45 protein-coding genes and 1 pseudogene are annotated in these 47,628 nt (G+C 40.6%); 12 read left to right on the top strand and 34 right to left on the bottom strand.

All coding sequences use genetic code 11. The features are described from left to right. Positions 1–148: 148 nt before the first annotated feature. The 13 genes from G6W41_RS08730 to G6W41_RS08670 all read right to left on the bottom strand — a co-directional run bounded on the left by G6W41_RS08730 (position 149) and on the right by G6W41_RS08670 (position 10,768). Positions 149–595 carry a pyrimidine dimer DNA glycosylase/endonuclease V gene (locus G6W41_RS08730; RefSeq protein ID WP_194171260.1) on the bottom strand — a complete coding sequence of 149 codons (447 nt, stop codon included), beginning with the start codon at positions 593–595 and terminating at the stop codon, positions 149–151. A gap of 215 nt (positions 596–810) precedes the next feature. Continuing rightward, on the bottom strand, positions 811–1,053 hold the full coding sequence (locus G6W41_RS08725) for a helix-hairpin-helix domain-containing protein (RefSeq protein ID WP_194171259.1): 243 nt from the start codon (positions 1,051–1,053) through the stop codon (positions 811–813). A gap of 218 nt (positions 1,054–1,271) precedes the next feature. Further along, on the bottom strand, positions 1,272–1,952 hold the full coding sequence (gene pyrF / locus G6W41_RS08720) for an orotidine-5'-phosphate decarboxylase (RefSeq protein ID WP_194171258.1): 681 nt from the start codon (positions 1,950–1,952) through the stop codon (positions 1,272–1,274). Continuing rightward, complete coding sequence (gene nusB, locus G6W41_RS08715; protein WP_021085959.1) at positions 1,949–2,344, bottom strand: transcription antitermination factor NusB; 396 nt, start codon at positions 2,342–2,344, stop codon at positions 1,949–1,951. Before nusB ends, pyrF begins: the two co-directional genes overlap by 4 nt. 1 nt (position 2,345) lies before the next feature. Further along, a complete protein-coding gene (gene ribH / locus G6W41_RS08710) occupies positions 2,346–2,816 on the bottom strand; it encodes a 6,7-dimethyl-8-ribityllumazine synthase (protein ID WP_021084559.1) in 471 nt (156 codons plus the stop codon). 17 nt (positions 2,817–2,833) lie between these two features. Then, positions 2,834–3,898, bottom strand: a complete 1,065-nt coding sequence (locus G6W41_RS08705) for a cation diffusion facilitator family transporter (protein ID WP_430733022.1) — start codon at positions 3,896–3,898, stop codon at positions 2,834–2,836. Between the two features lie 272 nt (positions 3,899–4,170). Beyond that, positions 4,171–6,603, bottom strand: coding sequence for a TonB-dependent hemoglobin/transferrin/lactoferrin family receptor (locus tag G6W41_RS08700; protein WP_194171257.1), 2,433 nt, complete (start codon positions 6,601–6,603; stop codon positions 4,171–4,173). Between the two features lie 209 nt (positions 6,604–6,812). After that, positions 6,813–7,136 (bottom strand): DMT family transporter, encoded by a 324-nt coding sequence (locus G6W41_RS08695; RefSeq protein ID WP_148802738.1) that lies wholly within the window; start codon positions 7,134–7,136, stop codon positions 6,813–6,815. After that, complete coding sequence (locus G6W41_RS08690) at positions 7,133–7,462, bottom strand: DMT family transporter (protein WP_194171256.1); 330 nt, start codon at positions 7,460–7,462, stop codon at positions 7,133–7,135. The genes G6W41_RS08695 and G6W41_RS08690 overlap by 4 nt, the downstream gene beginning before the upstream one ends. A 4-nt stretch (positions 7,463–7,466) precedes the next feature. Then, positions 7,467–7,985, bottom strand: coding sequence for a hypothetical protein (locus tag G6W41_RS08685; RefSeq protein ID WP_194171255.1), 519 nt, complete (start codon positions 7,983–7,985; stop codon positions 7,467–7,469). Between the two features lie 15 nt (positions 7,986–8,000). Beyond that, on the bottom strand, positions 8,001–8,801 hold the full coding sequence (gene kdsA, locus G6W41_RS08680; protein ID WP_004317708.1) for a 3-deoxy-8-phosphooctulonate synthase: 801 nt from the start codon (positions 8,799–8,801) through the stop codon (positions 8,001–8,003). 10 nt (positions 8,802–8,811) lie between these two features. Further along, a complete protein-coding gene (locus G6W41_RS08675; RefSeq protein ID WP_194171254.1) occupies positions 8,812–9,861 on the bottom strand; it encodes a hypothetical protein in 1,050 nt (349 codons plus the stop codon). Between the two features lie 16 nt (positions 9,862–9,877). After that, complete coding sequence (locus G6W41_RS08670) at positions 9,878–10,768, bottom strand: DMT family transporter (RefSeq protein ID WP_194171253.1); 891 nt, start codon at positions 10,766–10,768, stop codon at positions 9,878–9,880. A gap of 152 nt (positions 10,769–10,920) precedes the next feature. Between G6W41_RS08670 and der the strand changes: the two genes are divergently transcribed. Beyond that, positions 10,921–12,309 carry a ribosome biogenesis GTPase Der gene (gene der / locus G6W41_RS08665; RefSeq protein ID WP_194171252.1) on the top strand — a complete coding sequence of 463 codons (1,389 nt, stop codon included), beginning with the start codon at positions 10,921–10,923 and terminating at the stop codon, positions 12,307–12,309. Next, positions 12,290–12,811, top strand: a complete 522-nt coding sequence (locus G6W41_RS08660; protein WP_194171251.1) for a shikimate kinase — start codon at positions 12,290–12,292, stop codon at positions 12,809–12,811. The genes der and G6W41_RS08660 overlap by 20 nt, the downstream gene beginning before the upstream one ends. 53 nt (positions 12,812–12,864) lie before the next feature. On the opposite strand, the gene G6W41_RS08655 is transcribed toward G6W41_RS08660, so the two are convergent. Continuing rightward, on the bottom strand, positions 12,865–13,020 hold the full coding sequence (locus tag G6W41_RS08655; RefSeq protein WP_194171250.1) for a hypothetical protein: 156 nt from the start codon (positions 13,018–13,020) through the stop codon (positions 12,865–12,867). Between the two features lie 330 nt (positions 13,021–13,350). Between G6W41_RS08655 and trpS the strand changes: the two genes are divergently transcribed. The 4 genes from trpS to G6W41_RS08635 are packed head-to-tail and all read left to right on the top strand — an operon-like array spanning position 13,351 to position 18,386. Then, on the top strand, positions 13,351–14,316 hold the full coding sequence (trpS, locus tag G6W41_RS08650; RefSeq protein WP_194171249.1) for a tryptophan--tRNA ligase: 966 nt from the start codon (positions 13,351–13,353) through the stop codon (positions 14,314–14,316). Positions 14,317–14,324: 8 nt separating this feature from the next. Then, positions 14,325–14,765: a copper resistance protein CopD gene (locus G6W41_RS08645; protein ID WP_194171248.1), complete on the top strand. Its 441-nt coding sequence runs from the start codon at positions 14,325–14,327 to the stop codon at positions 14,763–14,765. Positions 14,766–14,775: 10 nt separating this feature from the next. Next, the gene (gene serS, locus G6W41_RS08640) at positions 14,776–16,020 is read left to right on the top strand and encodes a serine--tRNA ligase (RefSeq protein ID WP_194171247.1); all 1,245 of its coding nucleotides are present in this window, start codon (positions 14,776–14,778) and stop codon (positions 16,018–16,020) included. Further along, positions 16,020–18,386, top strand: a complete 2,367-nt coding sequence (locus tag G6W41_RS08635) for a tetratricopeptide repeat protein (protein ID WP_194171246.1) — start codon at positions 16,020–16,022, stop codon at positions 18,384–18,386. Before serS ends, G6W41_RS08635 begins: the two co-directional genes overlap by 1 nt. Before the next feature lie 54 nt (positions 18,387–18,440). Here the strand turns inward: G6W41_RS08635 and G6W41_RS08630 are convergent, their stop codons facing one another. The 16 genes and pseudogenes from G6W41_RS08630 to selA all read right to left on the bottom strand — a co-directional run bounded on the left by G6W41_RS08630 (position 18,441) and on the right by selA (position 36,088). After that, positions 18,441–19,694 (bottom strand): DUF2920 family protein, encoded by a 1,254-nt coding sequence (locus G6W41_RS08630; protein ID WP_194171245.1) that lies wholly within the window; start codon positions 19,692–19,694, stop codon positions 18,441–18,443. A 31-nt stretch (positions 19,695–19,725) separates the two neighbouring features. Beyond that, a complete protein-coding gene (locus G6W41_RS08625; protein WP_103595235.1) occupies positions 19,726–20,307 on the bottom strand; it encodes a hypothetical protein in 582 nt (193 codons plus the stop codon). Positions 20,308–20,315: 8 nt separating this feature from the next. Then, the gene (locus G6W41_RS08620) at positions 20,316–20,810 is read right to left on the bottom strand and encodes a TlpA family protein disulfide reductase (protein ID WP_009294896.1); all 495 of its coding nucleotides are present in this window, start codon (positions 20,808–20,810) and stop codon (positions 20,316–20,318) included. Then, a complete protein-coding gene (locus G6W41_RS08615) occupies positions 20,800–21,489 on the bottom strand; it encodes an ABC transporter ATP-binding protein (protein WP_009294897.1) in 690 nt (229 codons plus the stop codon). Before G6W41_RS08615 ends, G6W41_RS08620 begins: the two co-directional genes overlap by 11 nt. A 1-nt stretch (position 21,490) precedes the next feature. Beyond that, positions 21,491–22,633, bottom strand: a complete 1,143-nt coding sequence (locus G6W41_RS08610) for an ABC transporter permease (RefSeq protein WP_194171244.1) — start codon at positions 22,631–22,633, stop codon at positions 21,491–21,493. Beyond that, a complete protein-coding gene (locus tag G6W41_RS08605) occupies positions 22,620–23,912 on the bottom strand; it encodes an ABC transporter permease (RefSeq protein WP_194171243.1) in 1,293 nt (430 codons plus the stop codon). Before G6W41_RS08605 ends, G6W41_RS08610 begins: the two co-directional genes overlap by 14 nt. Continuing rightward, entirely contained in the window at positions 23,909–25,288 is a 1,380-nt protein-coding gene (locus tag G6W41_RS08600) for a Fe-S-containing protein (RefSeq protein ID WP_103649729.1), read from the bottom strand. The genes G6W41_RS08605 and G6W41_RS08600 overlap by 4 nt, the downstream gene beginning before the upstream one ends. A 51-nt stretch (positions 25,289–25,339) precedes the next feature. Then, positions 25,340–25,861 (bottom strand): iron transporter, encoded by a 522-nt coding sequence (locus tag G6W41_RS08595; RefSeq protein WP_004317727.1) that lies wholly within the window; start codon positions 25,859–25,861, stop codon positions 25,340–25,342. 20 nt (positions 25,862–25,881) lie between these two features. Next, on the bottom strand, positions 25,882–27,825 hold the full coding sequence (locus tag G6W41_RS08590; RefSeq protein WP_194171242.1) for an FTR1 family iron permease: 1,944 nt from the start codon (positions 27,823–27,825) through the stop codon (positions 25,882–25,884). A gap of 315 nt (positions 27,826–28,140) precedes the next feature. After that, positions 28,141–28,701, bottom strand: a complete 561-nt coding sequence (fdh3B, locus tag G6W41_RS08585; RefSeq protein ID WP_021092752.1) for a formate dehydrogenase FDH3 subunit beta — start codon at positions 28,699–28,701, stop codon at positions 28,141–28,143. A gap of 10 nt (positions 28,702–28,711) precedes the next feature. Further along, complete coding sequence (locus G6W41_RS08580) at positions 28,712–31,366, bottom strand: formate dehydrogenase subunit alpha (protein WP_242039946.1); 2,655 nt, start codon at positions 31,364–31,366, stop codon at positions 28,712–28,714. A 60-nt stretch (positions 31,367–31,426) separates the two neighbouring features. After that, a pseudogene (locus tag G6W41_RS10380) lies at positions 31,427–31,621 on the bottom strand (hypothetical protein); the annotation flags it as partial. 77 nt (positions 31,622–31,698) lie between these two features. After that, positions 31,699–31,905 (bottom strand): twin-arginine translocation signal domain-containing protein, encoded by a 207-nt coding sequence (locus tag G6W41_RS08570; protein WP_009294906.1) that lies wholly within the window; start codon positions 31,903–31,905, stop codon positions 31,699–31,701. A gap of 279 nt (positions 31,906–32,184) precedes the next feature. After that, the gene (locus tag G6W41_RS08565) at positions 32,185–32,892 is read right to left on the bottom strand and encodes a thioredoxin domain-containing protein (protein WP_103649732.1); all 708 of its coding nucleotides are present in this window, start codon (positions 32,890–32,892) and stop codon (positions 32,185–32,187) included. A 53-nt stretch (positions 32,893–32,945) separates the two neighbouring features. Further along, positions 32,946–34,766 (bottom strand): selenocysteine-specific translation elongation factor, encoded by a 1,821-nt coding sequence (gene selB, locus G6W41_RS08560; protein WP_103649733.1) that lies wholly within the window; start codon positions 34,764–34,766, stop codon positions 32,946–32,948. Next, positions 34,763–36,088: an L-seryl-tRNA(Sec) selenium transferase gene (gene selA, locus G6W41_RS08555; RefSeq protein ID WP_194171241.1), complete on the bottom strand. Its 1,326-nt coding sequence runs from the start codon at positions 36,086–36,088 to the stop codon at positions 34,763–34,765. Before selA ends, selB begins: the two co-directional genes overlap by 4 nt. A gap of 153 nt (positions 36,089–36,241) precedes the next feature. Between selA and G6W41_RS08550 the strand changes: the two genes are divergently transcribed. The 3 genes from G6W41_RS08550 (at position 36,242) to G6W41_RS08540 (ending at position 39,349) form a co-directional block, all read left to right on the top strand. Beyond that, positions 36,242–37,915 carry a 4Fe-4S dicluster domain-containing protein gene (locus G6W41_RS08550; protein WP_194171240.1) on the top strand — a complete coding sequence of 558 codons (1,674 nt, stop codon included), beginning with the start codon at positions 36,242–36,244 and terminating at the stop codon, positions 37,913–37,915. Next, positions 37,908–38,621, top strand: a complete 714-nt coding sequence (locus tag G6W41_RS08545; RefSeq protein WP_194171239.1) for a TorD/DmsD family molecular chaperone — start codon at positions 37,908–37,910, stop codon at positions 38,619–38,621. The genes G6W41_RS08550 and G6W41_RS08545 overlap by 8 nt, the downstream gene beginning before the upstream one ends. A gap of 131 nt (positions 38,622–38,752) precedes the next feature. Next, positions 38,753–39,349, top strand: coding sequence for a DUF6803 family protein (locus tag G6W41_RS08540; protein ID WP_194171238.1), 597 nt, complete (start codon positions 38,753–38,755; stop codon positions 39,347–39,349). 52 nt (positions 39,350–39,401) lie between these two features. On the opposite strand, the gene rmuC is transcribed toward G6W41_RS08540, so the two are convergent. From rmuC to G6W41_RS08525, 3 genes are all read right to left on the bottom strand, one after another. After that, positions 39,402–40,934, bottom strand: a complete 1,533-nt coding sequence (gene rmuC, locus G6W41_RS08535) for a DNA recombination protein RmuC (RefSeq protein ID WP_194171237.1) — start codon at positions 40,932–40,934, stop codon at positions 39,402–39,404. Between the two features lie 80 nt (positions 40,935–41,014). Beyond that, positions 41,015–42,079, bottom strand: coding sequence for a multidrug effflux MFS transporter (locus G6W41_RS08530; protein ID WP_242039945.1), 1,065 nt, complete (start codon positions 42,077–42,079; stop codon positions 41,015–41,017). An 815-nt stretch (positions 42,080–42,894) separates the two neighbouring features. Continuing rightward, positions 42,895–44,106 carry a saccharopine dehydrogenase family protein gene (locus G6W41_RS08525; RefSeq protein WP_194171236.1) on the bottom strand — a complete coding sequence of 404 codons (1,212 nt, stop codon included), beginning with the start codon at positions 44,104–44,106 and terminating at the stop codon, positions 42,895–42,897. 93 nt (positions 44,107–44,199) lie between these two features. Here G6W41_RS08525 and G6W41_RS08520 point away from each other — a divergent pair, with 93 nt between their 5' ends. Then, positions 44,200–44,922, top strand: coding sequence for a tetratricopeptide repeat protein (locus G6W41_RS08520; RefSeq protein ID WP_194171235.1), 723 nt, complete (start codon positions 44,200–44,202; stop codon positions 44,920–44,922). Here G6W41_RS08520 and G6W41_RS08515 read toward each other — a convergent pair. After that, on the bottom strand, positions 44,915–45,556 hold the full coding sequence (locus G6W41_RS08515; protein ID WP_194171234.1) for a non-canonical purine NTP pyrophosphatase: 642 nt from the start codon (positions 45,554–45,556) through the stop codon (positions 44,915–44,917). The genes G6W41_RS08520 and G6W41_RS08515 overlap by 8 nt on opposite strands. A gap of 112 nt (positions 45,557–45,668) precedes the next feature. Here G6W41_RS08515 and G6W41_RS08510 point away from each other — a divergent pair, with 112 nt between their 5' ends. Further along, a complete protein-coding gene (locus G6W41_RS08510) occupies positions 45,669–46,970 on the top strand; it encodes an MFS transporter (protein ID WP_194171233.1) in 1,302 nt (433 codons plus the stop codon). Then, positions 46,967–47,628: NAD(P)/FAD-dependent oxidoreductase (locus G6W41_RS08505; protein ID WP_194171232.1), on the top strand; the 662-nt coding region annotated here is incomplete at its 3' end. The genes G6W41_RS08510 and G6W41_RS08505, both read left to right, overlap by 4 nt.

Here is a 47,628-nt window from a genome sequence, read left to right as displayed (position 1 = left end):
TACCACGACGGCTTTACTTACGTAAGATCTGGCGGCCTAGTCTCGGATGTAAATTTCAAAGATAAAACCCTCATGATCGTAAAAACTAAGATCAAATTTGAAGATATAAATGAGGTGGAGATAGTTAAAAAAATTTGTAGTATAAAAACTAAATGAGCGTTTTTACCTTCTCCCAAAGCTCGATGTCGCCGTCTATCTTCGTAAAAATGGTAGAAATTTCTATATTTTTTACATTTAAATTTTCTTTGTATTTTTTTAAATCTCTTAGTTTTAGTTTTTCTTGCAAGAAGCTAAATTCATACTCGATTTGACCTCTAGTAACGGCGATCTTGGATAAATTTTCTGCATCAAATTTGCCAACTTTTGCAACATCAAATTTATATCCACGAGCGCAAGCCTCTTTATAAACTTCCAAAAGATAGGCATTTATAGCATTGATAGAGTTTTGATGAGTGTAAAATCTAATTAATTGTGGGTGGTTTTTATAGCCTTTTGTCAGCCCTTCTAAAACATTTTTAGCCAGCAAAGCCTCTCTCCACAGAGCCACAAGACCCTTTGCGTCAAGATATTTAAAATTTATCGTCCAGAGTCTCATTTTTACCTTATTTACATAATTAAAAATATTAGTTACCCTTTGCTATCTATGGTTTTTGTTTTACTAAGTCAAAAAGCCAACTAAAAAGTTCTGATAATAATAGTTTGTGATTTTATGCATAAAGACTTTAACATAACGTTAAAACCGTGGCTCAATGCTTATAAAAGTTGATAAAAGTTTGTGCTGTTTATAAATAGTGGTCAAATTTTAAAAATTTAATCCTTCCAAAGCCACCATTTTAGCTTGGTCTTGTCTGGGTGCGGCGTATTTGCATAGTAGCAAACCATGCGGTAAACATAGAGGATACACCTATCACTACCGCGTCCGAGCGCCTTTGTGCGTTCAAACATCTCCTCAGTATCCACGCCCTTTAAAGAAGCAATGTCTGTGTAGCCAAGTGCCAGTAGATCCGCCTGCGTCGCCTTGCCGACATAGGGGATTTTCTTAAAATCGCTCAAAATTTACCTCAAATTTCTTTTAAATTCCGTCAAATTCGCTGCTTTAAATGAAATTTTAAATTTAACTCCTGCGTGTTGCAAAGCTCACTAAATTTCATCTTGCAACTACGCTAAGTCGTTATCCAAGCTTCTGGCGAGGTGGTTTAATTTAAAAATTTCTTACGCGAAAAACCATGCTTAAAAATGATTTTAGATCAAATTTTATGCAAGTTAGGGCGCTAAATTTGCTCCAAAATTCTCTCGCAAATTTCTCTTGGGTTTGCGTTTTCATAAATCGGCCTGCCAACGACGACAAAGTCGCTGCCCTCTTGCTTTGCGCTAACTAAATTTGCAACCCTCTTTTGATCGCCCGCACTCTCGCCAAAAGGCCTAACTCCAGGGCAAAGCGTGATGAAATTTTGATTTGTCACGTCTTTTATGAGCTTGCTTTCAAAGACCGAACAGACCATGCCATCAAGCCCCGCTTCAAAGCTCATCTGGCTAAATTTCCTAACCGAGCGAGAAATAGTATCGTTATAAACCGCTTCAAATTCGCTCTCGCTAAAGCTAGTTAGCGCTGATACTGCAAGCACCAAAGGGCGATTTTGCAGCGCATTAAGACGCTCCATGACGGTCTTCATCGCTCTCTCGCCAGCGCTTGCGTGCAAATTTATCATATCCACGCCTATCTTTGAGACGACCTCAGCGGCGTCTGCCATGGTGTTTGGGATATCATAGAGCTTTAGATCAAGGAAAATTTTAAACTCCCCTGCTCCTTTTAGCTCCTCTATAAATTTAGCTCCATCTCTAAGATAGCTTCTAAGCCCCACTTTTAGCCAAAGATCAAGCCCTTTTAGCTCACGCACGAGGGCTAAATTTTCATCCTTGCTAGCCATGTCAAGAGCGACACAGAGCCTCATAGATCGCCCTTTATCTTATCTAACACGCCGTTTATAAATTTTGGCGCCTGGTCGCTTCCAAGCTCTTTTGCAAGCTCGATCGCCTCATTTATGATGACGGCTTTATCTGTTTGGCTAAATTTCATCTCATAAAGCCCAAGTCTAAGGATGGCTAGCTCTGTTGCGCCAACCTTGCTAAAGTCGCCATCTTTTAGGTGTGGCTTTAAAATTTCATCTAGTTTTTCTTTATTTGCAAGCACCTCTTTAAATGTTTGCAAAGCTTCATTTTTACGCTCGTTTCTTATCTTTTTCTCTTCTAAAAATTCCTCTTCAAACTCCGCAGTTACGGGATTTATCTCGTTTGAGTAAAGCAGTGAAACGATCGCTTGTCTGACCTGATGACGTGTGGCCATTTTACTCTCCTAACTTTTTATATAAATTTAGCATCTCTATGACGCCCGTCATCGCTTCAAAGCCCTTGTTTCCGGCCTTGCTGCCAGCTCGCTCGATCGCTTGCTCGATGTTATCTACCGTTAGCACGCCAAAAGTGACTGGTTTTGCGTATTTTAGCGTCACGTTTGCGATGCCTTTGGTGGTCTCAGCGCTTACGTAGTCAAAGTGTGGGGTTGCGCCTCTTATCACCGCCCCCACGCAGCAAACCGCATCAAATTTACCGCTTGCAAGCACCTTTTCAAGCGCCATAGGTATCTCAAATGCCCCAGGGACTAGTACTAAAGTTAAATTTTTCTCGTCGCCGCCGTGGCGTAAAAATGCGTCTTTTGCGCCCTCTACCAAGCGGTCTGTGATGATGTGATTAAACCTTGCGTTTATGATCGCTATCTTTTCGTTGCCTTTTAGGGCTAAATTTCCCTCGATTATTTTCATGTCTGCTCCTTAAATTTCTATCCGTCGTAGTCCGTGTCACGCGTGATGATGACCTTGTAGCTAGGGTAGGCGCTGCTTACTTGCGATAAAATTTCGCAGTAGAGTGCCGAGCTATCTGGTGCGTTAAAGTCTATGACGATATCAAACGTGATCGTGTTTGTCTCTTTATTTATGTAAAATCCATGCATTTGCTTGATAAATTTATGCCCAAAAACTATCTTTTCGACATTTAGCCTTTTTGCGTTGTTCTCTTTATCAAATGCATAGATGCCAATGGTATCTAAAACAATGTTAAATTTCGCAAAAATTTCATTTTGTATGCGTCTAGTAAGCGCGTCTATCTGCGCAGCACTCATATCGTGTTCCACCTCTATATGTACGCTGCCTAGCTTCTTGTCTGGGCTGTAGTCGTTAAAGATAAGGTCATAAGCCCCAAGCACACCATCAAACGAGCGTACACACTCATAAATTTCCGAGCTATCGCCACTAGGCATCCTTTCGCCTAAAATTTTATCTATCGCGTCACGTAAAATTTCAAGTGCCGCTTTGATAAGAAGTAGCGATATCGCGACGCCAAGATATGCCTCAAGGCTAACGCCAAAAAACACAAAAACCAAGGCCGCCAAAAGCGTACCAAGCGAGATGAGAGAGTCAAATTTCGCATCCACGCCGCTTGCTATGAGCGAGTCAGAATTTACCCTCTCGCCAACTTTTTGTGTGTAGATCCCAAGTACAAATTTGACCACCACCAAAATGGCTATCAGTACGAGCGAGATAGTGTCGTAGTTTGGGGTGCTTGGCGAGATGATCTTTTTAGCTGACTCGACCACCGAGGTGCCACCTGTATAAAGTATGATCACGCCTATAACGATGGCCGTTAGATACTCCACTCTGCCGTAGCCAAATGGGTGCTCTTTATCTGGCCTTTTCTCAGCTATTTTTATGCCAACGATAGTTATAACAGACGAGAACGCGTCACTTAGGTTATTTACCGCGTCCAAGATGATAGCGATCGAGCCGCTAGCAAAGCCCGCTACAGCCTTTATAGCCGCCAAAATGGCATTTGTCACTATACCTATAATACCTGTTTTTACGATGGTCTTATCTCGCGACGTTACCTACTCTACTACTTCCAAATTTGCTCCTTAAACGATCTTTAACATCACCACGCTAAAGATAATGAGCGATAAAAAGAGGGCTTTTTCTAAATTTACCTTTTCGTTGTTAAATACCACCCCAACTAACACTAGGGTAAATTTTCTCGTCTCCTTTTAAAGCTAAATTTCCTTCGATTATTTTCATTAATTTTTCCTTAGATTTTGCGTAGTTTATCAAAATCTTATTTAAACTAATGCTAATATCTAATCTCAAAAGAAACGCTAAAATTTCTACCAGGAGCAGTATATCGCTCAAGTCCAGTACCATCAAATTTAACATAGCTTTGGTTGCCGTTATATCTAAGCTGTCTTAAATTTTCCCAAGTAGAATACTCTTTATTAAAAATATTAAACACCCCTGCATTTATGCTGAAATTTTTACTGATCTTATACCCCATAGTTAAGTCAAAAACAAAATAGCTTTTACTTAGAAATTTATGTGCTTCTGGCTGTGTTGTGCCAGTTACTTTACCTGTATCTCTATCAACAGTTATTTGAGAAAAATTTGGTGGTATTTTTGAAACTGCATCTTTTGCTTTTTTGGCTGCTACAAATTTGCTAGTTAGCAAGAGATCAAATTTATTATCACTATACCCAAGCCCAGCCACTGCAGTAAATGGCTGAATAGCCATAAGTGAAGTCCCATCATTTTTTTTGCCAAGTGCATAGGTCGCTTTTAAGCTTGCATATAAATTTTTATTTAAATTTAGCACATCACCATTTACATGTGAATTTAGTTCCAAACCTTTGACGGTGGCTCTACCAACATTTACGTGTTTAAAATCAAGACTTTTTTTGCTGTATTTTTTTACAAAATCAAATGTCGCAAAGTCAAGTTCTTCTATCTCATCAATACCAACCTCATAATCACTATCAATAAAATCTCTATATTTAGAATAAAAAGCACTAAGAGCAAGCGCATAACTCTGGCCTGATGACAATAAACTTACCTCATGATTAAAGGCTTTTTCTGGTTTTAGCTCTAAATTTCTAACATATCTTGTACTATCCCTTGGTGTATCAAAATACATCTCCTCCACTCTTGGCGCACGAAAACCGGTACTAAATGCGTAGCTAACACTCACATTGTTATTTATATCATATTGGGCTCCTGCATTGTAGGTAATGGCTTTAAATTTACTTTTTTGTAGCTCTGGTGTTGTGACCATTTTATATCCTGCACCAGAGGCAACAGATGCTTGCTCTGGTTTATAAACATATCTATCAAGCCTAACTCCATAGTTTAGACTTAAGGCCTCATTTAAGCTCATATCATCTCCCAGAAAAACATATTCAAGAGTGCTTTTTACTGGCTGAGCAAAGGTTACGTCCGTTGCTTTAACTGGCTTAAAAGGATTTGCTGGATCTACAATAAAACCGCTGCCACCCCATTTTGTATTAAAACTTTGTCTAAGTTGTAAATTTTTATTTTTAAAGGTAGAGATATGCTTACCAAAGCCAAAACTCAATATGTGAGAAAATTTACCTGCATTAATGTCGCCACTCATGCCGCTTATATCGAACTGTTTTTTGTCTTGAAAAAATTCGTAGCTATCTTTTTGATCAAAGCTTGAGTTGTATTGCATGTCGCTTGGATAGTTTGCATGATATCTTGTGAAATTTGACCTCTGCTGTACTCTTTGCTTATAAAAACTTACCTTTAAATTACTTAGTAAAGCATCATGGTCTGGCACAAACTCATAGTAAATCCCGTATCTTTTGTAAGGGATGCTATCTCTTGTTTGCTTTCTATTAAGTGTTGCGGTGCTATTACTCTTCTCTTCTGTAAAATAGTTTTGCCTAAAGTCTTCATAGGATGTATTTATAAAATGCGAGTCAAACCTATAGCCAAATTTCATCAAATTTGAGTGCGTGCGAAATCTCACATCATCGGGTAAAATTCTACCAAAGGAGCAAAGCTCTGGGTATTTATCCGCCAAATACGAATCCTCTATACTAGTCCCCATTCCACAAAATGGCACATCATTTAGCTTACCGCTGTAAAAATTCTTTGTCTGTTTGCCGCGCTTATACGTATGCTGAAATAGTGCTTCGATACCGCCTACTTTTACGCCTGCACCTGCAACTTGCCTAAATTCACTATTTTTTGATGCGTATGCGCTTTTGCTATAGAAGCCAACATTTTGCCCATCCCTTACAAAATCATCAACATTTTTTGTCTGCATACTAACGCTACCACCGATCGCGCCACTGCCTTTGTTTAATGAATTTGCACCTTTTACAAACTCTACACTGCTTATGTTTTCAAGCTCGGTGCTGTTTCGATTGCCATTTAATATCCCTAAAATATTGTAAGAACGAGGCATAAAGCTCTCAACAGCTTCCATTCCGTCTATTTTTAAAGAAACCCTATCACTATCTACACCTCGTATAGCATACCCATTATTTCCACTTCTGCCGCCTTCTGTAACAGTTACGCCAGTTTCGTTTCGTACGAGATCTCGCTCGGATAAAATTTGACCTTTTTTTAGCTCGCTTTTGCTAAGCTCTGTCTTTTTCGCTGAGATACCACTCGCACTTACTACAACACCTTCTAGCAGCGTATCTTGCGATGAAAAGACAAAGCTGGACGCCACACCAGAGATAAACAAAATTCTACAAATTTGCACAATGTCTCCTTGAATTTAAAAAATAACTTGAAAGTGTAGTGTTATTTATATAAATTTATTTTGAATTTAAAAATCAATATTTTGTAAAAAATAATATTTATAGAGACTAGCATCTTAGAAAGTGAGTTTAAATATTATTATTTTTAGAGTATATAAGTGCATAAATTTGAAGTTATCTGTTTTTAAAAAATATATTTAAATTTGGCTCATTACACGATCTTTAACATCACCACACTAAAGATGATGAGCGATAAAAAGAGTGCTTTTTCTAAATTTACCTTTTCGTTGTTAAATACCACCCCAACTAGCACTGCTCCAACAGCGCCTATGCCAGTCCAGATCGCATACGCCACCGACATAGCGATAGTTTGCATCGCATAGCTAAGTAGCGTTAGAGAAAGGGCGAAATTTCCAAGCAAAAGGATAAAATTTGCCCACTTTTTTACGCCTGTGCTTTTTGAAAATTTCGTGATAAAAAAGACGCCAGAGACCTCGCAACATCCAGCTAGTAAAAGCGCTAAAAAGTGGATCATTCTTTTATGCCTTTTAGTCCAAGCACGCCCAAAATGAGCGTCGCTATGAAAAATAGCCTAATGAAATTTGGCATGATCCCGCTTGCTACGTAGTCGCTAACGATCTCGGCTATAACGATAAAAGCCGTCCCAAAGCCCACAAATACAGCATAAGAGATACTTACGGGCAGATATTTTAAAGCCTTCATAAAAGAGATAAAACTTATGCTTACAAGCAGCGTCGTAAGTAAAAATTCACTTAAATTTGACGCGTGCTTTAGCCCATACGCCCAGCCACACTCAGCCACAGCACCTAGAAATATCCACAAAAAGCCTCTATTTGACATAAATTTACTTCAAACCTTTTATGGTATCAACGATCTCTTTTACATTTGCGCTAATCGCCTTATTTTCAAAGCTATCATCGTTATTTTGTCCAACTAGCCCCTTTAAATTTCCAAAGACTCCAGGGTTAAACCTTAGCTCACTAGAGCTATAATGCCTCAAAACTTCGCCATTTCTAACGACTTCTACCTCGTAAGTAAGGTAGATATTGCCCATCCTGTCGCTTTTAGCAAAGGTCGCTTCGCCTATAAATTCCCTGCGGTGAGTTATCTTTATCTTTAGCTCGTCGCTTGAGTTAGGATCGAGCAAATTTTCTTTTGTAAGCGCCTCAGTGATTTGTTTGTTATACTTTTTCTCGATCATTTTTGGGCTTTGATAGAAAAATTTTGTCGGTTCGTGGCGCTGCACATGAGTGTAGCTAATGCCCTCAAATTTATACTTGCCGGCAAGTGGCACCTTTGGCTGAGATGAGCCACAACCTACTAAAAATAACACTCCCAAAAGTAGCGCTAAAATCCTTTTCATACCTCTCTCCTTAGTTTAAAAATTTAAAATTTCCTCTATCTTTAGCGTGTCATTTACGACCTTTTCAAGCTCGTCTAAATTTAGCATATTTGGTCCGTCACATAGCGCCTCGCAAGGGTTTATGTGCGTCTCATAGAAAAATCCATCCACCCCAACGCTAGCTGCTGCTCTTGCAAGATAAGGCACAAACCTGGCATCTCCGCCACTTTTTTCGCCAAGTGCGCTTGGCATCTGCACGCTGTGGGTCGCGTCAAAAATGACTGGCGCAAATTCTCTCATCATCACCAAATTTCTCATATCAACGACTAAATTTCCATATCCAAATGTGCTACCTCGCTCCGTTAGCCAGACGCCATTTGCCTTTGCGACCTCGTATCCATCGCCGCTAACTCCTCTTGTTTCAAGCACCTTTTTAACAGAGTGCTTCATAGCTGAAGCTGCTAAAAACTGCCCTTTTTTGATATTTACGACCGCTTTTGTCTTTGCAGCCGCTACTAAAAGGTCAGTTTGGCGGCACAAAAATGCAGGGATCTGCAGCACATCAGCCACTTCGCCAACTGGCTGAGCTTGATAGCTCTCGTGGATGTCGGTTAAAATTTTAAAGCCAAATTCTTTTTTCACCTCAGCTAAAATTTCACAACCCTTCTCTAACCCAGGGCCGCGAAATGAGCTAATGCTCGTGCGATTTGCCTTATCAAAGCTAGACTTAAAGTAAAAATCAAGCTTTGGATTTTCATTAAATTTAACTAGCCTTTTTGCCACTTCAAAAACAAGCTCCTTGCTCTCTATCACGCAAGGTCCAGCGATTAAGATCATTTTTTCTCCTTTATTTTTCTCTAAATTTTCTAATCCAATCTATCAAAAGCGGTCTATCATCGTTTGCAGGCACTTCAAACCATTGAGAACAAAGTTTATAGTATATGCCATTTATTAGTATTGGGACCGCATAGTAGCGAACTTTTTCATATTCACTATCTGCCTTAACTAATGCAGCATAGTTTAGCCCGAGATAATCTTTGCTATATTTTTCACTTTGTAGCCTGCTTATCTCATCCGCACTCACTCTACCACTTTCTAAAATTTCTCTCATTATGATACGCGCTATTTGTCCGACTTTTAGCTCTGCGTATTCATCTTGATTGTTTTTGTTGTCAATATATTCTTTAGAAAATTGATAAGCATTTGAGACTATTTTTCGCTTCTCTTTTTCGATTTTTTCAATACTTTTTGGCTCTTTTTTATCAAATAAAGTTAGCATCTGATAAGAGCGCATAAAAAGCTCTGCTGTGTCGGCTATGTTGCCACTTACTTCCAAAATAGGTTTTAAGACAGAATTTAAAAAGTCATCATTAGCAATTATTCTAAAATCGAATTCCAATCCCATTTCAAGCATCATCTCATTTAGATCAATAAAGCAAGGTTGCAATGCATATAAAATTTGTTTGTTTATTTTTGGAGATGCAAAAATAATATTAGCTTTTTTAACACCAAAATATCCATAAATACACATAGCTGTTCTTACACATTTTTTTACAACTCTAGCCACCGTTTCATAAAGTCCACAATAATTTAGTCCTGACTCATGAAAAGCAACATCAACTGCATAAATTTCACTAACTCCATCACTCATACAAACGCCAAGTGCATCACACTCTGCTTGTTGCAAAAGTTGATTTAATGAGGTATTTTGTTTATAAATTTTATATCCGTATTTGTTAGAAAAAAACTCATCTGTTTTTAACATTATATTTTCTAACTCGTCTGAAAATTTTATCTCCCATTTTGGAGAAATTTTCCAGTTAGTTTGCACTATTTGGCACTCTTTTACGTGGCGAAGCCAAGAATAAAATAAAGACTCTCCAATTTCTATTTTCATAGCGTTACCCTATTTTTTATTTTTCTTTAACAACTAAAATTCCACTCACCACAACAAGCACGATACCTGCGAGTGCTAGGTGATTTGGCAACGCATCGCCCATAAAATAGCCAATAATAAGCGTAAAAATGACGTCAGCGTAGCTAACCGCAGCGATCACACCAGCCTTTTTGCCAACTGCAAATGCCTTTGTCATAAACGCCTGAAAATAGTAGCCACTAAGCCCCATTAGCACGATGAAAATGAGGTTGTGCCAGCTTGGCATAGCAAATTTAGAAAATAAAAAATCCAGAGGCTCATAAGTAAAAAACTCAGCCATCCCCATGCAAATAAGCGGCAAAAACGAGCCCCAAAGCATGAAACTTAGCACGATCACGTTTGTGCCGTAGCTCTTGTTTAGCTCTTTGACACTTGTATAGGCAATAGCCGCTCCAAGGCCGCTCCAAATGCCGATGATATCGGTTTTATTGATACCTAAATTTGGCTGGATAACAAGCAAAATCCCGCCAAATCCCAAAAAGACAGCAAACCAGCCAAGCGAGCTTAGCCGCTCTTTAAACACGATAGCTGCGAGAATGGCTGTAAATATCGGGTTTGTCTTTTGAAAGGTAAAGGCTGTGGCTAAATTTACATGCGCGACGTTGTAAAAAAAGGCAAAAAGAGCCACCGTGCCCACAAAACCGCGAAACATCAGCAAGAAAAAGTGTCCGCCAGTTTGTTTAAATGGAAATTTATAGATGGCGTAGATGACGATGAAAAGTCCGATCAAATTTCTAAAAAAAACAACTTCGATAGAAGGCATATCTTTGCTCAGATACTTTGCAAATGCGCCAGTCACGGCAAACATAAAGCAAGCAAAGAGCATGTAAAAAATGCCAAGATGTGAAATATAAAACCTTTTTAACATCGCAAAACCTCTAAATTTGAAGCACTCATTTTAATAAAAAATGGCTTAAATTTTGGTTGATTTTTTCTTTTATTTCGGCGCTTTTAAGCGTAATTTTATACTTTATATAAGAGAAAAATTTGTATAATCAGCCATCATAAAAAGGACAAAATTTGCAAAAAGTAATATTAGTAGGCAAGCCAAATGTCGGCAAAAGCTCACTTTTTAACCGCTTAGCAAGAAGACCCATCGCCATAACAAGCGACGTTAGCGGCACTACAAGAGATACAAACAAAGCTAAGATCGAAGTTGAGGGCAAAGAGTGTATATTAATCGACAGCGGCGGGCTTGATGATAGCAGCGAGCTTTTTAAAAACGTAAAAGCAAAGACCCTAGCAGAGGCTAAAAACTCAGACGTTATCCTCTACATGGTCGATGGCAAAATGATGCCAGATGACGAGGATAGAGCCATTTTTTACGAGCTTAGCAAGCTAAATTTACCAATCGCTCTAGTCATCAATAAAATCGACAGCAAAAAAGACGAGCAAAGAGAGTGGGAATTTGTAAGTTTTGGCGCAAAAAACTCATTTGGAATTTCAGTAAGCCACAACACTGGCGTCGATGAGCTTAGCATCTGGCTGGCAAAACACCTAGAAGCGAAAGTGCAGATAAAGGCCGATACAAGCGATGATTTTGATGATTTTTTAGAAAACTATAACGACAAGGGCGAGCTTAGCGACGAGATAGACTATGAGAGCAAAAACATAAGAGTTGGCATCATAGGCCGCGTAAATGTCGGCAAAAGCTCACTTCTAAACGCCCTTGTAAAAGAGAGCCGTGCCGTTGTTAGCGACGTCGCAGGCACTACGATCGACCCAGTCAATGAAATTTACGAGCATGACGGCAGAGTTTTTGAGTTTGTCGATACTGCTGGTATCAGAAAGCGTGGCAAGATCGAGGGCATCGAGAGATACGCGCTAAATAGAACTGAGAAAATTTTAGAAGAGACAGACGTAGCGCTACTTGTGCTTGATAGCTCTGAGCCGCTAACCGAGCTTGATGAGCGTATCGCTGGCATCGCCTCTAAATTTGAGCTTGGCGTCATCATCGTGCTAAACAAATGGGACAAAAGCAGCGAAGAATTTGACGAACTTTGCAAAGAGATAAAAGATAGGTTTAAATTTCTCTCATATGCGCCGATCATCAGCGTTTCAGCACTTGGCGGCAAGAGAGTGCATAAAATTTACCCACTCATAGTTGAAATTTACAAAAACTACACCCAAAAAATTCAAACTTCAAAGCTAAATGAAGTGATCGGCGAAGCGACCAAAGCGCACCCGCTGCCACGAGATAAAGGCAGGGTCGTGAAAATCTACTATGCAGCGCAGTTTAAGACCGCACCTATCATGATAGCGCTCATAATGAACCGCCCAAAATGCCTGCACTTTAGCTACAAACGCTACCTAACAAACAAGCTTAGAGAGAGCTTTAGCCTAGCTGGTGTGCCTATCGTGCTGATCCCTAAAAAACGTGGAGAGAGTGATGAAGACAAAGAACAATAATATCGTTTTGATAGGGTTTATGGGCGTTGGCAAGGGCACGACTGCAAGGGCGCTAAGCAAGGCGCTAAAGACGATGAATCTTGACTGCGACGACTTGCTAGAGAGCTCGCAAAACATGAAGATAAAAGCTATCTTTGATGAATTTGGCGAAGAGCATTTTAGGCAGCTTGAAAAAGACCTGGCTAAATTTCTAGCCACAAATGTCAAAAACGCGATCATCTCGACAGGCGGAGGCTTTGCGAAGGTTAAAAATCTAAACAAAATAGGCACCGTGATCTATCTAAAAGCAAGCTTTGATGCGATCATGCAAAGGCTAAAAAATAGCAAAAATAGCGAGAAAAAGCTCGCCAAACGCCCGCTTTTAAGCGACCTAAAAAAGGCTGAGGCGCTACATCTGGAGCGAGAGAAGCTATATGAGAAAAAGGCTGATTATATCGTTGAAGTGGAGGGCAAAACTCCAAAGCAGATCGTAAAAGAGATAAGGATACTTTTAAAAATTTAAATTTAGTTGCAAAGTAGCGCGGGCTACTTGCAACGATAAATTTCAAGATCAAGCTAGATGGCTGTCTGGCGTGGTGTTGGAATTTGTGATGTTTGAGCTAAATTTAACGTTTTGTAGTGAGAAATTTTGACGAAATTTTGAGATAAATTTGCTTTACTTTGATAGAGCGCTAAAGTGGCAAATGTCGTGCAGTCAAATTTAATAGGCATTTAGCCTGCGAGATAAATTTTAAGATCAAGCTAGACGCATAAAGTCTAACGTGATGTTAAAATTTAAAACGTTTCGGCAAAGAATTTTTTGTTTAGGCGAGGCGAAATTTTGTTTTTCTGCCGAGTTAAATTTTAAGATTAGATTAGACGCAAAGTCTGATGTAACGTTAAAAATTTAAAAAAGCATTTTGGCGAAGTGTTTTGAGATGAATTTAAATGTTGTGCAGTTAAATTTTAATCAAGACTAGGCATTTAGCCTGTCGATGATTAAAATTTACAAACTCATTTAAAGGCGCTCAAAAAAACGAAGCCAAAATTTGAAAGGATAAGATGAGAGTACTAACCGGCCTCCAACCAAGCGGAAAGCTGCATTTAGGCAACTATTTTGCCTCGATAAAGCAGATGGTTGATATGCAAGAAAAAAACGAAATGTTTATGTTTATAGCAAACTACCACGCGATGACCAGTCTTAGCGACGGCAAAGCACTAAAGCAAAACACTTTTGACGCTGCGTGTGCCTTTTTGGCGCTTGGGATCGACCCAAACAAGAGCATTTTTTGGGTGCAAAGCGACGTTAAAGAGGTGCTTGAGCTTTACTGGGTGCTAAGCCAGCACACCCCTATGGGTCTACTTGAGCGCGCGCACAGCTACAAAGACAAGGTCGCAAAGGGCCTTAGCTCACACCACGGACTCTTTAGCTATCCGGTTTTGATGGCGGCTGATATATTGCTTTATAACGCGCAGGTCGTGCCTGTGGGCAAGGACCAGATCCAGCACGTAGAGATCGCACGTGATATTGCGATCAAATTTAACAACGAACATGGCGAGATTTTCACTCTGCCTGAAGCAAAGATCGATGAAAACGTCGCTACCGTGCCTGGCACAAACGGCGAAAAGATGAGCAAAAGCTACGGCAATACAATCGATATCTTCGCAGACGCCAAAACGCTTAAAAAGCAAATTTCTAGCATCGTAACTGACGGCACACCGCTTGAAGAGCCAAAGCAGTGGCAAAACTGCAACGTTTATAATATCGCAAAGCTTTTCTTAGACGATAACGGACAGCGCGACTTGCAGGCTAGATATGAGCGTGGTGGCGAGGGGCATGGACACTTTAAAGCCTATCTAAACGAGCTTGTTTGGGAGTATTTTAAAGAGGCGAGAGAGAAATTTGAGCATTATCAAAACAACCCTGACGAGGTGGCTGGAATTTTAGAAGTGGGCGCCAAAAAGGCAGAAAATATCGCTAACGCAACGATAAAAAAAGTGCGTGAAGCAGTTGGAATTTACAGATAAGGAAAAAAATGCAAAATTTATACCCATACGCGCAGATAGTCCATCTTTTTTGTGCGATCATATTTGTTGGTTATCTATTTTTTGATGTGATCATATTAAGAGCGGCGAGCAAAAAGATGCCACCAGAGCTTGCGCAAAAGGCAAAACAAGCCATCGGCTCAGTAGCTGTTAGGATCATGCCTATTTGTCTGCTAATTTTAGTTCTAACTGGTGGCATGATGATGAGTAACTGGGTTGGCAGCAAGGCCGGAGGCTACTTTGAGACAAATTTACAGATCGCTTTTATGATCAAATTTTTCTTAGCGATGGTGATCGTGGCTGCGGTGATAGTAAATTTGAGCTGCAAATTTATATTTAAGCGCCCTAGCCCACTTGGCAACATCCACCCTATCGCACTTACGCTTGCGGTGCTAATCGTCCTGCTTGCAAAAGTTATGTTTATGGTTTAAGGAGAGGATAATGATAAATTTAAAACTACTTGAGACAAACTACGATGAATTCGTAAAAAAACTAGAGGGTAAAAACGTTAAAGCTAGCTTGCTAGACGAGCTTTTGCACACTTTTAACGAGCTAAAGCAAAAGCGCAAAGCGCTTGAAAATTTCCAAGCGATCCAAAACGCAAAAAGCAAAGAGCTTGGCATAAAAGCAAGAGCCGGCGAGGACGTGAGCGAGCTTAAGAGTGAGCTAAATTTAAACAAATCTGCCCTTGCTGACGCTGATGAGATCGTTAAACAATATGAAGAAAAGCTTGAGCAAATTTCATTTAGCGTGCCAAATATCACTGACGATGACGTGCCATTTGGCAAGGACGAGGACGATAATGTCTGCATAAAAACGGTGCTTGAACCAACTAAATTTGACTTTACGCCAAAGGAGCACTGGGAGCTAGGTGAGAGCCTTGGCTGGCTTGACTTTGAAAGAGGCGCAAAGCTCTCAGGATCTCGCTTTACCGTGCTTCGTGGCATGGGAGCAAGGCTTAGTAGAGCGCTTGTTAATTACATGATCGACTTTAACAGCGCGCGAGGCTTTGAGCTTGTAAATGTCCCTTATCTAGTAAGCTCAAACACACTTTTTGGCACCGGTCAGCTGCCTAAATTTGAAGAGGATCTTTACAAGGTACGCGACGAGGACCTCTATCTCATCCCAACTAGCGAAGTGCCCGTGACAAATTTATACAATGACACGATCATTGAAGCCGAGCAGCTACCTATAAAGATGACTTGCTACTCAGCATGCTTCCGCCAAGAGGCAGGCTCAGCAGGACGTGACACCAGAGGCATGATCCGCCAGCACCAGTTTGAAAAAGTAGAACTTGTAAGCATCACAAAGCCTGATCAAAGCGAGGGCGTGCTTGCTGAGATGATATCTTGCGCTAGTGACTTGCTAACTAGTCTTGGGCTGCCTCACCGCCACATGCTTCTTTGCAGCGGCGATCTAGGCTTTAGCGCGGCAAAGACGGTAGATCTTGAGGTTTGGCTACCAGGTCAGGGCAAATACCGCGAGATAAGCTCTATCTCTAACACTCGTGACTTTCAAGCAAGACGCGCAAAAATTCGCTTTAAAGATGGCAAGAAAAATATGCTTGTAAATACCCTAAATGGCTCAAGTCTGGCAGTTGGCAGGACGCTAATAGCGATAATGGAGAACTACCAAAAAGCTGATGGCACTATCGAAATTCCAGAAGTTCTTAAAAGGTATATGTAGTGGCTGATGACGAGGTTGTAGTTCTAAAACCACCTGGCGAGCAAGCAGAGCAAGCGCCTGAAGAGGCAAAGACAGAGGCACCTGAAGAGATCGTCTCGCTTGAGAGCATCGCAAATGATGGCGTGCTGCAAGATGAGAGCATCCCAGAGCCAATACCAGTAAAAAAGAGCAAGAAAAAGCTCTTTATCATCATCGGTGCGGCTGCTTTGGTGCTTGTCATCTTGATAGTTGTTTTGTTAATCGTCTTGCTAAAAAAAGATAAAAAAGAGGAGATAGACACTACAGCTATCGTAAAAAATATAGAAAACAACTACCAAACGCAAAATTTTGGCGCTTCAAAGATAGATGAGATGATAAACAAGGCCAACCAGCTCTACGAGCGTGGCAATAAATTTGAAGCGTTAAAAATTTATGAAAATATAGCTGTTTATAACCAGTCACTTTCAAACTACAACCTCGGCGTTTCGCAGATGAAACAAGAAAAATGCGACGAAGCGATCATCTCGTTTAACAAAGCAATAACTGACCGCGAAAACACCGCAGTGAGCGCCATAAACGCCGCTGTTTGCTCGCTTGAGCTAAATAACACCAAAAATTTCAACTACTACATAGGGCTTGCGGACTCCTTTTTGCAGTATGAAAACAGCTCGCCACTTTACAGCTACTACTATGCGCTGGTTAATTATTACAAGGGTAATTACTACGAGGCTCTGCAAGCACTCTCACACCCTAGCACAGATGACTATAAGGGTGAGTATGCTTACTTGAGTGCTAAAATTTTATCGCTTCTTGGAGATGACGAAAGAGCCATAGCTAAGCTTGAGGGGCAAAAGGCGTTTAAGGCTGACTTTACGCTAGCGCAGCTCTACGCAAGACTTGGCAAATACGACAAGGCAAGGGACTATCTAACAAAGGCTTCTAAAAACACGCCAAATATCGATCTTATCAAGATGACTGAGGCGTTAATCGATCTAAAGACTGCTGACTACGGCGATGCGGCGGCATTTATCAAAGATGTTTATGACTACAACGCCTCGATGCCAAGTAAAATTTACAAGATAAAGACCATCCTAAAGCCAGATCTTTTTGACGTCAGCCTAGCTCAGGCGCACTTTAGCGACGATATGTTTTTTGATAGAACAAGACGCTACGAGACGCTCTTTTACTTCGCACCCTACAAGGTTTTTGACGCGAAACAGAGCATAGAGCAGATAAGAAAAGGTGGCGTTAGCGTCTTTTTAGACGATACCTCAGCGGCAAATGACTACCTTAGTCAAAGTGCCGCCGCCTCAAAGGTCAATGCCAAACTTAGCGAAGCCATCGCAAAGGCACTTAACTACCGCTTAAAAGAGGCAAACAAGGACTTTGAAGAGCTTGCTAAAGCCTATCCAAACCACTCGATCTTGCAGTATAACCTAGCTCTTAGCTACGCTCAGCTTGGGAATTTTAGCCTTGCTGCAAAGCACTTTATAGCAAGCTATCATCAAGATGTAAATAACCATCTTTCAGGTATCTTTGGCGCGATCTGCATGGATATAAATAGAAATTTAAATCCAAAACTAGTTGAAGAGATCGGTGAAAATTTAGAAAACGACAAGAGCCTAAAGCCTGTAAATTTATACGCCTCACTTTTAAGTTTAGTTAGTGGCAACCAAAGCGCGATGATAAGGTGGCTTGAAGAGCCAAAAGAGCCTACGACGCTAAATTTAGCCTTTGATATCATCATCGCTAAAATTTCAAACAACGATGAGCTAATGTCAAAAAAGGCTGATGAGCTTATGAAAATTTTGCCAAACGACATCATCGCAAATATCTTAAATTTCATCTCTAAAAACAAAGATCAAAACATCAAAGAGTATGCAAAAGCGATACAAATTTACTTCATCGACAAAAATCTCGACTCAAACGCTTTCTACCACGGCGCTGACATCATCAAAAAGCAATACATCAAACTGCTTCAGATCTCAGGCCTGCTAACAAGGGAGCGCGACAAACTAAGAGCCCAGCTGAAAGAGGCTCCAAAAAATATAAATTTGATCCAAACTCTGGCCTACGTGGATATCTTTACAAATGACTTTGATGAGAGCTATAAGCTTTATAATGAAGCCATAGACGAGTTTAAGATAAATGACGCTGGCACGCTCTTTTTAGCAAGTGTAGCGGCCACTGGAGCGAATAAAATAACAAATGCTATCGCACTTTTGGAGCTTACAAAGCTAAATGATCCAAGTGCTGTTGAAAACAGAGCCGCCCTTGGCTTTATGTATCAGCAAATCGATAACATAAAAGCAGCTCTTATACAATATAGCAAGATAGGAAACGTCGGATATAACAACGAATTTTATGATTTTATGATAGATAACTAGAAAATTTAAAGCTAGGTCTTTAAAAGCCTAGCTTTAGATAAAATGGCTCTAAATTTAAATATTAGTAACTTCAAGCCTTATCTGATCTGAGACTTCACTAAATTTATAAAGCAAATCACCACACTTATACTCTATGCATTTTTCATTAATCTCATCTTTTTTATCTTTTTTAGACAAAATTTTCTTCATAACGCCAGAAAGCTCTCTTTGCAAAAGCAGTTTATAAGACATCCCCATGCCGTGAGTTAGAGACTTTATAAATTTACCATCAACCTCGCTCTCATCTTTTATCATATGCAAAGTTGCGTCAAATTTTAGCTTCTTAAGAGTCTCATAAAGCTTGGTTTTATCCTTTGCGGGGGCTACTTCTTTATCATAAATGCAGTGATAGCTCACGTAAATTGGCTTTTTATAGCTGCTTTGAACAGTTAAATGATCTAAATTTAGGATGTTTCTTATCTCTTCTCTTGCATCACTAAAATAATATGGTGATTTATCATTAAGAGTCCAATAAGTTTTATCACAGAAATAAAGATTTAAATTTTCATATAAATTTCCAGTGCCACAGCCAAAAAACCTAGTAAAATCAATCTCCTTTCCAAAACCAATAAGTTTCCATAAAAATATAGCGTAAGAGCTATTATCTATCACCCCATCAACTAGCCAAGGAGCTATCTTAGCGCACATATGTGCCAAGTATCCACCATGTGAGCTGCCTACCATTATCACTGGTAGATGCTCAAATTTGGCACTATTTATATATTTTTTTGTATAAAGCACGGCATTTAGCACGTCCATTGCTTGCATAACGCCAAAATTTTGGTATTCGTTTTTTGTCGGCAGCATAGTCATACTGATATCTAAAATAAAATCATCTGGCAAGACCCCGCTCTCTTTTCTAATAGTGATCTCCTCGTTAAGACTTTTAAGTAAAACGCAGGTTTTATCATAGTTATCAACTATTTTTAAATCAATAGGTAAAGTTATACCGATCTTTGCCAATTCTCTTATTAGTATCACGCGGTCTATATCATCAAGCCCAAATTTTGCCCCAAGCTGTGGGCGGTTGCCTATACAGTGATAATCCACACTAATGCATGCCACATCATAAGACTCTACCATGCTTCGCATGAGATGGGTTCTATAGCCAGAGTCAGAGTCCTCTCCAAAACCAGAGATGATAACTAAAAGAGCTTTTGCCTCTTTAACATCGTCATAACAGGCATAAAAGGACAAAGTAGAACTTCTTTTTATGCCAAGCTCCACATCATCACAAGATAAAATTTCGTAGCTTCCATCAACTAGCATCTTAACTCCTTTTAAATTTCGCTAAATTTCTCTACCTTTGTGAGACGTTATAAAAAAAGCTAACGATCTGTTTTGCTAGGCGCTCTTTGAAAAATGGCCAGATATAGCTTGGCGAATAGACATTACCAGCTTGCATGAGCGAGATATTTGTCGCTTTCTCACCGCCATCTTTTGGGCGCACTAGCACGCTTACTTGCATGTAGTAAGCATAGCTGTTTGTGCTAAAGTCGTCATCATAATCATCATAATCAAACGGGAAAAACATCGAGTAGCCAAAGCCAAAACTTGGTCTGCCAAAGCCATATCCCATGCCCATTGAAAATCTAGGATCTCTTTTGGTTGTCCTAGAAAAGCTTTGCACGTCGCCAAGGATGATGAAGTCAGCATTTTTGATATTTGGCTCATTTCTAAAGCCAGCCTTTGCAAATTCGCTTATAATTTCAGCATTTACATCCTGCCCGGTCGCGCTATTTTTAAAATTTACATATACGCTTTTGTTTGCTTCACCAAGCGTAAAAAATATCGGATCGCTCGTTTTTACCGAGATATTTGGCGTGCTGCTAGCACATCCGACAAAAAATACCGCCAAGACAAATAAAAAGAAATTTCTCATCTTCACTCCTATAAGAGCGATCTTATAGCACCTTCAAGCACACTTTTTGGTGTAAGACCGATAAATTTTGATCGCATCTTACCATCTTTATCAAAAAAATAGATAACTGGCACGCCCATAACGCCACCAACCGCCTTGCTGAAGTAATCCACCGAGACCTTATCGCTTGTAGTTTTAAAGGTGATGTTGTGCTCTTTTAAGATTTCGATATCCTTATCAAAACCCTTGCTAGGCCCTAAAATGCCGATAAATTGAACCTCTTTGCCATACTCTTTTTCAAGTGCGTTTAGATCAGGGATCGCAGCCTTGCACACTCCGCAGTCCGTGCCAAAGAAAAAGAGCATATATGGCTTATCGCCGATCTTTAGGCGCTTTTCGGTTGGAAAAAACTGCGTATCGATGCCACTTGAATCATTTAGCGTGATGTGGTGCTTCTCATACTGCTTGACGCAGCCCAAGACTAGGGCTGAGACTAGACATAAAAGTAAAATTTTATATCGCATTTGGCACCTTTGGATTTTCGATAGTGCGGATATTCTCTAGTTTGCCGTGTCTTAGATAGACGATCTTATCGCCATACTCGCCTAGATCTGGGTTGTGAGTGACTAGAAGTATCGTCTTGCCCTCTTTTCTTAGCTTGCAAAAAAGATCAAGTATGATCCTCTCATTTGCCTCGTCAAGGTTACCAGTTGGCTCATCTGCTATTAAAATTTCAGGGTCGTTTATGAGCGAGCGCGCGATACAAAGGCGTTGTTGCTCGCCACCACTTAGCTGACTTGGTCTGTGCGTTAGCCTGTGAGATAGTCCAACTGCCTCAAGCGCCTTTTTAGCATCCTCTTCATCAACCGAGCTGTGATAATACTGCGCTATCATCACGTTTTCAAGCGCGCTAAGATATGGCACTAGGTGAAACTGCTGAAAGACAAGTCCGATCTTTTCGCGTCTAAATTTAAGCGTATCATCAGCATTTAGGTTGCTCGCATCATCGCCGCCAAGCATATAAACGCCACTACTTGGAGTATCCATTAGAGAAAGGATATTTACAAGCGTACTCTTACCACTACCGCTTGGTCCCATGACGCTGACCCACTCTCCCTTTTTAACCTCAAAACTTATATCATCAAGTGCTTTTACATCGCCAAAAATTTTACAAATATTTTTAAGCTCTAGTGCATTTTGCATATCATTCTCCTCTTAGTGTATCTGCCATTTTGTTATTAAGTGCCCGCTTAATCGGGTAAAACGCTGCGATCGCTGCAAAAAGAAGTGATATGACCACAGCTACTGGGATGCTTAGAATTCTAAAATCAATACTAGAATCAAATATCGCATAACCTAAAATTTGAGCTAGTAGATAACCTAAAAACGCTCCAACTAACGCTGAGATGAGCGCTGTCACAAATGTTTCAAAGCCAAACAGTCTTAGTACATCTTTTTTGCTTGCGCCTATGGCTCTAAGAAGTGCGATCTCCTTTGAGCGAGAAAGCAAGATAGCACTAAGCGTTGTATTTACGCACATTGAAGTAATGAGCAAGATGACAAGGCTAACAAGAGCCATTAAAAGTTTGATCTTTTCTAAGATATAGCCCTCAGACTTTGAGACCTTTGCCACTGGTTTTGCGACTATTTCATCGTTGCTTATAGTTTTTGCAAGCGATGTTATCTCGTCAAAATTTCCAAGCACAACAGCTTCAGCGTAGTTTATCTTGCCAACTTTGTTTGAAATTTTCTGAGCCAAAGATAGTGACGTGATCAAAAGAGCATCCTCTTTATCGCCACTTGCCACTACGCCTTTTATCTTTACATTTATGCTCTCATTTGAGCCAATGGCACGAATTTCTATATCATCGCCTGCTTTAAAGCCAGCTTGACGAGCAAGATCGACGCCTATTAGCACGTTTTTATCGTCAAAATCGACATTTATCATCGCTCCATCTCTAACATCTAAAAACGGCTTAACTTTTTTTAGATTGCTAAATTTTGTCCCCATGACGATGGCATTTGTTGGACCGATATTTGCCTGAGCAAAGAGATAACCGCTCTCACCAAGAAGCTTGTCTTTTGGCACCTTAGCGATCATTTCATTATAGGTTTTTTCGCTCATATCATCGCTTGTCGCCATATCTTTTGGAGCAAAGATCATATTTGCACCATAAGTTTTTAGCTCGCGTGAGACCTTTGAGTCGATATCTAGATAGACATTGACAAATGCCGCACACACGCACGCTCCAAGCAAGATCGAGATCACGATAACCATAACCCTTGATGAGCCATTTTTTAGGCTTTTGTAGATAAGGTTGTAAAAGAATTTGCTATTTGCGGTCATATAGCACCTCCGCAGGTAGTAAATTTATGACGTTTCTCATTGGCATTAGCGAGCCAACGACTGAGATGAGCAAGGCAAATGCCACGCTAATTGGCAGCACGATCCATGCTATGCCTATGCCGTGAGAGAAGATAATGTAAGACATCACGTAGCTTAGCGCGTATCCTAAAAATGCTCCAGTTATGCCTGCAAAAAAGGCAACCACAAGGCTCTCGCTAGCAAAAAGGGCGTAAATTTCAAAGTTACTAGCACCTATGGCTTTTAAAAGGCCGATCTCCTTTTTGCGGCGGTAAATTTCACTTGTCATTAGCGATGTTATGCCGATGGCTGAGACCACAAGAGCGATGATACTAACGATACCCATTAGGCTTTGAATTTTCTTTACGATATTACTCTCAGCGTCGCTTACTTGAAGGCTAGCTTTTGCGCTAACGTTTGGTAAATTTTCTTCTATCTGAAATGCGATAGATCCTGCGTAGGCCGAGCAGTACCATTTGTCGTACTCTGCGCTATCAAGGTTGTCTAAATTTCTTCTTGCTTTTAGCGATAGGTCGTTTTCTGGGATCGTCATGGCTGAGACCTCAGCTTTTGTATATGAGCCAGCGTGACCTGAGAGATCGCCAGCAAGTTTGAGCGAGCCTATTAGCTTATGTGCCTCATCGCTTGATCCTTTTAAGATACCAACCACGCTAACCTCTTTTGTGCCATTTTTGCCTACAAGGCTAAGCTTGTCGCCAACTTTTAAATTTTTAGCCTTTGCAAGCTCATCTCCTACTAAAATTTCATCCATGCTTTCATCTTTTGGCCAAGCGCCCTCAACGCCCCAAAATCCATACAAGCTCTTAACGCCTGTGCTAAATTCTGGCTCATCTTTTAGTCCGATATTTTTATCAAAATATGTCCCCTCAAAGCTAAACTCATCGCCCTTAGCATCTTTTACCTTTGTCTCTAAAAACGGAGCAAAAGCGACGATATTATTTCTCCAAAAGATCTCTTTTATCTTGTAGATATCAGCTTCTGGGAGTAAATTTTGTGATTTTAGTGGGGTGAAATTTTTACCCTCGATCTCGATGCTTAGACTCTCACCGCGTGGTAAAACGACGATATTTGAGCCATAACCTCTAAGCTCGCTTGCCACTTGATCGCCGATTTTTAGCGTGATATTTAGCATGCAAGCTATCAAAAGAGCAGCTAGCAAGATAGTGATAAACGCCATCGTCTTTTGCACCTTTGAGCCCGTGATCGAGCTTTTTATCATTCTTAGTTGCATATTTTTCATTTTAACGTTCCATTTGTTTCTACATATTTTTCTGGATTTGCTTCAAATTTCGCCTGAGTTTCGTTGCTCTCAAAGAAATATGTGCGTCCGTAGTATAAATATGATCTTGAATCAAGATTGCTCACCTTTTTGCGACTAACTGGGTCAAGCACCATCTTTTCGACGACCTTGCTAAAGTAGTTTGCCCCTGCGACGATCGTTTTGTAATCAACTATGATATTTTTACCATCAAAGGTAAATGCCATAGGGATCGGGTTACAACCGCCCTCTTTGCCAACTGACGGCAAGAAAATTCTAACATTACAAGAGATACAAATAAGGTCATTTCCTCTTTTTATGTAGCCCATATCGCCGCAAATCATGCACGAGTCAAAGACGATGACAGGAGATGGGCGGTCACTAAAGCGGTTTAGCAAGAAAAATCTTATCTGTTTGCCCTCATCTGTGATGTAGGCAAATCTGTGAAGTTCATTATCTTTTAACATATCAACATCAAATATAAATTTATCTCCCACTGGCTCAACCAAGAGTGGCTCTGAAATTTGAGGTGGGCGAGATGCGTAAAGATCAAAATAAAGAGAGAAGCCAAGCGCTATTAAAACGCTGCAAAATGCAAATTTTGCATTGTCAAAGACATTTTCTCTAACGGCTTTTGTAAAGCGGTATTTGATAGAGCCAAACGTGCTCTTATCGATACTTTTTGGAATAAAGCAAAGTGCGATGATGCATAAAAGTAGGATCACAACTATATAAAAATAGGCACTAAATTCTGTGACATAGATACCTTTTGCGCTGATAGATAAAATTTGAGAATTTAGCTCGCTACTTATCTTTAAAGCGCCTGCACGTAAAAGCTCGAGTGCAGTTTGTGAGCTTCTATCAACTAGCAAAAATACTAATGTGATAAGAGCTAAAATTTTAGCTACTAATGATGGGATGCTTGCTTTTAAATTTGAAATGAAGAAAAATAAAAATAGTATCAAGATCATCGCAAAGATCATCAAAAAGAAGCTTATGACTGAAAGCGTATCAAGCAGCTCGCCACCAAATAGTGGGAACAAAGCGCTACTTGAGCTATAACCAAAACCAAAGCCGATGCCTAAAATAAAAAATGTTACGATTTTTGCTATCTTAAGCTCGAAAAATATCCATAAAATGCTAATTAGTAGAAAAACCAGCGTCACTGAATCAATAAAAATTTTAAACTGGTCATCAACAAGCGCATGACGAGCAGCTTTAAAGATAAGCACACCAGCAACAACGCCAAGAAAAGATGGTAAAAAGATCGTTTTTAAACTTTTGCCATTGTTATTTAAGGCAGCAAAAAGCGTAAATCCAAGGAGGGCTAAAAAGACCTGATAGAAGTAAATTGACATAACTAAACCCTATGAGAATTTTTAAAAAGGGGCGAGAACGCCCCAAAGTGATTATTTAACAGGACCACCTGTCCATTGAAATTTATAAGTTGTTGTGAAAGGCTCAAACCATTTACCAACACCAGTCTCTTTGTCAGCGTGGCGACCAAAGCCTTGTTTTTCTGGATTGTCGATGTGGAATTTAAGCTCATAGTTGCCAACACCTGTATCCATTTTTACGTTAGCGCCGTAGTGTGGGCCATCGCTTGCAACCATAGGCATAAATGTACCTTTTTTAGTTTTGCCATTATCAAGGTTTTTTAGCTCATAGTTGATCTTTAGATATGGGATCCACTCGCCTTCGCCAAAGCCGTTTTTGTTGCCTTTTATAGCGTGGATGTCAGCCTCTAAGTGAAGATCAGCCAAGCTTGGAGCTAGATCAACGCCTTTTGGCTCCATATCGATTGGCTCAAGATAAACTGCAGCTATCTCCATGCCATTAGCCTCTACAGGCTCGCCGATTGGGTGCTCTCCAGCAAGTGCAAAACCAGCTGCTAGGCTAAGTGCTAGAGCTGAACTAAGAATTTTATTCATATCCTCTCCTTTATATAAGATTAGTTTTTATTTTGTTTTGATTTCATGATAACGATGCCTATAATTAGGGCAAGCACCATAATGATTTGAGGTATTAAACTCTCGTAATATGGCATAAGTCCTAGCCAGTCTCTCATCCAGTCAGGGAAATTTAGTCCTTTTATGATAGTTGGGATGAAAATTTTGCCCTCAACTAGCTCGCCAACGCCCTTGCCAACAAAGACGATCGACATGTAAAAGATAATCGCTGATGTAAATATAAAAAATGGCTTAATAGGAATTTTAATAGCGAAAATTTTAAATAAGAAATAGACTATCAAAAGAACGATAAGACCTACGACAAAGCCAGCTGCGATCATTGAGTAGCCAGCTGAGTCTTTTGCGTCAAAGATAAGCGCTTGATAAAATAGCACTGTCTCAGCGCCCTCTCTAAATACCGCTAAAAATACAGTCCACCAAAGCATCGTGCTTGAGCCACTTGAGATAGACTCAGATAAGTGAGATTTGATGTAGTCGTTCCATTTTTTAGCGCCAGCATTTGAAAGAAGCCAGAAGCCAACATAAAATAGAAGTCCCACTGCAACAAGCATCGTGATGCCTTCCATAAGCTCTCTTTTTTGACCTGCTGCCTCGCCAAAGATGACGTTCATTATCCAAGCCATGACAAAGCTTAAGATGACAGCCACGCCAACTGAGCTATATACGACCTTGCCCATAGATTTTGCATTGCCAGTTTTTACAAGATATGCAACGACGGCTGCAACGATGATAAGAGCCTCAAAACCCTCTCTTAAGATGATAGTTAGAGCCCAGATAAATAGCGTCCAAGGTGAGCTTGAACCGCTAGTTTTCTCAAGTGCAGCTGCTAGCTGAGATGACATCTTGCTTGCACTCTCTTCAAGTGTTTTTTCATCTGCACCTGATTTCATAAGGGCTACAAGGTTACCAAATGTAGCTTCGATAGCTGTTTTTAAATTTACATCTATCGCACCTACTTTGTTCTCCATGCCGCTACCTTCGAACTCATCAAAGTAGATGTCTTGGATATCGCCCATAGCTTTAGCGCTATTGCCACCTTTGTAAAGCGCGATGGCTGCTTGAATTTTGTCATTTATGTTTTTAACAGTTTGAGTGTAGTCTGTGCCACTATCTTCGCTGCTATCGCTAGATGCTGCACTACTCATATCAACTTTTGCTAGTTTTACTGTTTCAGCTGGAAGTTTTGCAACGGCATCATAAGCTAACTTTTTGATCTCTTCTAGCTTTACTTTAAAGTCATCTTTGCTTATGCCATTTGTGATGCCACTGATCGCTTCACCCATCTTTCTTTGGATGTCAGCATCTATGCTTTTGCCATTTTCTATATATTGGCGAACGGCGATTTCAAGTTGAGTGTTTCTATAATCATTAAATTTAGCATCTTGGATAGAATTTTTAGCATCATCTTGTTTATCGCTCTCGTAGCTTGCTATGGCTTTATCCAAAGTAGCTGATAAATTTTCAAATGCTACCTTCCACTCAGGGATAAATTTAGAAGTGTCATAGCCACTTGCAGCAGCTTGTGCTGGATTGTCTGAATACTCACCAACAAGCTTATGTCCATTTAAAATAACTGGCAAAACTTCAGCGATTTCGCTATTTATCTGATCTATTCTTTTTTGCACGTCATCTGGTGCTTCGCCAGCTTTTATCGCCTTTCTGATCTCGCCAAACTGCTTCTCCATAGAGTAAGCTTTTTTCTGACCTAAATTTATTCTGATGCCAGCTTCGACATCTTCAAATAGACCAAAATAAGCATTTTGAGTATCGCTAACTGCTTGCTCGACGTTACCAGCTCTATACTCTGTTATTACTTTTTGTAATGACTCTTTTATCTGAGCTGCGACTTGTGTGTAGTCGTCATTTTTTGCCACAAGCCAGATAGGAAGTAGCATGATAAGCATAAATTTAAAAAATTTATTCATTAATTAAACCACCTGTGAGATTATTTTAAAGTGAAATATTACCAATGCTTTACTTTGATTAAAATAAAAACGATTATCATAAAAGAATGTAATTTGAAAGCATAAATAATATTTTTTACAATCTAATAATCAACTTTACGTAAATTTAGGGCTTTACAGGGTTAGAGTAAAATTTCATATTGAGATAAAAAAGTTATATATTTTTGATAATTTTAATAGATAAGAAAAATTATTGATGAAATTTTAGATTATAAAAATCATAAAAATAATTTAAATTTTATAAATTTAAAAGGAGAGCAAGCGCCCTCCTTAGTGTTATACGTTTAGTCCTGTATTTCTTAGCATAACGCGTTTGCGATATACATTTGAAACCTCAGCAGCGTCGCCAACTAAAAGTGCGTTTGTAGAACAGATAGCCGCACACATAGGAACTTTGCCCTCAGCCATTCTGTTTTGACCGTAAAGCTCTCTCTCCTCGTGTGAGTTAGTTGGCTCTGGACCGCCTGCACACATAGTGCATTTATCCATTACGCCTTTTACGCCAAATGCCCCATCTTTAGGGAACTGCGGCGCACCAAATGGACAAGCATATAAGCAGTATCCACAGCCTATGCACTTGTTTTTATCGTGAAGCACGATGCCATCAGCTCTAATGTAGAAACAATCAACCGGACAAACTTGCTCGCAAGGTGCGTCGGTGCAGTGCTGGCATGCGATAGTGGTTGAAACCTCTTTGCCCTCGATGCCATCGTGAAGCGTGATAACCTTTCTTCTATAAATTCCTACTGGAAGCTCGTGAGCAGAAGAGCAAGCGACTTGACATCCATAGCAGCTGATACATCTATTAGTATCTACAAAAAATTTCATTCTTGCCATTTTTCTCTCCTTACTCTTTACCTAGGGCGTCTCTCTCGCCATACTCGTGATAAAACGATGTTTTAAAGGTATTCTCTTCAGCTTTTTCTATGCGGCAAAGACCTGCGTTAAATTCTGAAATTTGAGTAACAGGGTCAAATCCGTAGTTAGTAACTGTGTTAAAGCTCTCGCCGATGACATAAGGCTTAGTGCCCTCTGGGTAGCGAGCTGAGAGATCGACACCTTGCATAACGCCAGCGAAGTTGTAAGGCATACAAATTCTATCTGGAGTTACCATATAGCTGTGATAGCATCTTACTTTGATCTTCGTGCCTTGTGGGCTGTGGATCCACATCATATCGCGATCTTTTATGCCGTATTTTAAAGCAAGCTCAGGATGGACGTTAGCAAACATCTCAGGTGTGATAGCTGAGAGGTATTTACTAGTTCTTTCTATCATTCCCGCACCACTTAAATTTACGACGCGTTGCGTACTAAATACGATAGGAAACTCTTTTGACCAGTCTTTTGCTTGTTGCTCTGACTTAAATCTAGTAGAAACACGGAAATTTCTAGCTTGATCATCAAATGTCGGATACTTTTGGACAAGATCCCAGCGTGGTGAGTGGATAGGCTCTCTATGTTTTGGGATAGGATCAAGGAATTCCCAAACGATAGCTCTAGCTCTTGCATTACCATACGGCACAACCCCTTTTTCACGGCATTTTTCTAAGATGATACCGCTGTAGTCCATGCTCCAGCTAGGTCCTATCTTAGCCTTCTCCTCTTCTGTTAGAGTGATGCCTAGGACTTTTTCTATATTATCTTTTGTGATTTGTGGGTAGCCACCTTTTATAGCTGAGCCAACCAAAGTTGCCTCTTCGCTAGCTAGCTGACTAACGCCGTTATGCTCTAAGCCAAAGCGGTTTCTAAAGCCAGAGCCACCCTCTGCATAAGGCTTGCTCATATCATAAAGTATCGGTGTGCCAGGGTGTTTTTCATCCCATGCTGGCCATGGCTTGCCGTAGTACTCGCCTTTTACCTCGCCGCCAAGACCTATTAGCGTATCTGGGTCAAATTTATCCCAGTTTGCTTGGTGGCGTCTAAACATCTCAGCAGTTCTGCCGACAAGACCTATAGAATTTCCAACCCTTGCTATCTCGTTTGTCGCATCATCTGGCCATACAAAGTCATCTTTTACTTGTTTTAGCTCTCTATCTACGACATCCATCTTCATGCCTTTTACGTATTCATCATAAAAGCCAAATTTCTTAGCAAATGCAAACATAACTTCGTGATCGCCCTTGCTCTCATAAAGTGGATCAACGACTTTTGTTCTCCACTGACCTGAGCGGTTTGTAGCGTTTAAGTGGCCTTCGTTTTCAAAGGCAGTTGCCACTGGCAAGATATAGACACCATCTTTTCTATCTGAAAGGATAGAAATTTCATTTACAAATGGCTCAGCAACTACGATCATATCTAGTTTTGAAGCTGCTTCTTGAATTTTAGCTAGGTGCGCCATAGATGTTAGACCAGTTCCTTGAACCCAAAGAACCCTTAATGCGCCACTGCTAAAGGTATTTTCTTCTTTTAAGACGCCTTGCCACCATTTTGAAAGTGACCAGCCTTTTTCATTTCTCCAGTTTCTATCCTCTGGATTTTTAGGATCGTGGTAATAATACTCTTCAAAAACAGTGTTTTTAACTGGAGTGCCACCTTGTTTTGGCTCTTTAGTTGAGACTGCAAAGCGTTTGATAAACTCGTCATAATCAACACCCCAGCCTTGGCAGTAGTACTTCCAAGCCGCGTCAGTTAGTCCGTAATACATCGGCAAGCTATCTGAGAGGTTACACATGTCAGTTGAGCCTTGAACGTTGTCGTGACCACGGATGATGTTACAGCCGCCGCCTGGTTTGCCCATGTTGCCTAGGATTAGTTGAAGGATAGGTAAAATTCTCGTATTTGAGCTACCAACTGAGTGCTGAGTGATGCCAAGTGCCCAGATCACCGTGCCTGGTTTTGTGTGAGCTAGGATATTTGCAGCCTCCATTAGCTTATCAACTGGTACGCCTGTAACGTCAGATGTGACCTCTGGTGTCCAGTGCTCAGCCTCTTTTGCTATCTCGTCGATACCATAAGTTCTATTTTTTATAAATTCTTTATCTTCCCAGCCATTTTTTAAGATGATGTGGATGAGGCCATAAACAAGTGCTATATCAGTACCTGATCTTTGTCTTAGGTATAGATCAGCGTGTGCAGCTGATTTTGTAAAATTTGGATCAGCTACGATCACTTTTGCGTTGTTTCTATCTTTTGCTTGCAAAGTGTGCTTCATGCCGCCAACTGGGTTTGCCACAGCTGGATTTGCACCTATTATAAATATACATTTTGAATTTGCAGCCATATCTCCAAAGTGGTTTGTCATCGCGCCATAACCCCAAGTATTCGCCACACCGGCGACTGTTGCGCTATGTCAAATTCTTGCTACGTGGTCGTTGCTGTTTGTGCCCCAAAACGCAGCAAATTTTCTAAAGTAATATGCTTGTTCGTTGTTAAATTTCGCAGACCCTAAGAATATAACGCTATCAGGTCCATCTTCTTTGCGGATCTGAAGCATCTTATCGCCGATCTCATTTACAGCTTGATCCCATGAAATTCTCTGCCATTTGCCATCAACCTTTTTCATAGGATATTTGATGCGTTGTTTGCTGTGTGTAAGGTCGATCTGATCGATACCTTTTGAGCAGTGTGAGCCTTGAGATATCGGGTGAAACATCGCCATATCTTGACGAACCCAAACACCATCTTGTACCTCAGCCTCGATACCACAGCCTGCTGAGCATATAGAACAAATAGTTCTAACCTTTTTTGAGCCAGGGAAAGGATCTTTTATCTCCTCTGCGCTAGCGTGTCTTATCGTATCATTTTGTCCAAAAGCCATTGTGGTGCCAGCACCTAGTGCGGCTAGCTTCAAAAATGAACGTCTTCCTATACGTGCATCACTCATGGTTATCTCCCTTAGTATGCGATTTTATAGTAGGTTTCCCAGTTTTTGCTTTTTTTATAAAGCACCTCTTTTTTGTTTGACTTGCCCACGACAACGCCATTGTCATCAGGAGCCAAGTCATCACTAGTCACTTTTGCTACGGCTGAGACTGCGAGTACACCGCCGGCAGCACCGACTTTTAGAGATTTTTTAAGAAAATCTCTTCTTGATCCTTGCATTTTTCCTCCTTATGCCTCAAAATTTTTGAGAAATTTGGTTCATTGATATGTAAAATTTGCATATTTAGAATTTCTAAAATATCGCAAATAGCCTATTTTATGGCATTTTAGCGCCCTAAAGTTAAACTATGTAAATTTAGCATATTTCTAAGTTAAGCAAAGTAAATATAAAAGTTTAATTAAGAATGTTAAGTATTTATTAAAAATATAGTTAAATATACTTTAAATTTATAAAATTTATTTGTAGTAGAAATTCTAGGGAGAGCTCCCTAGAAAATGTTATTTTAGATCGCTTTTATTTACGATAAATGGCACCGATCTAACGCCAGCTGCAAAGTATTTTTTGCGCAGATTATCGATCTTTGCGACATCTTCTTTACTAACGCTCTTATCATCTACATTGTAGTCTTCAGCGTAGTATTTTCTTAAAATTTTAACCTTGTCACTGTCACTCTTAGCAGCTTTTGCATCTTTGTAGATTAGTGAGCTTTTTTGAAGTGATGAGACGTCATGCACTGGAGTTAGGACGATCTCTACGTTGCTATCTTTTAGCGTTGTCTCGATCTTTGCTAGCTCAGCTCTGCAGTATGGGCACTCTGGGTCTGAAAACATTATGATAGTTGGTTTTTTAGGGTCGCTACCAAGAACGATGATGTTTGCCTTGTCTTCATCTTTATAAATTTTAGAAATTCCCTTTGCGATGACCTCTTTTTTCACTTCAGCGAGGTATGATTTTTGCTCTTTTAGATCGATCACGTCTGGGAAGATGAAGTCACCTTTTGTAAAAACTATCTCATCTTGTGAGTTGCCATCTTTGCTTAGTTTTACCACGACAGCTTCGATATCGCCTGCCACTTTGTGACGATCGGCTACCTTTACTTTTACGCTGCTATCAACCATTTGAGAGTAGAAGTCCTCTATTTGCTTATCGCTTGCTGCCATTAGGCTAGTTGCCGCGATGACTGAGGCTAAGATCACTTTTTTCATTTTTATCCTTTTTAAAAATTTGGCGGATTATATTTGCTTTTTGTAAATGAATACTAACTGCGAAAAACCCTATCATTTCCCTGCTTCATTATGTCACTCTCAAGATCGAGCTGCTCAAGGTAGGCGATGATATATTTTCTACTTAAATTTAGCGCATCCTTGGCGTTTGTGACATTTACAAAGCCTTGATTTTTTATGATGGCTCGAAGCTTATCAAGGGCTAGTTTTAGCGAATTTCTAGTGATGAAAAGGTTATGCTCCAGCCTTATGACCCTGCCCATTGCGGTTAGCTTTTTAAGGGCATTGTCACCACTAACCCTATCGATCTCTAAATCATCATATATATTATATGGCGCCGTAGGAGCAAGCTTGCCACTTTCTAAAATTTCATAAATTTTCTCTTCAAGCCTTACTTTTAGCTTGCTAAGATCAACGCCTTTTTTGGTATAGACACCGCTATCTTTGGCGATTAAATTTGCACTTTCAAGCTCATCAAGCGCTTTTTGGGCTAAATTTTGGCTAGCCCAAGCAAGTTTTAGGCTGATACTTTGAGCTGAAAAGACAGCAAATTCGTTCTTTTCTATCATAAATTTAATGGCTGATTTTATCCGCTCAACCGCGCTTAGATCATAGATATTTAAAGCCTTTTCATCGACAAAGACGTTTGAGACTTTTTTAGCCACGGCTACGGCTTCTTCGTGATTTAGACCAAATCTTTGATAAGAAGAGATGATGCCAAAGCCATTTTTGTGAGCCTCTTTTAAGATAGAAAAAGCTTCAACAAAATCATGCTTTAAAAGCGAGGCTAAAAAGAGAATTTTGCCAGCCTTTTTTAGTGGCTCAAGCACAGGATTTAGCACCCTACCACCGCCTATCACGCGCGCATCTGAGATGAGAACAAAGGCCTCATCAAATTTCAAAAACATATCGCTTTGAAATTTAAATGTTACAAAGTAGCTATCATCTTTTTGGCTAAGTATTAGCACCTTTGCGGGCACGTTTTTAGCGCCCACGCAAAAAGTCACGCTTTGAGAGTGGATGAGATTTTTAGCAGTCACGACCGCATCAACCTCTCTAAATCCCCTAAAAAAGCCTTTTTTGCTAAGTAGCTGACCCTTTTTTAGCTCACTAAGCTCTATGCCAGTTAGATTAAGCGCCACGCGGCTGCTAACTCCGGCGCTATCAACGAATTTATCGTGGCTTTGCACGCTTCTTACTAGCACCTCTTTGCCAGCGTCGTAGTTAAAAAGCTTCTCGTTTTTACTAACGCTTCCCTCTATAACGGTGCCAGTTACGACATTTCCGATACCTTTTAGACTAAAAACCCTATCGATATAGTATCTAAAAACGCCATCCTCATCGCGCTTTTTGGCTCTTAGCGTAAAGAGATAATTTCTAAGCTCATCGATGCTTGCCTTATCCTTTATGCTAACGGCAAAAATTTCTAAAATTTGCAGGTTTTTAAATTTAGAAATTTCATCTCTTATCTCTTTTTTTCTTAAATTTATGGTGGCCTCATCAACCAAATCACACTTTGTAAGCGCAACGATTATAGATTTCACGCCAAGGAGATTTAAAATTTCAAGGTGCTCCAAGCTTTGAGGCATAAGCCCGTCATTTGCCGCCACCACAAACAAGCACGCGTCAAAGCCATACGCGCCACTTATCATCGTTTTTATGAGATTTTCATGCCCTGGCACGTCGATAAACGCGATATTTTCATCATTTTTGCTTAAATTTGAAAAGCTTAGATCGATCGTTATGCCACGCTTTTTCTCCTCTTCAAGATTGTCCCCCTCAAAGCCGTTTAGCTCCTTTATAAGCGCGGTTTTTCCGTGGTCGATATGCCCTGCTGTTCCTATTATTAAACTCATTTTTCTTCCGTTTCATTTATTATTTTTATTAGCGTCTCTACGTCCTCATCAAGAAGCGATCTAAGATCAAGCATAAATTTGTCATTTTCTATGCGTCCGATCACCTTTTTTTGCCTAAATTTTAGCTCGTTTAAATTTGCATCACCGCCAAATGCCAAAGCCACACTTGGGATCTTTTTATTTGGCATCGCACCGCCTCCTACAAAGGTAGAAGTTCGCACTATCTCAAGCGGAGTTTTTAAATTTTTATTTATAAAATTTGCCAAGCCTTCAAGCTCTTTTACGCTTTTGTGAAGCAGTTTTTTCGTTGTGATTAGCTCAAATTCTTTGTTTAGATAGGCTTTCATGCTCTCAGCCAAAAGCGAGATAATCACTTTATCGACACGAAGCATCCTTAAAAGCTGGTTTTTCCTAAGCTTTGCGATAAGCTCTTTTTTGCCGACAATTATGCCACACTGCACCGCGCCAAGCAGCTTATCGCCGCTAAAGCTAACTAGCGAAACATCTTTTAAATTTTTTAGATCTGGCTCGTTTTTGTCAAGATTAAATGGTAAATTTCCGTAAAATCCACTGCCAAGATCAAAATAATCTATCAAATTTTGTCTGCTTGCTAGCTCGCTAAGCTCATTTGCCGAGCTCTCTTCGCTAAAACCAACGATGTCAAAATTTGATCTATGAACCTTTACAAGCATCGCCGTCTCGTCACTTATCGCCTCTTCGTAGTCTCTTAGCCTAGTTTTGTTTGTCGTGCCGACCTCTTTTAAGATACAACCTGCATTTGCCATCACCTCAGGCACTCTAAAACTGCCGCCGATCTCGACTAGCTCGCCTCTGCTAACGACCACCTCCCTGCCCTTTGCAAAGGTGTTTAGCACCAAAAATACAGCGCTTGCGTTGTTATTTACAACGATGGCGTCTTCAAAGCCAAAAGCTCTTGCTATTAGCGAGCCAACGTAGTCGTATCTATTGCCGCGGCTGCCTGTTTTTAGGTTGTACTCTAAGTTTGAGTATCCTGTGATAACAGGCGTTGCCCGCTTTAAAATTTCTTTATCGATAACGCTTCTAGCGAGGTTTGTATGTATGGTCACGCCAGTTAAATTTAGCACTCTTTGAAGGCTTGCTTCATTAAATTTATAGTACTCATCTAGGATCAAATTTATTATCTCTTCGCCGCTAAAACTTGCATTTTCATTTAAAATTTTAGCTCTAACCTCATCTAAAATTTGCCTTGCAAGCATAGTGACTAAACTCGTATCAAGCCCTAAAAATGCTTCGTTTTTTATGATCTTATCAACTTGTGGGATATTTCTTAAATCGTTCAATTTGCGCTCCTAGTAAGTTAGTTTTACCAAGGCGTGATTTTAACATAAAAATATTATAAATTAAAACTTAGAGCAAAAAGGAGGATATAAATTTCAGAGTCTATTAATCCCATTAATATTAGAATAAGCCCGTTTTTGATAATAGGAGAAACAATGAAAGAATTTGGCTTTTATAACGATTTTGACGATGCTTTGATGCTAAATGAGCAGATAGAGATCAACAACGAAAATGGCGACTATCTAGTCTCAAACTCTCCAAAGCTAAAAGCAAACATCATCGCACCTGAGATAAATTTCTACCTTAAAAATACCACCGCAAGCGTCTTAGAAAAAGCCAAAAACACACTTTTACTCTACGAGGCAAGAGCGAGCGCCTTTGATATGGCAAAGGATGTGGATTATGAAAAAGAGGTCGGCAAAAATGTTGTCATAGTAAGCAACTCAGGCCGCGAAGAGCTAGCAAATTTACTAAAAGAAAATGGCTACAAAGTGATAGAGCTCACGCACTTTGAGGTTAAATTTATATATGGCGCAGCTGGCGAGCTAAGCGTTTTGGTGCTTAGAGCAAATGATGAATTTGAGGTTGATTGCGACTTTTTCTTAGTTGAAAACGCAAGGGACTATATGCTAAAGCAAAGCGGCTGCTACGAAATTTCAGGGCTAAAAGATGAAAAAGTGCTTGAAATTTTAAACGCAAAAAGCCCAAAATTTAGATACAAAAGCTTTACGCAGTACGACTCATCAATCTGCCAGTATCACGAGCGAAGGAGTGAAATTTGCGGTCGTTGCGCCGAGGTTTGCCCAACGGTTGCCATCCTAAAAGAGGACGAAACAAAGCACCTTGTCTTTTCAGCGATAGATTGCACAAACTGCGGAAACTGCATCAGCGTCTGCCCTAGCGGCTCGCTAGACTCAACGCTCATGCCACAAAGCTCGTTTGCCACTATCGCTAAGCTTTACAAAGATAAGATCGCTCTAATCGTATCTGAAGAGATAAATTTAGAAGAGCTTAACGTGAGCCTACCACAAAATGTCCTACCTTTTGTCATCCTAGCCCCACATCTGCTAAGCCAAACGCACTTTTTAACACTTCTTCAAGAAAGTGGCGCGAGTGTGATCTTATATAGCAAGAGCCTTGGCAAGGGCGAAAAGGACGCCATTAGCATAGTAAATCAAATTTATGAGCTTAAATTTAAAGAGAGTGCGATACACCACGCAAAAGACAAGGCTGAGCTTGAAATCGCGCTTAAAAAAGCAAAACTAATAGACGGCTCACAGCACTCAATCAACGAATACGCACTGCCAAAGAGAGAAATTTTTGCCAAAAGGCTTGAGTTTATCGTGGGTGAGAACGATCTTGGCGTGGTAAAAAGTGGCGAGATGATAAGATATGGCGAAGTCACGATAAACGCTGAAACTTGCACGCTCTGCCTTAGCTGCGTTGGAGCTTGTAACGTAAGCGCTTTGGTGGCTGATAAGAAGACAAATTCGATTTTATTTAACCCAAGCGTCTGCACCGCCTGTGGCTACTGCGAGCTAAGCTGCGCTGAGAAAAACACCATCTCGCTTGAGGTTGGCAAGCTAGCACTTAAGCCTGAGAGCTTCGTTTATAGCGAGCTTGCGCATGATGAGCTATTTGCCTGCGTGGAGTGCGGAAAAGAGTTTGCGACTAAAAAGGCGGTCGAGAAGATCGCAGCGATCATGCAGCCACGTTTTGGCAACGACAGAGCCAAGATAAAAGCTCTTTACTGCTGTGCCGACTGCAAGGCAAAGATCATGGTGCAAGCCCAGCTAAACGCGATGAGAGAGGATCTGCTAAATGGATAAGAACATCACAAAGGCAAGGGCATATTTTTACGAATTTTTAGCTTATCCGCTATTTTTTCACACGAGTGATGAGAAATTTGCAAGGTGGAGAGAGCAGCTAAGCTACCTAGCGCAAAATCCTTTGAGCGAGCAAAGCGCAGAGGCATTTGCAAATTTAGAAAAATTTAGCTTTAAAGAGCTTGTAAATGAACAAAACGAGGTTCTTTTTGGCTTTACAAATATCCCTTTAAGCGCCTCATTTTATGAAGAGGGCAGAGATAACGGCGCGGCTAGACTTAGGGTGATACACTGCCTAAACCTTAGCCCATATAGGCGTGATAAGGAGCTTTGCAAAGATAGCGAAGACTATGTTGGCTTTATATTTTTAGCGATGGCTACGTTTTTAAATGATGAATTTAACGGCGCAAAAAATATCAGCGACAAGCTTTTTAGCGAGACTTTAAATTTATTTGTTGATGAGTTTGGCTCGCTACTTTTAGCTCATAAAAATGCAAATTTCTTCCGCTCCTATGCGATCATCTTAAAAGACTTCATCGAGCTTGAAAGAGCCGTTTTAAGCGTAGAAGCGCCAGCCAAACCACAAGGCGATAGCGTCGCTATGGCAGCACTTAAAAAAGAGCCATTTCAAAGCAAGATGCCAACCATTAAAACCAAGCTTCACTGGGAGGAATTCTCTCCAGTCATCTCACACGAGTTTAAAGACTAGCTTAAATTTACTCTTAGCCTAGCTAGGAGTAAATTTAACATCCGCTTAAATCCCGCAACTATTCTTGATATTTTTTAACTATCTTAGCCTTTTAGTAGTAAATTTCTTTAAATTTTTACAAAGGACTTACAATGGTAATGACACACTACATGGAGCTTTTATCGCTCGATCAACCCTACAATCTAATCCTCTTCATGGTGATACCTGTGGGGCTTACGGAGCTTTTAGTGGCGATGGAGTTTCTCACTATGTATCACATGGATAGCGGCAAAAATGCTGGCTTTAAGGCTGTTGGCAAATTTGCTGGCATAGTGCTTGGGGTCTATTTTACAGCTCTTGTGATCTACTTTTTAGCAAAAATTTATCCAAGTATAAAATGGCGCGGATATGCCGATGTCATCGCTGTCTACTCATATCTCATCAGCGTCATACCACTTCTTGGCATCGCGCTTTTAGAGCTAAATTTGATCTACAAAAACGCAAGCGAAAAGGCAAAGCTAAAGCTTCACTTTTGCCTACTCATATTTGCCTTGATCGTCGCACACGTCGCTATGATATTTGGCATGGTTGATCCTACCATAACAGGCTATAAGGCTGAAAATGGCGCGATGGATATGCAGATGAATATGCCGATGAACATGCCAGCAGATATGCCAATGCATGATCACCACATGATGATGCAAAATATGAGTGAAGATAACTCAACTAATATGCACATGAACCACTAAATTTAAAAGTTTTTTAGCACCTGCTAAAAACTTTTGCTTTAAATTTCTAAATTTACTCTTTAGAGCTAGCTAGCAAGATCTCTCTAGGTCTTGCTTCAAGCTCTTTTATCTGCGTATCTTTGGGATTTATAGCGATCTTTTTAAATTTCTCCAGCCTGCTATCAAGCCCACCTTGACCGCTCACGCTTTTAACGACCTCATTGAAGTTATCATTTACCGATCTCACCGAGTTTCCAAGCCTATTTAGCTTCTCAGCGACGGTGCAAAATTTCTCATAAATTTCATTTGCACTCTTTAAGATCTCTTTTGCCTCTTTGTTGCCATGCTCCATGCGCCATAAATTTGCCACCACGCGAAGTAGCGGCATGAGCGTCGTGTGCGAGACTAGCACCACTTTTTTCTCATAGCCGTAGTTAAATAAATTTGGATCAAATTTCAAAGCCTCCAAAAATGCCGGCTCAACTGGCACAAACATCAGCACAAAATCAGGGCTTTTCACAAGCGATGAGTAGTCTTTTTTAGCTAGCTCGTCGATGTGCTTTTTGATTGAGGCGATATGCTCACTAAGGGCTAGTTTGCTCTGTGCCGGGTCAGCCGCAGCGACTGCTTTTTCATAGGCGTGGAGTGAGACTTTGCTGTCTATTATCATCTGTTTGTCGTCTGGGAAATTTATGACAAAGTCTGGTATGAGCTTCTTGCCGCTCACGTCAAAACTCTCTTGTGTTGCGTAGTGCGTGCCCTTTTCTAGCCCAGCAGCCTCCAGCGTGCGCTCAAGCTGCATTTCGCCCCAGTTACCAAGGACTTTGTTGCTGCCTTTTAGCGCCGTGCTTAGCGAGTTTGCCTCTTTTGACATATTTTTGCCAAGTTCGACTACCTCTTTTAGCTGCGCGCTAAGCTCGCCTGCGCTCTTTTGCGAGTCGCTGTGGGCGTCATTTACTCTCTTTTCAAAGCTTGTTATCTTCTCTCCAAGTGGCGTTAGCAAGAGCTCAAGCGACTCTTTGCTGTTTTTTGAGAAATTTGCACTTTTTTCTTCAAATATCTTATTTGCAAGGTTTGCAAACTCTAAATTTAGCTCGTTTTTCACCTTTTTTAAATTCTCTTCTTGCGATCTTAGGATGTTTTCTTTGGCCTCGATCTCGCTTTTTAGTGCGACGATAGCGCGTTTTAGCTCGTTTTCACTCTCGTTTGATCTTTTTAGCTCATCCTCTTTTGCATCAAGCTCGTTTTGTAAATTTAAAGATAGCGACTTTGCCATCTCAGCCATCTTTGTCTGGCTGCCAAGCTCCTCGTTTAGACGCCTTAGCTCGCGCTCTAGCTCGTCCTCTTTTTCATCTTTTTGTCTGAGTGAAATTTTATACTCGTCTAAATTTTTAGCTAGCTCATCTATCTTGTCACTATTTGCTTCAAGCTTTGCTCTTTGCTCGATATTTAGCCGCTCGCTATCTTTTAGCTCATCTTGTAAATTTTCTAAATTTTCTCTTTGCTTTGTCTTTTGTAAATTTGCATTTATCAAAAAAGCTGCCAACACCACGCAAACAAGCGCAAGAGCTGCCACTAAAATATATAAATTTTCTATCGTTAGCACTAAAATTTCCTTTTAAATTTTGGCTTTATTATAGGTGAAATAGCTTTAAATTTAAAGGGCATTTAAGCCCTTTTGATAGTTTATTTGTTTAGATAGGCAGCAAGCCAGCACAAAAATACAAAGACAAAGATGATGGCTGACATGATAAGTGGCGTCGTGGTCGTAAAGAGTGCTAGCATGGCTGATGAGACGATACCGCTTCCATATTGCAGTGAGCCAATGAGAGCATTTGCTCTGCCTTTCATCTCTTGAGGGACTTGATTAAGAGCGGCTGCGTTTGAACAAGAGGCGATGATACCGTTCATACTAAAGACGAAAAACATAGGTATGATAACGCCCCAAACTCCGGCGATACCAAAAAATGTAAGCGCTAAAAGCAAAGCCGCAGCGACAAAAGCAACTGTGCTTGAGGTGATGAGAAGCGAATTTAGGCTAAATTTATTAACCAAGCTCTTGTTTAAAAAACTAAGCGCCGCCACACCAAGTATATTTACGCCAAACAAAAATCCATAGTACTTGCTCGGTATGCCAAAATAGTCTAAATAAACAAATGACGATCCCGTGATAAAGGCGTATGCTGCGATGTAAAAGAAGGTCACGCTTAGAGTGTATTTCATAAATTTAGCATCTTTTATAAGCACAAAATAGCTCTTAAACGAGTTTATCATCGGCTCTTTTGAGCGCTTCTGCTGTGGCAACGTCTCTGGCAAGAAGAAGATAAGGATAAACAAAAAAGCACTTGCAGCTGCCATTAGCCAAAATATCCAGTGCCAAGTGCCAATCTCTAGTAATGCACCACCAAGCAGCGGTCCTATGATAGGAGCTGCAGCCATGATGATGACTAAGTTTGAAAGCATCTTTGCAGCTTCGCTATTTTCAAAAACATCGCTGATCATCGCACGGCTAAGTATAGGTCCCACGCACGCGCCTGTGGCTTGAAAGATACGCCAAATTATCACTTCGCTCATGCTTTGTGACATGGCACATCCGATGGAGCCAACGACAAAGAGCGCCATACCGATAAATAGCGGGAGTTTTCGCCCTATCCTGTCGCTAATAGGCCCCCAAACGAGCTGTGCGATGGCAAAACCGATCAAAAAGCCAGTGATCGTTAGCTCCGCATCGCCATGAAGCTGTCGCTCCATCGTAGGCATGGCAGGTAGATAGACGTCCGTTGATAGCGAGGGCAGGCCATTAGACCGCTTAGGATGACTAAAAACCAGATAGATGTTTTTGTTGATTGCAAGATTTCCCCTTTTTAGCTGCGATTAAGATTTCGTAGATATAGCATAAATTTACAAATTGGCAGCAACAAGCACCTAAAACTAGCTTTGGTGTAAATTTAGAAAATTTCTTTGATGGAGTGAGGTAAATTTATCAAGGTTTTGTTTGGCGAAGAGGTTTAAATTTAAAGGCAAAAATTAGGCGAAGTGACTTTTATCTAGACAAGGCGGTTTTAAATTTTTGAGGCAAGGGCTGTCAATCTAGTAATGACCAAACAAAATAAAAATTTAATAGAACTCAGGCGAAGTGTTTTTCACTTAGACAAGGCAAAATTCGATTTTTAAGCGGAGCGTGTTATTAAAATTTAAATGCCACAAAGTCTCTGATGAAGTATCGTGAGATGGATTTAAATGTTTTCTACTTCGCTTCACTCGTAACTAAACAGAAGAAGTAAATTTCGCTTTAAGGCTAGACAAATAGTCTTTCAAGGTATTAAATTTAATAAATTCAGGTGCAGGATTTTTCGCTTAGACGAGGCGGTTTTAAATTTTGTGACGGGAGTTACCGAGTAGGTAATGACCGAGCAAAATAAAATTTGATAAAAACTCAGGCGAAGTATCGTGAGATGGATTTTGGGGTTGCAAAGAAATTTTCATCCCGAGACTAGACATATAGTCTGTCGAAGGGTGAAAATTTCAAGCTCCGCAAAAGACACTCACGAGACAAGTCTAAAAATTTAAACTTCGTATCTTTCACCTGGCTTCATTTCGATTACCTCCCACGGCAACCCCTGCTTATTTAGCTCGTCCATGAAAGGTTTTGCGTCGAAATTCTCCATGTTAAAGACGCCTTTGCCGCTCCAGATGCCTTTTGCGACCATCATCGAGCCGATCATCGCTGGCACGCCTGTGGTGTAGCTAACAGCCTGTGCGCCTGTCTCGGCGTAGCAAGCTTCGTGGTCGCAGACGTTGTAGATATAGACTTGGCGCTCTTTGCCATCTTTTAGCCCACGTATCACGCAGCCGATGTTTGTTTTGCCTTTTGTGCGAGGGCCAAGGCTTGCAGGGTCAGGTAGAAGCGTCTTTAAAAACTGGATCGGCACTATTTTCATGCCGTTATGCTCGACCTCGTCTATGCGTAGCATTCCCACGTTTTCTAGGCACTTCATGTGGGTTAGGTAGCTTTGTCCAAAGGTCATGAAAAAGCGAATTCTCTTTAGTCCTTTGATGTTTTTAACTAGGCTTTCTAGCTCCTCGTGATAGAGCAGATAGCTATCTTTGACACCAACTTTTGGGTAGTCCCACTTAAACATGATCTGCATCGGCTTTGTCTCGATCCATTTGCCAGCCTCCCAGTAGCGGCCATTTGCGCTAACTTCGCGTAAATTTATCTCTGGGTTGAAATTTGTCGCAAATGGATAGCCGTGATCGCCAGCGTTGCAGTCTAGGATGTCGATCTCGTGGATCTCGTCAAATAAATTTTGCTGTGCATAGGCGCAAAATACGTTTGTCACTCCTGGGTCAAAGCCAGAGCCAAGAAGCGCCATGGTGCCAGCGTTTTTGAAGTCACCATCCTTCGCCCACTGAAGCTTGTACTCAAATTTTGCGGTGTCTGGGTGCTCGTAGTTTGCAGTGTCGATGTAAGGTATGCCAGCCTTTACGCAAGCGTCCATGAGAGTTAGGTCTTGATACGGCAGCGCGACGTTTAAAAGCAGATCAGCCTTTGTTTGTTTGATGAGCTCCACAACAGCCGCCGTGTCGTCAGCGTCGATCTGCGCGGTATTTATCTGCACGCCAAGGCGATCTTTTATAAATTTAGCGATCGCGTCGCACTTGCTTTTTGTGCGGCTTGCTAGGGTGATATTTGTAAAAACGTCCGAGTTCATCGCACATTTTACGGTTGCGACTTGGCTCACGCCACCTGCTCCGATGATTAAGATATTTGACATTTTTGGCTCCTTAAAATTTTAGTGATTTTAGCAAAGTTAATATAAATTTCTAGCTTCAAAAGGTAAAATGAGCCAAATTTTAAAGATAAAAAGATGAAGAAAATTTTGCCATTTTTAGCGCCTATTTGCCTCTTTGCAAGTAGCTGCGACGAGCTGGTGCAAGAGAGCGTAAATGAGTTTTATAAAAGTGATAGAAATTTGGAGAGAGCTATAAATTTAGCCGAGCAAGCAAGCGAGGCATGCCTAAAGGCTGGCGATGCCAAGCAGGCGATCACTTCGCTCATAAATGGCGCCAGCATCTGCATGGTAAATAAAGAGCCACAAAAGGCACTTGAGCTCTCACAAAGAGCGCTTGAGCTCGCGGCAAACGTTAGCGACAAGCTGCTACTAGCTCGCTCTTATCATAGCTTGGGTGCGGCACAAAAAGCGCTAGGCAAATATGACGATGCGCTTGCTAATTTTCAAGAAGCTCTAAAAATTTATGACGTCACGCCAAATGCTCCGATACACGACGAACTCGTCTGCATAAAAGGCATCGCAAATGCCTACTACATGAAAAACGACTTTGACAAAGCCTACGAAAACCACCTTTTAGCGCTAAATTTACTTAATATCACGCCAGATCTAAGTGGCAACGAGCTCGTCCGCTCGGAGCTTTTAGTAGAGCTTGCTAACGACCTAGTAAAGCTTAATAAAAATGACGAAGCTGCCAAAAACTACAAAGAAGTACTTGAAATTTTAAAAGGGAAGGAGCAAAACCCTCGTGCGCTGGATCTTTTGGAGCGAGCCAGCAAAGGACTAAAGGAGCTTAACTAAAGTTTTTCTTTAGACTTTTTAGCACGAAATTTGCAAGCTCTAGCCCCTTTGAGCGGTGAGAAATTTTAAGCTTTGTCTCGTTATCTAGCTCGCCAAGCGTCTTTGTAAAGCCATCTGGGATAAAGAGTGCATCGTAGCCAAAGCCGTTTGTGCCGCGCTCCTCGTCTATCGCTTCACCATACATAAAGCCATGCGTCGCGTAGTCGCCAAATTTCGAGCTAATAGCGATGCAGGCGGTGTAGTGAGCTGGCGAGCTCTTTAAATTTAGCGCCTTTAGCTTACTAATTAGCTTTGCTCTATTGTTTGCGTCATTTGCGTTTTTGCCGCACACTTTGCCATTTTCATCAAGGTCAAAGTAGCGCGCTGAGTAAATCCCTGGCTCGCCACCAAGCGCGTCCACGCTAATGCCACTATCATCGCTAAGTGAGACAAATTCGTCCTCAAGCCCAAGCTCTTTAAGCTTTGTAAAGACAGCTTTTGACTTTATGAGCGCGTTTTCTTGAAAGCTTCTGCCATCCTCAACGATCTCAAATGGCTTTACAACCTCGCTTAGCGCATAAATTTCATAGCCTTTTAAAAACTCTTTTATCTCTTTTACTTTGTCTAAATTTGATGTCGCAAGCACGATTTTCATCGCAAAACTCCTTGATTTTTGGGCGTATTTTACAAAAAAGTAGATTAAATTTTTAAATTTAAATTAGTGTTAAAATGATAAACTTAGTCCTTTTAAAAATAAGGGAAAATTTATGTTAAAAAGCGTTTTGCCACTATCTTTTATCGTAGCTAGCAGATTTTTTGGACTTTTCATAGTCCTACCGGTACTTAGCCTTTATGCCCTAAATTTAGAGGGCGCAAACGAATTTTTAGTAGGGCTAATAGTAGGCGTCTATGCGATCTCACAGATGATATTTCAAGTGCCTTTTGGCGCTCTCTCAGATAAGATCGGCCGCAAAAAAGCGCTAACCATCGGTCTTTTGATCTTTGTGGCTGGCTCTATCGTCTGCGCGCTGGCAAGTGAAATTTACACGATGCTTTTTGGTAGATTTTTACAAGGTGTGGGAGCCGTGGGAGCCGTGGCAACAGCGATGATAAGTGACTTTGTGGCTGAGGAAAACCGCTCAAAAGCTATGGCGATAATGGGCGCTTTTATAGGGCTTAGCTTCACGCTTTCGATGGTGCTTGGACCGCTTCTTGCCAAGGACTACGGGCTTTCAAGCCTCTTTTATCTAAGCGCCGCTCTTAGCTTGCTTTGCGTCGTGCTACTCTACACCGTCGTGCCAAAAGAGATAAAAGTGAGCGCAAAGGCCGAAAAGGTGCCATTTGGCAAGCTATTTTTGCAAAAAGACTACATGATCATAAATTTCACCTCTTTCATGCAAAAGATGCTCACAAGCATCGCATTTTTGGTGATCCCTATCGTTTTGGTAAGAGATTATGGATACGAAAGCAGCGAGCTTTACAAGGTCTATACGCTTGGCGCTGTGCTTGGCTTTTTGGCTATGGGGCTAGCTGGCGCTTTGGGCGATGGCAAGGGGCTTAGCAAGGTCATCTTGATAGCTGGCACATTGCTTTTTGCCCTAACCTACGCCATTTTTGCCTTTAGTTTTACGAAATTTCTCTTTGTGCTTGGCATCGCGATATTTTTTATAGGTTTTAACCTTCACGAGCCAATCATGCAATCAACCGCGACAAAATTTGTAAAATCCTCACAAAAAGGCACCGCTCTTGGCATCTTTAACTCATTTGGCTACTTTGGCAGCTTCGTTGGGGGCGCGTTTGGCGGATATATAATGCACGCTTTTAGTTTTAAAGTGCTTGCCATCGTCTGCGTGGTACTTTGCATGATCTGGCTTGTTTTGCTATTTAGCCTGAGCGATCCAAGAATTTTTAAAAATATCTACTTAAGCCCAGAAGCGAGCTTAAATTTAGAGCTACTAAATAGCCAAAAAGGTGTGGTGGATTATTACAAAAACGAGAAAAATCAAGTGATCAAATTTGACTCTCGCTTAACAAGCGAGGCGGCCTTAAAAGAGAGCTTGAAGTTTTGATCTACGACGTCATCATCGTTGGTGCTGGCGCTAGCGGGCTCTTTTTAGGAGCAAATTTAAGGGGCAAAAAGGTTGCCATTTTAGAAAAAAACAGCAGTGCTGGCAAAAAGATCTTAGCAAGCGGTGGCGGCAGATGCAACATCACAAACCGCTTTGTAAGCGCCAAAAACTACCTTGGCGAGCAAAAATTTATAGAGCAAATTTTAAAAATACTAAGCCCTGATCAGGTTTTGAAATTTTTTAGTGAGATTAAATTTAGCGAGCAAAAACAAAATCATTTTTTTTGTGATAGCGGTGCAAAGAGCGTTTTGAGCCTGCTTTTAAAAAGGCAAAATGCAGATATTTTTTATAACAAAGAGGTTATCGGCGCCAAAAAAGTAGATGAAATTTTTGAAATTTTTACAAAAGATGAGAAATTTAGAGCTAGAAATTTAGTCATCGCAAGTGGCGGACTAAGCTACAAAGCCCTTGGCACAAGCGATGTTGGCTATAAAATAGCTAGCGAATTTGGCCTTGAGCTCTCAATGCCTGCCCCTGCTCTTGTTGGCTTTAGCGTGCAAAAAGATGAGTTTTGGTTTAAAGAGCTTAGTGGCGTTAGTCTAAGTGCGGATGTAGTGATAAATACCAAAAATGAGAGCCATAAATTTAGCGGCGATCT

It is taken from the genome of Campylobacter concisus (assembly GCF_015230035.1).
In the GTDB taxonomy this organism is placed as follows: domain Bacteria; phylum Campylobacterota; class Campylobacteria; order Campylobacterales; family Campylobacteraceae; genus Campylobacter_A; species Campylobacter_A concisus_BK.
Note: the sequence above shows the minus strand (reverse complement) of the source record. Positions and strands in the feature narration are given on the sequence as shown.

Coding starts and splice junctions, on each gene's coding strand:
- G6W41_RS08540 (WP_194171238.1), top strand. CDS start 38,753: ATGGTAATGACACACTACATGGAGCTTTTATCGCTCGATCAACCCTAC.
- G6W41_RS08625 (WP_103595235.1), bottom strand. CDS start 20,307: ATGAGAAATTTCTTTTTATTTGTCTTGGCGGTATTTTTTGTCGGATGT.
- G6W41_RS08525 (WP_194171236.1), bottom strand. CDS start 44,106: ATGTCAAATATCTTAATCATCGGAGCAGGTGGCGTGAGCCAAGTCGCA.
- G6W41_RS08685 (WP_194171255.1), bottom strand. CDS start 7,985: ATGAAAAGGATTTTAGCGCTACTTTTGGGAGTGTTATTTTTAGTAGGT.
- serS (WP_194171247.1), top strand. CDS start 14,776: ATGATAAATTTAAAACTACTTGAGACAAACTACGATGAATTCGTAAAA.
- kdsA (WP_004317708.1), bottom strand. CDS start 8,801: ATGATCTTAATCGCTGGACCTTGCGTGATAGAGAGCAAGGAGCTTGTT.
- G6W41_RS08530 (WP_242039945.1), bottom strand. CDS start 42,079: ATGGAGCGACAGCTTCATGGCGATGCGGAGCTAACGATCACTGGCTTT.
- ribH (WP_021084559.1), bottom strand. CDS start 2,816: ATGAAAATAATCGAGGGAAATTTAGCCCTAAAAGGCAACGAAAAGATA.
- G6W41_RS08510 (WP_194171233.1), top strand. CDS start 45,669: ATGTTAAAAAGCGTTTTGCCACTATCTTTTATCGTAGCTAGCAGATTT.
- trpS (WP_194171249.1), top strand. CDS start 13,351: ATGAGAGTACTAACCGGCCTCCAACCAAGCGGAAAGCTGCATTTAGGC.
- G6W41_RS08655 (WP_194171250.1), bottom strand. CDS start 13,020: ATGCCTATTAAATTTGACTGCACGACATTTGCCACTTTAGCGCTCTAT.
- G6W41_RS08590 (WP_194171242.1), bottom strand. CDS start 27,825: ATGAATAAATTTTTTAAATTTATGCTTATCATGCTACTTCCTATCTGG.
- G6W41_RS08730 (WP_194171260.1), bottom strand. CDS start 595: ATGAGACTCTGGACGATAAATTTTAAATATCTTGACGCAAAGGGTCTT.
- G6W41_RS08630 (WP_194171245.1), bottom strand. CDS start 19,694: ATGCTAGTTGATGGAAGCTACGAAATTTTATCTTGTGATGATGTGGAG.
- selB (WP_103649733.1), bottom strand. CDS start 34,766: ATGAGTTTAATAATAGGAACAGCAGGGCATATCGACCACGGAAAAACC.
- G6W41_RS08570 (WP_009294906.1), bottom strand. CDS start 31,905: ATGCAAGGATCAAGAAGAGATTTTCTTAAAAAATCTCTAAAAGTCGGT.
- fdh3B (WP_021092752.1), bottom strand. CDS start 28,701: ATGGCAAGAATGAAATTTTTTGTAGATACTAATAGATGTATCAGCTGC.
- G6W41_RS08550 (WP_194171240.1), top strand. CDS start 36,242: ATGAAAGAATTTGGCTTTTATAACGATTTTGACGATGCTTTGATGCTA.
- G6W41_RS08565 (WP_103649732.1), bottom strand. CDS start 32,892: ATGAAAAAAGTGATCTTAGCCTCAGTCATCGCGGCAACTAGCCTAATG.
- G6W41_RS08600 (WP_103649729.1), bottom strand. CDS start 25,288: ATGTCAATTTACTTCTATCAGGTCTTTTTAGCCCTCCTTGGATTTACG.
- pyrF (WP_194171258.1), bottom strand. CDS start 1,952: ATGAGGCTCTGTGTCGCTCTTGACATGGCTAGCAAGGATGAAAATTTA.
- G6W41_RS08615 (WP_009294897.1), bottom strand. CDS start 21,489: ATGCAAAATGCACTAGAGCTTAAAAATATTTGTAAAATTTTTGGCGAT.
- G6W41_RS08690 (WP_194171256.1), bottom strand. CDS start 7,462: ATGTCAAATAGAGGCTTTTTGTGGATATTTCTAGGTGCTGTGGCTGAG.
- G6W41_RS08520 (WP_194171235.1), top strand. CDS start 44,200: ATGAAGAAAATTTTGCCATTTTTAGCGCCTATTTGCCTCTTTGCAAGT.
- nusB (WP_021085959.1), bottom strand. CDS start 2,344: ATGGCCACACGTCATCAGGTCAGACAAGCGATCGTTTCACTGCTTTAC.
- G6W41_RS08660 (WP_194171251.1), top strand. CDS start 12,290: ATGAAGACAAAGAACAATAATATCGTTTTGATAGGGTTTATGGGCGTT.
- G6W41_RS08595 (WP_004317727.1), bottom strand. CDS start 25,861: ATGAATAAAATTCTTAGTTCAGCTCTAGCACTTAGCCTAGCAGCTGGT.
- G6W41_RS08610 (WP_194171244.1), bottom strand. CDS start 22,633: ATGACCGCAAATAGCAAATTCTTTTACAACCTTATCTACAAAAGCCTA.
- G6W41_RS08515 (WP_194171234.1), bottom strand. CDS start 45,556: ATGAAAATCGTGCTTGCGACATCAAATTTAGACAAAGTAAAAGAGATA.
- G6W41_RS08605 (WP_194171243.1), bottom strand. CDS start 23,912: ATGAAAAATATGCAACTAAGAATGATAAAAAGCTCGATCACGGGCTCA.
- G6W41_RS08675 (WP_194171254.1), bottom strand. CDS start 9,861: ATGAAAATAGAAATTGGAGAGTCTTTATTTTATTCTTGGCTTCGCCAC.
- G6W41_RS08545 (WP_194171239.1), top strand. CDS start 37,908: ATGGATAAGAACATCACAAAGGCAAGGGCATATTTTTACGAATTTTTA.
- G6W41_RS08645 (WP_194171248.1), top strand. CDS start 14,325: ATGCAAAATTTATACCCATACGCGCAGATAGTCCATCTTTTTTGTGCG.
- G6W41_RS08670 (WP_194171253.1), bottom strand. CDS start 10,768: ATGTTAAAAAGGTTTTATATTTCACATCTTGGCATTTTTTACATGCTC.
- G6W41_RS08620 (WP_009294896.1), bottom strand. CDS start 20,810: ATGCGATATAAAATTTTACTTTTATGTCTAGTCTCAGCCCTAGTCTTG.
- G6W41_RS08695 (WP_148802738.1), bottom strand. CDS start 7,136: ATGATCCACTTTTTAGCGCTTTTACTAGCTGGATGTTGCGAGGTCTCT.